Here is a 55,686-nt window from a genome sequence, read left to right on the forward strand (position 1 = left end):
CACGACGCACACGCCACCAGCCCCACCACCGCCTTCGCACTCTCCCGCCTCGCCGACCCCGACACCCTCCACCACACCCCCATCGGCGTCCTGCGGAGTGTGGAACGCCCGGTCTACGACACCCTCATGACCGACCAACTCGACACAGCCGTCGAACAACACGGCAAGGGCGACCTCACCACCATGCTCACCGGCAACGACACCTGGACGGTCGTCGGCTGACGCCGCGCCCACCCTCGTCACGAGGCCCGGATCTCCTGGTACGACCTGTTCGGACTAGGGGAGCCGGGCCTCGTCGTACGCCTGGCGGGACGTGAGCACCTGCTCGGTGCGCCGCTCCGTCCAGCGCGCCAGCGCCCACACCTGCTCGGCGGCCTCCTGCCCGAGCGCGGTCAGCGTGTAGTCGACGCGGGGCGGGATCACGGGCTTGGCGTCGCGGTGGACGAAGCCGTCGCGCTCCAGTGTCTGGAGGGTCTGCGCGAGCATCTTCTCGCTGACACCGCCGATCTCGCGCCGCAGTTCGCTGAAGCGGTACGAGCGCTCCAGCAGGGCGGCGAGGACGAGTACGCCCCAGCGGCTGGTCACGTGCTCAAGGATCAGCCGGGAGGGACACATCTGCTGGTTGACGTCGGGACCCTTGCTTACTTCCATGCCAGTACCTTACCTCAAAGTGGGTACTTTCTCAGAGTTAGTGCAGCCCGTAGGGTGAGCGTCAGAGCACGGAACACGCGGCACGTAACGCGCAGCACCCAACACGCGGCACAGAACGCGCGCAACACCCGCACAGCGACCCGCACGAACTGGAGAACCCCTCATGAGCATCGTTGTCACTGGAGCCACCGGACACCTCGGCCGCCTCGTCGTCGAGGCCCTGCTGGCCGCGGATGTCCCGGCCGACGGGATCGCCGCCGTCGTACGGAACAAGGAGAAGGCCGCGGGCCTGGTGGCGAGCGGGGTCGAGCTGCGGGTCGCCGACTACGACGACCCCGAGTCCCTGAAGGGCGCCTTCCGGGCCGGCGACCGGGTGCTGCTGATCTCCGGCAGCGAGGTCGGCAAGCGCGTGCCCCAGCACACCGCCGTCATCGAGGCCGCGAAGGCGGCGGGCGTGGCCCAGCTCGCGTACACCGGCGTCCTCGGCGGACCTGACGCCGACTTCGACCTGGCCGCCGAGCACAAGGTGACCGAGCAGCTGATCCTCGACTCGGGGCTGCCGTACACCTTCCTGCGCCACGGCTGGTACACGGAGAACTACACCGAGAACCTGGCGCCCGTGCTGGAGCACAACGCCGTCGTCGCCGCCGCGGGCGAGGGCCGGCTCTCCGCCGCGAGCCGCGCGGACTACGCCGCCGCCGACGCCGCCGTACTGACCGGCGACGGCCACCTGAACAAGGTGTACGAGCTGAGCGGCGACACGGCGTGGTCCTTCGCCGAGTACGCGGCCGAGCTGTCGCGCCAGACCGGCCGGACCATCGCGTACAACAACGTGCCCGCCGAGGTCATGCTGGGGATCCTGACCGGCGCCGGGCTGCCCGAGCCGTTCGCCGCGATCCTCGTCGACGTGGACAGCGCGATCGAGCGCGGGCTCCTCGTCGGCTCGTCGGGCGACCTGGCCCGGCTCGCGGGCCGGCCGACCACGCCGCTCGCCGACACGGTCGCCGAGGCGCTCAAGGCCTGACGCCCCGCCGCCCCCTCTGTCCTTCCTTCCCTCTCACTTTCCTCCCGCTTTCCCCCTTGGGCGTCATGACCGTATGCCAATACGGACATGACACCGCGCCCGCTCCCCGCTACCTTCTTCAGGGACGTGCGCGGGGCGGGCACGGGGCAGGTGCGGGGCGAGGAGGAGCCAGTGAAGTCGGAGAGCGAGCAGCGGGCGGGACTGCTGTACGGGATCGGCGCCTACGGGATGTGGGGGCTGGTCCCGTTGTTCTGGCCGCTCCTCCAGCCGGCCGGGGCGTTGGAGATCCTCGCCCACCGGATGGTCTGGTCGCTGGCCGTCGTGGCCGTTGCCCTGCTGGCGCTGCGCCGCTGGGCCTGGATACCCGAACTGCTGCGGCAGCCCCGCAAGCTGGGGCTGATCACGGTGGCCGCCGCGACGATCACCGTCAACTGGGGTGTCTACATCTGGGCGGTCAACGCGGGCCAGGTGGTCGAGGCGTCCCTGGGGTACTTCATCAACCCGCTGGTGACCATCGCCATGGGCGTCCTGCTGCTCAAGGAGCGGCTGCGCCCGGCCCAGTGGACAGCGGTCCTCATCGGCTTCGCGGCGGTGGTGGTGCTCGCCGTGGGATCCGGGCGGCCGCCGTGGATCTCGCTGATCCTCGCCTTCTCGTTCGCGACGTACGGCCTGGCCAAGAAGAAGATCAACATCGGCGGCCTGGAGTCGCTGGCGGCGGAGACCGCGGTGCTGTTCCTGCCCGCCCTCGGCTATCTGGTGTGGCTGAGCGCGGCCGGCTCGGCCACCGCCGGCTCGGAGGGGCCCGGTCATTTCGCGCTGCTGGCGTCCACCGGGCTCGTCACCGCGATCCCGCTGATCTGTTTCGGCGCGGCGGCGATCCGCGTACCGCTGTCGACGCTGGGGCTGCTCCAGTACCTGGCGCCGGTCTTCCAGTTCCTGCTGGGCATCTTCTACTTCCACGAGGCGATGCCCGCCGAGCGCTGGGCGGGCTTCTCCCTGGTGTGGCTGGCGCTGACGATCCTGACCTGGGACGCGCTGCGGACGGCCCGCAGGACGCGGGCGGAGGCGGTACGACTGGCCGCGCTCGCCCGGGAGAAGGCGCAGACACCGGCGCCGTCGGTCACCCCGCCGGTCATGCCCCTGACCGCCACCCCGCCGCTCGCTCCGGAGCCGGGGGCAAGGGATGCGGAACGCCGGCTCTGAGTCGCGTGCGTGGCGGGGGCGCTGTCAGACCCCGCGTATATAAGTGAACGCATGACTCTGCACTGGAAACTTGTCGCCGACGCGGCCGATCCGCACGCGCAGGCGGACTTCTGGGCGGCCACCCTCGGGTATCTCGTGGAGGACAACAGCGCGTTGATCGAGGGGCTGCTGGCCCTCGGCCACGCCTCGGAGGCTGACGTCGTGACCGCGCACGGGCGGCGCGCCTGGCGGGACCTGGTCGCCGTCCGCCACCCGGACGACCCCTACGACGAGCGCACCGGCACCGGGCTCGGCCGCCGCATCCTCTTCCAGCGCGTACCGGAACCCAAGACCGGCAAGAACCGCCTCCACCTCGACGTACACACCGCTCCCGGCGAGCGCGACGCGGAGGCCGAGCGCCTGACGGGGCTGGGCGCGACGGCGCTGCGCCGGGTGCGGGAGCCGGGCGGGGAGTGGATCATCATGGCCGATCCGGAGGGCGGGGAATTCTGCGTGCATTAGGCCCGGACCGGACGTGCTGCGCCCGGACCCGACGTGCCGTGCCCGGACCGGACGTGCCGCGCCGTGCCCGGACCCGACCGGACCGGGCACGGAAGGTCGGGTGGGACGGGCCGGGTCCTTCCTAACGTGAGGAAGCGAACAGGAAGGAGGCCGGAGTGCTGGAACGGCTCAACCAGGCCATGGAGCAGATCGAGGACCACCTTGATCAGCGGATCGAGGTGGTCGACCTGGCGCGGATCGCGGTGACGTCGGAGTACCACCTCCGGCGGCTGTTCTCCGCGCTGGCGGGGATGCCCCTCTCGGAGTACATCCGGCGCAGGCGGCTCACGGTCGCCGGTGCCGATGTGCTGGCCGGGGACCCGACGCTGCTGGAGATCGCGGTGCGGTACGGCTACACGTCGGGCGAGGCGTTCGCGCGCGCGTTCCGCGCGATGCACGGCGTCGGCCCCGGCGAGGCCAGGCGCTCCGGTGCGAGCCTGCGATGCCAGCCACGGCTGTCCTTCCGCCTCACCGTCGAAGGGAGCAGCAGCATGCGATACCGGATCGTGGAGAAGAGCGAGTTCCGTGTGGTCGGCAGGAAGATACGCGTCCCCCTGGTGCACAACGGGTTGAACCCGGCCATCGCCGACTTCATCCGGGGCATCGGCAAGGAGACGCTGGACCGTGTGGAGAGCCTGTCCGACCAGGAGCCGAACGGGATCGTAGGGGTGAGCGACAACCTCGACCCGAGCCGGGCGGAGGGCACCGAACTCGACTACTACCACGGGGTGGTGACCGGCGCCGCCACCCCCGAAGACCTGGACGCGCTCACCGTCCCGGCCGGAACGTGGGCCGTCTTCGAGAGCTCCGGCCCGTTTCCGCAGGCGCTCCAGCACCTGTGGCGGGACGTCTTCACCCAGTGGTTCCCCTCCAACCCGTACCGCAGCCGACCGGGCCCCGAGATCCTGAGGACGCGCCTGTCCCAGAACGGAACCCAGGCGGACGCGGAGCTGTGGATCCCGGTGGAACGAACCACGGCCTGAGGGACGGCCTGCCGGGGGGGCACGCTGTGCCGGGGGCGCTGAGGGAGGGCGAAGGTGTCGGGGGGCGTGTCGGGGGGGGCCGTTCGCGGAGTGGGCTTGTCCGGTGGTGTGTTGGTTGCCGTGGGCCCGCGCTCAGGGTGTCCCAGTGCTGGTTGGTGTGCCCGGGCGCGGTGCGTAGGCGGGCATGGGCAGCACCTTGAAGAGGTAGTGTCCGCTGTGGTCAACGGCGCTGAGTGCGAACTCCCCGCCCGCGACGAGCTGGTCCCGGGCCGCTCTCTGTGCTCCGGGGTCGCGGCACCATGAGCGGAGTTCGGCGGGCGCGTCCGGAACCCGGGTTCCCGACGGTACGAGCGTGCCCGCAGGGAGCCACTTGGAACGCGGGTCAGGGTCGAGGCCGTCCGCGATACGCCGAGCCTGACGGCGCAGGAAGGTCAGGGCGAAGTCGGGGGACGTTGACTGCCGGGCGGCGAGGACGACTCGTACCCACGTCCCGTTGACCGGCCCCTCACAGACCACGGTCACGTTGTAGAGACGCGCGGCGCTCATGCCCGCCGCCGGGCCGGAGGCCGCTGCATCCGGTGCAGCTTCGCCAGGGCGCGGAGCTGAGCCCGTTCCCGCACGGTCGCCGGCCGGACCGCGATCAGCGTGGCCTGCCAGGTGTGCCCCGAAGGCCGGACCAGCAATACCACCGGCCCGGCGAAGGAACGGATGATCCCCGGCATGTCCGTTCGCCGGTCGAGCACTGCCATTCCCACACGGAGTTCGACGCCCGGGATCACGCCGCATCTCCCGCCCGGCGGTGCGGGTGCGCCGCGATCTGCCGGGCGCACTCCATCACGGTGACCGCACCGATCCCGCGATGGGCGTTGCCCCGGCGCCTGTCCCACCAGTCGCACACCTCGCAACCGGGCACCGGGGCGAGATCGGCCGGCGGGACTTCTGAGGGCTTCTGCGGCTTGGCGGGCACGCGCTCACCAGACATGACCGTTCCTCTCCGTAGTGAATCCACTACCCAGAGCGGCCAGCGTGGCGTAGAGTCGAAATGTCTTCAACTTGCGTGCATTGTTCAGATAGTTGGGTGCAAAAATGGTGAACCGCAAGGAACTGGATCCCGAAAAATCACCGGCTGCGGCGTTCGGCCAGCGCCTGCGAACGTTACGAGACGAACGCGGCTGGACTCAGGACGAGTTGGCGGAACGGTTAAGGTGCTCCGGGACGCACATTTCAGCCGTTGAAACTGGTCGCCGCCCTCCAACTCCCCGCTTCGCGGCAACCGCCGACCGGGTGTTCGGCACGGGAGACCGGCTTGAACGTCAGAGCCGGGCTGTTCGGTACACGGCGCTTCTGGAGGGGTTCCCGGAGTACGTCACGCACGAGGCAAGAGCGGCGGAGATCAGGCTCTACGAAGTCGGTGTCATCCCAGGGATACTCCAAACACCGGAGTACGCCTCGGCGCTCACCGAACGTACCGTCGAGCGGGGTTCGATCACACCTGAGCAGGGAGAAGAACGAGTCGCGCTCGTGGCGGAGCGACAGACGGCACTCCTTCGTACGCCGTCGCCCCTCGTCTTCGTCGTTCTCGACGAAAGCTGCCTAAGGCGGCCGGTCGGTAACTCCACTACCATGAAGCACCAGTTGGACCGGCTCGTCGAGTTCGCCGCCTTACCGAACAGTGTGCTCCAAGTGGCCCCGTTCAGCATGGGTGATCGACGCCCACTCAGTCTGCCTCTCTACATCCTGACGATGCAGAACCGCTCACTCCTCTCCTACGCGGAGTCCGCCCAACGGGGGCGGCTCGAACGGGAAAGCACCTCCGTGGTTCCTCTGTTGACGGCCTACCATCAATTACAGGCCGAAGCGCTCTCCCAAGCAGCATCCGTTGACATGATTGAGCAGTTACGAAAGGACACCCCGTGACGACCGAATCCCCGCGTTGGTTCAAGTCCTCGTACAGCGAGAACGGCGGCGCCTGCGTGGAAGTCGCCACCAACCTCGCCGTCCCGCACGGCATCGTCCCCCTCCGGGACTCCAAGAACCCCCACGGCCCCACCCTCACCCTCGCCCCCGGCGCATGGGTGGCGTTCGTCGGCGGCGTTCAGCAGGGCGCCTTCCCCACCGCCTGAACGTGGACGCCCTCGATGCCCTCGTCCAGGAACGTGGCCAGGCCCTCGCCCTCGGCGTGGACGGCCTCTTCTTCCGGGGCCGTGAGGGGGCGCAGCGGGCTGACCCGGAGTCGGTGGTTCCGTACGGTCCAGGTCGCGGTGACGCGTCCGTCGACCAGGACCGTACGGTGGCCCGCCACGGACAGGCCGAGGTGAGGGGTGTCGATGATGCGGCCGCGGTCGTGGTAGCCGAGGATGGCGTTGTCGAAGGCCGGGAGGAAGCGGACCGGGGCCGGGGTGTCCGGGTCGGGGCGGGGTGCGTCGGGCAGGTCGAGCAGTTCGCGCCCGCGTTCGTCGCGGAAGACGACGAGTTCGTCCCGGGCCCGGGCGGCCTTGACGGCCGCGGGAAGGCCGGCGAGGCCGCACCAGGCGCGGAGGTCCGCGCCGGCCGCCGGTCCGTAAGCGGCGAGGTAGCGGCGTAGCAACTGCTGCCCGACAGGATCGGCGGCGTCGGCGGGCAGGGGGGCGATGTCCCGTTCCAGCCAGGTGGCCATCGGCAGGTTGCGTACGCCGGAGCTCTGCTGCCACAGGCCCCGGGGCGGGAGTTGGACCATCGGGATGAGGGCCGCGACGAGCAGTTCGCCCAGGGCCCGGCGTGGTGGGCCGGGCCAGCGGTCTTCGAGGGCCCGTACGAGTTCGCTCATGGTGCGGGGCCGCTGGTCGGCCATGACCGCGCGGCCGGCGGCGGCGACCTCGTCCACATCGATGCCGGTCAGCTCGCGGCGGTAGGTGCCGAGGACCCGCCCGCGCAGCATGGTGTCGTGACGGTCCCGCCAGGCGAGCGCGTCGACGGCGGTGACGAGGTGGACGGTGCGGCGCATCAGGTGGGTGCGCACCACGGTGCGGCCGGTCAACGCGTCGTCCAGTTGCCCGGGTTCGAAGCCGGACAGGCGGGACCACAGCCCGGTGAAGGGTTCCTGGGGCTCCTGCGCCTGGAGGCCGCACAGGTGGGCCACCGCTTCCGGCACGGAGGAGTCGGCGCGCGTGAGCAGGTGCTGGCGGGCGAGGGTGGCGCGGTTGAGGGCCCGGGTGTCGAGAACGGTCATGATGACGCTTTCTCCCAGGGGGATCAGCCGTTGTACGGAGCGGTGACGTCCAGGACCCAGGTGACACCGAAGCGGTCGGTGAGCATGCCGTACAGCGGCGCCCACTGCGCGGGCTCCAGCGGGCGCACGACGGTCGCGCCCTCGGCCAGCTTGCCCCACAGGGCGCTGATCTCCTCGGCGTCGTCGGCCCGCACGGAGACGAAGAACGGGTTCTCGCCCTGGTTCCAGGGCAGTGACGAGGGCACGTCGTACGCCATGACGTGGAAGCCATGGTCGCCGGCCACCTCGCCCCACATCACCCAGTCCGCCTCGCTCTCGTTCTGGACGGCGCCCGCGTCCCGGTAGGTGATGGCGACGGTCCGTCCGCCGAAGACGGACCGGTAGAAGTCCAGCGCCTCACGCGCGGCGCCCCGGAAGTTCAGGTGAGTGGTGGTCGTGACGGACATGGGCTGCTCCTTGCCTCGGTGCGGTGATGGCGCCGCCGACCGTCCAAAGCTGCGGTTGCGACGGCGGCGGCTGCCGCGACCGGGAGCGCTGCCTCCCGAGCGGCTACGTACGCCACGATGGCAGGGGTAGCGGACAGGTTGTGTCCTCTACTGCCGGAAGAATGGGTGCCATGAACAAGACGTCCTCCCGGCTGCTCATGCTGCTCTCGCTGCTCCAGACGCACCGTGACTGGTCCGGCGAGGATCTCGCCGGGCGTCTCGCCATCACCTCGCGCACCGTGCGCCGTGACATCGACCGCCTGCGCGATCTCGGCTACCCGATCACCACCGTCAAGGGGCCGGCCGGCGGCTACCGCCTGGAGGCCGGCACGCATCTGCCGCCCATGCTGTTCGACGACGGGCAGGCCGTCGCCCTGGCCGTCGCGCTGCAGACCGTGGCCACCAGCACCACTGGCACCGCCGGCGCCACCGGCACTGTCGGCGCCACCGGCACTGTCGGCACCAGCGTCGCCGAGGACGCCGCCCGCGCTCTGGCCACCCTCCGCCAGGTCATGCCGCCCCGGCTCCGTCACCGCATCGACCTGCTGCGGGTGACCGCCGTTCGACCGCCCGCCGCCGACGACACCTCCCAGGTCGACGCCCAGGTCCTGATGGAGCTGAGCCGTGTCATCCACGCCCGCGAGGAGCTGCGCTTCGACTACGCCGCGGGGCCGAGCGCCGAGGCCGGCGCACCGCGCCGCGTACACCCCCACCACCTGGTCACCTGGCGTCATCGCTGGTATCTCGTGGCATGGGACCTCCACCGCGAGGACTGGCGCACCTTCCGCGTGGACCGCATCCGGCCCCGGACACCCACCGGCCCCCGCTTCACCCCGCGCGAGCTTCCCGGCGGTGATGTCTCCACCTTCGTCACCAGCCGATTCCGCGGCAACGACGGCACCACCACCGACTGGCCCTGCCGGGGCGAGGTCATCCTCCACCTGCCGGCCGCCGAGGTCGTGCCCTTCGCCCAGGACGGGATCGTCGAGGAACTCGGCCCCCGGCGCTGCCGGCTCACCCTCGGCTCCTGGTCATGGAGCGGGCTCGCCGCCGCCATCGGCCGCTTCGACGCCGATGTCGACGTCGTCGGCCCGCCCCAACTGGCCGCGGCATGCGCGGACCTCGCCGCCCGTTACGCCCGTGCCGCACGCATGAGTTCGGCCGGATGACCCCGACGGGTGTGTCCGTTCAGCGAACACTTCTGACCGGTCTTCGCTCTTGACGGGGAGTCAAGCTCTCCCCCACCATTCAGCACGCACTGCGCATCAACAGCTCCCACAGCTCCAGCACGCTCCAGCGCCCCACGTCACCGATGCCGTGGGGCGTCCCGCACGTTCCGTCCTCGTTTCTCATCCCGTTCGGAATCCGGAGCCCCCACATGAAGCTCTCCGTTCCTGGAATGCGCCGCTCGACCAGCTCCGCGGCCGGTCGAATACCCGCCCGCAGAACGACCGCCGCGGCAACGGCCGCGGCCACCGGGCTGGCCCTCGTCGGGCTGCTCGGTGCCGCCGCGCCCGCCCAGTCGGCACAGGCGCCGGCCGCCGCGCCCGCCTCGGCCGCCGTGCTCGCAGCGCCGGACATCCCCCTCGCCAACGTCAAGGCGCACCTCACCCAGCTCTCGTCGATCGCCGCCGCCAACGGTGGCAACCGCGCCCACGGCCGCGCCGGCTATCTCGCCTCGCTGAACTACGTGAAGGGCAAGCTGGACGCCGCCGGGTTCACCACCTCCGTGCAGCAGTTCACCTCCGGCGGCGCCACCGGCTACAACCTGATCGCCGACTGGCCGGGCGGCAACGCCAACCAGGTGATCATGGCCGGCTCGCACCTCGACTCCGTCACCGCGGGCGCCGGGATGAACGACAACGGCTCCGGCTCGGCCGCGATACTGGAGACCGCGCTCGCCGTCTCCCGTGCCCAGCTGAAGCCGACGAAGCACCTCCGGTTCGCCTGGTGGGGCGCGGAGGAACTGGGGCTCGTCGGGTCGCGGTACTACGTGAACAACCTGCCGAGCACCGAGCGCGCGAAGATCAACGGCTATCTGAACTTCGACATGATCGGCAGCCCGAACCCGGGCTACTTCGTCTACGACGACGACCCGACGATCGAGCAGACCTTCAAGAACTACTACGCGGGCCTCGGCATCGCCACGGAGATCGAGACCGAGGGCGACGGTCGCTCCGACCACGCCCCGTTCAAGAACGTGGGCATCCCGGTCGGCGGCCTCTTCAGCGGCGCCGACTACATCAAGACCGCCGCGCAGGCACAGAAGTGGGGCGGCACCTCGGGCCGCGCCTTCGACACCTGCTACCACCGCTCGTGCGACTCCCTGTCGAACATCAACGACACCGCGCTCGACCGCAACAGCGACGCCGTCGCCTACGCGGTCTGGACGCTCTCGGGCGCCGCGTAGCCACCCGCCGCACCTCCGCGCCCCGCCGCGCCCTCCACGTCGCGGCTCGTCTCTCCCGTACGCCGCCGCAGGTACGCGCGTACGGGAGAGGCCTCCCGGGGCCTGGCGGCCGGGGCCCGGGCGCCCGGCGGCCTCAGGTCGTGATGTCCCGCGTCGTGAGGCGCGCCCACGCGGCCGAGCCGAACACCGCCGCGTACAGCGCTTGGAGCCCCAGGTTCTCGGTGACGCCGTCCCACAGGACGGGCTCGCGCAGCAGGTCCGCGAAGGACAGCCAGTGGTGCGAGAAGAGGTACGGCTGTACGGCGTGGAGCTGCGGGATCGCGTCCAGGATCTGCACCGTGATCAGCAGCCCGACCGTCGCCGCCATCGCCGCGATCCCGCTGTTGGTCAGGGTCGATATGAAGAGCCCGAGCGCCGCGAACCCGATCAGCGAGGCGGCCACGACCAGGGCGATCAGCCCGGCCCGCGCCACCCCGTCGCCGAAGGAGATCCGGACGCCGGAGATCGTGGTGACGTCACCGAGCGGGAAGAGCAGTGCGCCCACGGCGAGCGCGGACCCGGCCACGACCACCGTGGCGACCAGGCAGAACGCCAGGGTGGAGGCGTACTTGACCAGCAGCAGCCGGGTACGCCCGGCCGGCGCGACCAGCAGATAGCGCAGCGTCCCGCCGTTGGCCTCGCCCGCTATCGCGTCGCCGGCTATGACGCCGACCGCCATCGGGAGGAAGACCGGCAGCGTCGCGGCGAGCGCGGCGAAGACCAGGAAGAGCCCGTTGTTGGTGACCTGCCCGACGAAGGCGGGGCCGTGGCCGCCACCGCCCCCTCCGCCGCCCGTCTCGATCTTCACCGCGATGCCGATGAGGGCGGGGACGGCGGCGAGCACCCCGAGCAGGGCGAGGGTCCGCCAGCGCCGGAAGGTGACCGTCAGCTCGGAGCGGAGCAGCCCGAACGTCCACAGCAGCCGTCGCCCCCGGACCTCGGCACCCGGCGCCCCGGCCGCACCGCCCGGGCCGGGCCCCGGCTCCGGCCCCCGACTCGACTCCGGCCCCGGACCGACACCCGCACCCGCACCCGCACCCGCGTCCACATCAGCCCGCGACATCGAAGCCCTCCCCCGTCAGCGCGACAAAGGCGTCCTCCAGCGAGACGCGCTCCTGGCCGAAGGCGCGTACCCGCACCCCCGCGCCGACCAGCGCGGCGTTCAGATCGGCGGGGTCCACGGGCTCCGCCTCGCCCGTAGGAAGCTCACCCGTGACCCGGTCGCCCGTCACCACCACGTCCGTGACCCCGTGCTCCTTCAGCACCCGGGCCGCCTCGCCCGGGTCGGGGGTCGTGACGGCGAGTCTGCCCCGGGTCCCGGCGGCCAGCTCGGCGACCGTTCCCTGGGTGATCAGCTTCCCCTGGGTCATCACGGCGACATGGCTGCAGACCTGCTCGATCTCGTCGAGGAGGTGCGAGGAGAGGAAGACCGTCGTGCCGTCCGCGGCCAGCTCCCGCACCAGCGTCCTGATCTCCCGCATGCCCTGCGGGTCCAGCCCGTTGGTCGGCTCGTCCAGCACCAGCAGGGCGCGCGGCCGCAGCAGCGCCGAGGCCAGCCCGAGCCGCTGCTTCATCCCGAGGGAGTACGCCTTCGCCCTCTTGCCCGCCGCCGCCGTCAGCCCGACCCGCTCCAGCGCGGCGGTCACGCGGGCGGCGCGGGTCCGGGGATCGGCCGTCGGGTCGGCGGAGTCGTACCGGACGAGATTGTCCCGGCCGCTCAGGTGCCCGTACAGCGCGGGCCCCTCGATCAACGCCCCCACCTGGGGCAGCACCGTGCGCGAGGCGCGGGGCATCCGGTGGCCGAGGAGCGTGGCCGAGCCGGCCGTGGGCTCGATCAGGCCCATCAGCATCCGGATCGTGGTGGTCTTTCCCGAGCCGTTGGGCCCGAGGAAGCCGAAGACGCTGCCGGCGGGCACCGTCAGGTCGAGATGGTCGACGGCGAGCTGACCGCCGCGGTAACGCTTGGTCAGGCCGCGCGTCTCGATGACCGTCGCGGGCACCGGAACCGCTGTCATCCCCGTCCCCCTCCCTTTCTCCCGGCAGGCCCTTCTTCCGGCGAGCCTTCTCCCGGCCGGTGGCGCACCGTGGTGCCCTCCCGCACCGTGGCACCCTCCCGAGAACGGACCGGCCCCGGTCAGCGTTCCGCCCCGCCGCGCGGTTCACGCGGCGGGGCGGTCCACTACGGCGTCACTTGGCCTGGTCGGCCGCCTTGACCAGCGCGTCCTTGGTGACCGCGCCGACGTACACCTTGCCGTCGTCGGTCATCAGCGCGTTGACGATACGGGTCTCGAAGACCGTCCCCGAGCCGAACTTCCCGGTGACCTTGTCGCCGAGCGCGTCCATGAACTGCTGTGCCTGCGCCTCCGAACCGGAGCCGGCGGGGCCGCCCTTCGCGTCCTCGCCCGCGCCACCGTCGGCTGACGTCAGCACGTACACCGCGTTCCAGCCCTCGCCGATGACCTTGGCGTCGCCGGAGCCGCCGCCGAGCGCGCCCAGCTCACCGAGGGCGCCGGGCGCACCGGGCAGCCCCTTGTCCGCCCCGTGGGAGGCGTCCGCGCCGTCCGCCTCGCCGACGTCGCCCTGCTCCGTCACCTTCGCGCCCTTGGGCGGCGTGAAGTCGAAGGTCCCGGCGGCGGGCTTGGCGAAGTCGACCTTCGTGAAGCCGACGTCGACCACGGCCTTGCCGCCGCTGCTCGGCGCCAGCGTGAACTTGAGCGGCGTGCCCGTCTTCGCGTCCACCGCGATCGTGATGGAGCCGACCGTGGAGCCGCTCTGCTTGGGCTTGATCACCAGCTGGTACGCGTCCCGGTCGGCCACCCGCGCGGTCCCGCCGACGGTCACCGAGGTGGTGTCACCCGCGGCCTTCAGCGCCTGCTCGGCGAAGTCCTTGGGGGTGGCCGGGACGCCCTCCGGCGCTCCCTTGTCCTTGTCCGCGGAACCGTGGCCGCCCTTCGCGGCGCCCTTGCCGTGCTGCGCGTCCTCCGGCGCGGTGGCGTGGTAGGCGGCGTTGGAGCCGCTGTCGTACGCCCACACCTCGCCGCCGTTGTGGATCAGGCTGTACTCGGCGGTGTCGTCGAGGATCGACAGCCGCTGCTTGTCGGGGCCGTCCGTCGCCACCCGCAGGGTGTGCGAGCCGGTGGCCAGCTCCGTCAGCCTGGTGCCCGGGTCGGCCGTGTCCGAGCCGCCGGCCTGGTCCATGGCGTCGGGGGCGAACGAGCCCGCCAGGTCGCTCAGCTTGTCCAGACCCGGGATCCCGAGATCCGTGGTGATCTTCACCGTGCCGGAGAGCTGCTCCGTGTCCGACGCGGCGATCTTCTCGATGAGCTGCTGCGCGCTGATCTTCGGCAGTTCCGGATCACCGGTCGCGGCGAGCGCCGGGACGAGTCCGATGGTCGCCGCGGCCACCCCCGCCACTGCGACGGGGAGCGCGTAACGTGCCGCCTTGCGGCGGAGGGCGCCGGGCTCCCTGTCCTCCTCGGTCGCCGGTGCGCTGTCGTTCGGTGCCATGTGTGCCCTACCTCCGTGGTCGGCGGCCATCCGTCCGTTGCACTTGTCCACCCCTCGCCGCCATTCTCACCCGAATTGGTCAGGAGTGGTGTTGTCCATATGACCAAATCGGGGCCGCCGAAGCGTCAGACCCGGGGCGCAACTTCCCGTACTGCTCTGGGATGACATACGGATGAGATGCCTCGCCCCATCCCCTACGGGACAGTGCTGCGTTAGAGGGACAGCTGAGCCGGGCGAGTGACCACGCCCGGCCCGCACAGGCCCCGGAGAAGTGCCCGGCCGTCACCCGGCCCGGTGACCTGTCGTCACCCGGCCCGATGACCCGCCGTCACCCGGCCCGGTGGACCACCGCGTCGCAGAGCTCCAGCAGCGCCGACTTCGCGTAGCACTCCGGCAGCGGGGCCAGCGTCCCGCGCGCGTCCTCCGCGTACCGCACCGTGTCCCGTCGTGCCTGCTCCAGCGCCGGATGGGCGCGCAGCAGCCGCAGGGCCTCGGCGAGGCGCTCGTCGTCCGCCAGATCGCCGTCCAGCAACTCGACCAGGGCCAGGTCCTCGGGCCTGCCGTGCTCCTGCGCCTGGGCGCGCAGCAGCAGCACCGGGAGCGTCGGGATGCCCTCGCGCAGATCCGTGCCGGGCGTCTTGCCGGACTCGTGGGAGTCGCTGGCGATGTCGAGGAAGTCGTCGGCGAGCTGGAAGGCGATGCCGAGCCGCTCCCCGTACTGGGTGAGGATGTCGACCACCGTCTCGTCGGCGCCGGACATCATCGCGCCGAAGCGCCCCGCCACCGCGATCAGCGAGCCCGTCTTGCCGCCGATGACGTCGAGGTAGTGGCTGACCGGGTCGCTGCCCTCGCGCGGGCCCGCGGTCTCCAGGATCTGGCCCGTCACCAGCCGTTCGAACGCCTCCGCCTGGATACGGACGGCCTCCGGGCCCAGATCCGCCAGGATGTGTGACGCGCGGGAGAAGAGGAAGTCACCCGTGAGGACGGCGACCGAGTTGTCCCACCGGGCGTTCGCGCTCTCCACACCGCGGCGGACCTCGGCCTCGTCCATCACGTCGTCGTGGTAGAGCGTCGCCAGATGCGTCAGCTCGACGACGACGGCCGCCGGGACGACCCCGGGCGCGTACGGATCCCCGAATTGTGACGCGAGCATGACCAGCAATGGCCGGAATCGTTTGCCGCCGGCCCGCACGAGGTGCTGCGCGGCCTCCGTGATGAACGGCACCTCGCTCTTGGTGGCTTCGAGCAGTCCGGCCTCGACGGCCGCCAATCCGGTCTGGACATCGGCCTCAAGAGCCTGGTCCCGCACGCTCAGCCCGAACGGCCCCACGACGGTCACGAGAGGTACTCCTGTCTGCTGACGATCACACGGATTGTCGATGCGTCGCTGCCATCACTCAAGTCAGCGTATCCGGTCGCCTTTCGATCACCATGGGCGCCTTCCCGGCTTCGCCGGTATGTTCGGGATCGACCTTTCGATCAGGAGTGGGCCTTTTGTCCGGAACGGCTGCCGACCCCGAAGTGAACGACGAGCAACCCCCTCCCCGCGACGACCGGGCCTTCCTCGGCCACCCGCGCGGGCTGGGGACCCTCTCGGGACTGGAGGTCTGGGAGCGCTTCTCGTTCCTCGGCATGCAGGCGATCCTCGTCCTCTACTTCGTCGCCACCGTCCACGACGGGGGCCTGGGGATGGCGCCCGGCGCCGCCGCCTCCGTCTCCGCGGCGTACGGGACCCTCGTCTACCTGCTCTCCGTGGCCGGCGGCTGGCTCGCCGACCGCATCCTGGGCTCGTACCGCGCGGTCCTGTGGGGCGGCGTGCTGATCGCCGTCGGCCACTACGCCATGGCGGTGCCCACGGCCGCCATGACCTGGGTGGGGCTCGGCCTGATCAGCGCGGGTACGGGGCTGCTCAAGCCGAACGTCTCCGCCATGGTCGGCAAGCTCTACCGTACGGAGGACGAGCGCAGGGACGCCGGTTTCGCCCTCTACTACATGGCCATCAACATCGGCGCCTTCCTCGGTCCGCTCGTCACCGGATGGCTCGGCGAGCACGTGAGCTGGCACTGGGCGTTCTCCGCCGCCGCCGTCGGGATGACCCTCGGGCTGATCCAGTACGTGGCGGGCAGACGCCATCTCGCGGGGCGCAAACATGCCGCCGAGTTCGCGCTGGCCCCTGCCGCGATGCGCCGTGCCGGGCGCCTGATGACCGTGGGCGCGGTGGTGACAGCCCTGGTCGCCGTGGCGCTCGCACTGGCCGGCCGGCTCACCATCGCCCGCTTCGCCGACATCCTCACCGTGATCTCGGTGGTCTCCCCCGTCGTCTACTTCGCGGTGATGTTCCGCAGCCCGCGCGTGACAACGGAGGAACGCGGCCGGCTCCGCCCCTATGTGGTGCTGTTCCTGGCGTCAGTGTTCTTCAACTTCATCCTCTTCCAGGCGTACTCGACGATGATCCTGCTGGCCTCGACCAATGCGGACACCTCGATCCTCGGCTTCCACTTCCCGGCGGGCTGGTACGCCTCCGCGCTCGGCGCCTTCGAGGTCGTGCTCGCGCCGGTCGTCGCCGCCGTCTGGGTACGGATGGGCCCGCGCCAGCCGCACGCCTCCAACAAGATCGCGATCGGGGTGATCCTCGGCGGCCTCTCCTTCCTGCTGATGGTCCTGCCGACGTCCGGGCACAGCGGCGGCGACTACCGGATGGCCGCGTGGTGGATCGTCGCCTCGTACCTGCTGCTCGGCCTCGGCGACATCCTCGTGGAGACCTCCGGGCTCTCCGCCTCCACCAAGCTCGCGCCGAGGGCGTTCGCGAGCCAGACCATGGCGCTCTGGTTCCTCTCCCTGGCACTCGCCAACGGCATCCAGGCCCAGACCGTGAAGCTGTACGGGCAGGTCTCGCAGCCCGCGTACTTCGGCGTCAACGGGGCGATCGCGGTGCTGGCCGGTCTCGCCGTCGTCGCGGCGGCGCCCTGGCTGCGGCGCACGATGTACCCCGTCCACTGAGCCGGCCGGGGCCGACGGGTCCGCCCGGCCCGCCGGGTCGACCGGAACCGCCGAATCCGCAGCGTCCGCCGCGTCCCCACCGACCCGCACTCCCCGTCCCCCCGTCCGACCTCCCCGAGGTGATCGGCATGTCCCCCACCATCCGCACCGACTTCCCGTACGAGACGGCCCACGAGGACGTACGGATCCCCCTCGCCGACGGCACCCGGCTCTACGCGCGCGTCTGGCGCCCCGTCGCCGGCCCGCCCGTCCCCGCGCTGCTCGAATACCTCCCGTACCGGCTCACCGACTGGACGGCGCCCCGCGACCACCAGCGCCACCCCTGGTACGCGGGCCACGGCTACGCCTCCGTACGCGTCGACGTGCGCGGCCACGGCAACAGCGAGGGGCTGCCGGGCGACGAGTACGACGCGACCGAACTGGCCGACGGCGTCGAGGTGATCCACTGGCTCGCCGCGCAGCCCTGGTGCACCGGGAAGGTGGGCATGTTCGGCATCTCCTGGGGCGGCTTCAACGCGCTCCAGCTCGCCGCCCTCGCCCCCGAACCGCTGAAGGCGATCGTCACCGTCTGCTCCTCCGACGACCGGTACGACAACGACGTCCACTACATGGGCGGTTCGGTCCTCGCCGTCGACATGCACGCCTGGGCGGCGACGATGCTCGCCTTCACCGCCCGGCCGCCGGACCCGGCGTACGCGGGGAGCGCGTGGCGGGAGATGTGGCTGCGGCGCCTCGACGCCATCGAACCGTTCCTGCACACCTGGCTGGACCACCAGACCCGCGACGCGTACTGGAAGCACGGCAGCGTCCGCGAGGAGTACGGCGCGATCCGGGCCGCCGTGCTGGCCGTCGGCGGCTGGCACGACCCGTACCGGGACACCGTGCTGCGGCTGGTCGAACACCTCGCCCCCGGGCGGGTCCGCGGGCTGATCGGGCCCTGGTCGCACCAGTACCCGGACCGGGGGCTGCCGCCGGGGCCCGCCATCGGCTTCCTCCAGGAGACCCTGCGCTGGTGGGACCAGCACCTCAAGGGCCGGGAGACGGGGGTGATGGCCGAGCCGCTGCTGCGCTCCTGGATCAGCGGCTCGCACCCGCCCGCGACGGTCTACGCGGAGCTGCCGGGGCGCTGGGTCGGCGACGGCGCGTGGCCCTCCCCGAACGTGACGCCGACGCCGTACGCCCTCCAGGGGGAACCGGTCGTCGTCGACTCGCCCCAGCACACCGGGGTGGACGCGGGCCGCTTCTTTCCGTTCGGCAATGACGCGGACCTGCCGCCCGACCAGCGCGAGGAGGACGCCCGGTCGGCCTGCTTCGACTTCCGGGTGGCGGACGACGGAGCCGGCGGCGCGGCCGGCATCGAGATCCTCGGCCGCCCCCGCGTCCGGCTGCGGCTCCGGATGGACGCCCCGGCCGGCCAGGCGATCGCCCGGCTGTGCGACGTCGCGCCGGACGGCTCCGCCACGCTGGTCACGCGCGGCGTCCTCAACCTCTCGGCCAGGAACGGCCGCGACCGGATCGACCCGTGGCCCGAGGGGGCGACGGAGGACGTCACCTTCGAGCTGAACGGCATCGGCCACGCCTTCCCGCCCGGCCACCGCATCCGGCTCGCGGTCTCCTCCGCGTACTGGCCGTGGATCTGGCCGCAGGCCCGGTCCGCGGGCTTCACCCTCGACCCGGCGGGCAGCTCGCTCGAACTCCCCGTCCGGGCGCCCGCCAAGGCGGACGAGGGGACGGTCTCCTTCGAACCGCCGGAGCAGGCCGAGCCGCTGGGTGTCTCCTTCCCCGCCACGCTCGACGAGGAGCCCCCCGAGCGGCTGGTGGTACGGGACGTCGCGTAGGGCGTCTGGCGGCTGGAGGTCGACCCGCGCTACGGCGGCTCCCGCTTCTACCCGGACGGGCTGGAGTTCGCCGAGGAAGCCCGGGAGACGTACACGATCCAGGAGCGCGACCCCCTGTCGGCGCAGGCGCTCTCGCAGTGGACGATCCGGCTGCACCGGCCGGACCTCGCCTGGGACACCCGGGTCGACACGCGCTCCGAGATCCGCTGCGACGCGGACGACTTCATCGCCACCGACGAGCTGATCTGCCACGAGGGCGACGAGGTGGTCCACCACCGGACCTGGGAGCGGCGGATCCCGCGTACGGCGGGCTGAGCCCCGGGCACGCCCCCAACCCCGTCCCCTACCCGGGCCTTTCAGGTCAATGCGGGCTTTTTATTACTGCCGCCGCCGGGCAACACCGACGTAACGTGTCCCGTATCGATCCGGAAAGCGAGGCAGCACCGATGCCCGAGCAGAGCCCGCTCGAAACGGCCGAGGGCGATCCCTTCGGTCCGCACAACCTGCCGTACGGCGTCTTCTCGACCGCCGACGAGCCCGACCGCCGACGGGTCGGGGTACGCATCGGCGATCATGTGCTCGACGCGGGGGCGGCGGCGCTGGCGCTGGGCTCCCCGTACGCGGCGCTGCTGGCCAGGCCCAGTCTCAACCCGCTGATGGCGGCCGGGCGCACGGCGTGGCGCGATGTCCGCCGGGCGCTCACCGCGTGGGTCACGGTCCCCGCGCACCGCCCCGACATAGAGCCCCTGCTCCACCCGCTGGGCGCCGTCACCCTGCATCTGCCGTACGAGGTCGCGGACTACGTCGACTTCTACGCGAGCGAGCACCACGCCACGAACGTGGGCCGCATCTTCCGCCCCGACGGCGAGGCGCTGACCCCCAACTGGAAGCACCTCCCGATCGGTTACCACGGCCGGTCCGGCACGATCGTCGTCTCCGGTACGGAGGTGACGCGCCCGGCGGGCCAGCGCAAGGCGCCCGCCGATCCCGCTCCGGTCTTCGGGCCCTCCGTGAAGCTGGACATCGAGGCGGAGGTCGCCTTCGTCGTCGGGGTGCCGTCCCGGCAGGGCTCCCCGGTGGAGCTGGCGTCCTTCCGCGACCATGTCTTCGGGCTCTCGCTCCTCAACGACTGGTCGGCGCGGGACCTCCAGGCGTGGGAGTACGTCCCGCTCGGGCCGTTCCTGGGCAAGTCCTTCGCCACGTCCGTCTCGGCGTGGGTGACGCCGCTGGAGGCCCTGGACGCGGCCAGGGTGGCGCCCCCGGCCCGCTCGGTTCCCGTACTCCCCTATCTGGACGACGCGGAGGACGAGGAGCCCGGCGGGTTCGATCTGCGGATCTCGGTGGCGCTCAACGGAGAGGTGATCTCCGAGCCGCCGTTCTCCACGATGTACTGGACCGCCGCCCAGCAGCTCGCCCACCTCACGGTCAACGGCGCCTCCCTGCGCACGGGGGACGTCTTCGCGTCGGGCACGGTCAGCGGGCCCGTGCGCGAGCAGCGCGGCTGTCTGCTGGAGCTGACGTGGAACGGTACGGAGCCGGTCGAACTCCCCGGTGGCAAGCGCGCCTTCCTGGAGGACGGCGACGAGGTGACCCTGACCGCCTGGGCCCCGGGCCCCGACGGCACGAAGGTCGGCCTGGGCGAGGTACGGGGCAGGATCGCCGCCGGGTGAGCCCGCGGCGGCTCCTGAGGGGGCCGGTGGCCCCGGAGAAGCACCACGGCCGGGCGCGGCGCCTCCCCCGAGGAGGCGCCGCGCCCGGCCGTACGTACGCCGTGCGCGCCCGGTGCGGCGCTACCGCACGAAGCCTCCCGCCTGGCTCGCCAGGTCGAGGAAGTACTGCGGGGCGACGCCCAGGACCACGGTGACCAGGACGCCCACCCCGATGGCCGTCATCGTGAGCGGCGACGGCACGGCGACCGTGGGGCCCTCCGGCTTCGGCTCGCTGAAGAACATCAGCACGATGACCCGGATGTAGAAGAACGCCGCGATGGCCGAGGCGATCACACCGATCACCACCAGCGTGCCCGCGCCGCCCTGGGCCGCCGCCTTGAAGACGGCGAACTTCCCGGAGAAGCCCGAGGTCAGCGGGATACCCGCGAAGGCGAGCAGGAAGACCGCGAAGACCGCCGCCACCAGGGGCGAACGCCGGCCGAGCCCCGCCCACTTGGAGAGGTGCGTGGCCTCGCCGCCCGCGTCACGGACCAGGGTGACGACCGCGAACGCGCCGATCGTCACGAAGGAGTACGCCGCGAGGTAGAAGAGGACGGACGAGATCCCCTCGCTGTTCCCCGCGATCACCCCGGCCAGGATGAACCCGGCGTGCGCGATCGAGGAGTAGGCGAGCAGCCGCTTGATGTCGGTCTGGGTGATGGCGACGATCGCGCCCCCCAGCATCGTGATGATGACGACGCCCCACATCACCGGCCGCCAGTCCCACTTCAGGCCCGGCAGGACCACGTACAGCAGCCGCAGCAGCGCGCCGAACGCGGCGACCTTCGTCGCGGCCGCCATGAAGCCGGTGACCGGGGTGGGCGCGCCCTGGTAGACGTCGGGGGTCCACATGTGGAACGGGACGGCGCCGACCTTGAAGAGCAGCCCCATCAGGACCATCGCGCCACCGATGAGCAGCAGCGCGTCGTTGCCCATGGTGTCCGCGAGGGCGGGGGTCACGCTCTGGACCGTGCCGTCGACGACCTCCGCGATCCGCGCGTACGAGACGGAGCCCGCGTACCCGTAGAGCAGGGCGACGCCGAAGAGCAGGAACGCGGACGAGAAGGCGCCCAGCAGGAAGTACTTGACCGCGGCTTCCTGCGACATCAGCCGCTTGCGGCGGGCCAGGGCGCACAGGAGGTAGAGCGGGAGGGAGAAGACCTCCAGCGCGATGAAGAGCGTCAGCAGGTCGTTGGCGGCCGGGAAGACCAGCATGCCGGCGACCGCGAACATCAGCAGCGGGAACACCTCGGTGGTGGTGAACCCGGCCTTCACCGCGGCCTTCTCGCTGTCGCTCCCCGGTACGGCGGCGGCCTGCGCGACGAAGGAGTCGACCCGGTTGCCGTGTGTCTCCGGGTCGAGTCTGCGCTCGGCGAAGGTGAAGACGGCGACGATCGACGCCAGCAGGATCGTGCCCTGGAGGAAGAGCGTCGGGCCGTCGACGGCGATGGCACCCATCGCCGCGATGTGCTTCTTCGTCGTGCCGTACCCGCCCGCCGCGAGCCCGACCACCGCCGCGAAGGACGCGGCCAGGGCGACGACGGAGAGGAAGAGCTGGGTGTGGTAGCGCGCCTTGCGGGGGACGAACGCCTCCGCAAGGATGCCGAGGACCGCGGCGGCCACCACGATCAGCACGGGTGAGAGCTGCGCGTACTCGATCTTCGGGGCCGGGATCTTGGCGATTCCGTCGGCCGCCGTCGTTGTCCACAGGCTGTGGACGGCGTTCGCGCTCATGGAGCGGCCTCCACCTCGGGCTTGGGATCGGTCTGCTGTACGTCGGACATCGTGTGCTCCACCGCCGGGTTGACGATCTCGGTCAGCGGCTTCGGGTAGACGCCCAGGAAGAGGAGGAGCGCGATCAGCGGGGTGACGACCACCAGCTCCCGCAATCGCAGATCCGGCATCGTCCTGACCTCGGTCTTCACCGGGCCCGTCATCGTGCGCTGGTAGAGGACCAGGACGTAGAGCGCGGCGAGCACGATGCCGAGGGTGGCGATGATGCCGATCACCGGATAGCGGCTGAACGTGCCGACCAGGACGAGGAACTCACTGACGAACGGGGAGAGCCCCGGCAGCGAGAGGGTGGCGAGCCCGCCGATCAGGAACGTCCCGGCGAGGATCGGGGCGACCTTCTGGACCCCGCCGTAGTCCGCGATGAGCCGGGAGCCGCGCCGCGAGATCAGGAAGCCGGCCACCAGCATCAGGGCGGCCGTCGAGATCCCGTGGTTGACCATGTAGAGCGTGGCGCCCGACTGGCCCTGGCTGGTCATGGCGAAGATGCCCATGATGATGAAGCCGAAGTGCGAGATCGACGCGTAGGCGATCAGTCGCTTCATGTCGCGCTGGCCGACCGCGAGCAGCGCCCCGTAGATGATGCTGATGAGCGCCAGCACGAGGATCGCGGGGGTGGCCCACTTGGAGGCCTCCGGGAAGAGCTGGAGGCAGAAGCGGAGCATCGCGAAGGTGCCGACCTTGTCGACGACCGCGGTGATCAGTACGGCGACGGGCGCGGTGGCCTCCCCCATGGCGTTGGGCAGCCAGGTGTGCAGCGGCCACAGCGGGGCCTTCACCGCGAAGGCGAAGAAGAAGCCGAGGAAGAGCAGGCGCTCCGTGTTGGTCGCCATGGTGAGGCTGCCGTCGGCGCGGGCGGCCGCGATCTCGGAGAGCGAGAAGCTGCCCGCGACGACGTAGAGGCCGATGACGGCGGCCAGCATGATCAGCCCGCCGACCAGGTTGTAGAGGAGGAACTTGACGGCCGCGTACGAGCGCTGGGTCGCCGCCGCGTCGTCGCCGCCCGCATGGGCGCGGTCGCCGAAGCCGCCGATGAGGAAGTACATCGGGATGAGCATGGCTTCGAAGAGGATGTAGAAGAGGAAGACGTCGGTGGCCTCGAAGGAGAGGATCACCATCGCCTCGACCATCAGGATCAGCGCGAAGAAGCCCTGGGTCGGCCGCCAGCGGCGGTTCGGGTTGACGTCTTCGAGCGGGTCGGCGTCGTGCCAGCCCGCCAGGATCACGAACGGGACGAGCAGCGCGGTGAGCGCGAGGAGCGACACCCCGATGCCGTCCACGCCCAGTTCGTACCGCACCCCGAAGTCCGCGATCCAGGCGTGGGATTCGGTGAGTTGGTAGCGGGCGCCGCCGGGCTCGAAGCGGACCAGCACCACGGCGGCCAGCGCGAGCGTGCCGAGCGAGAAGAGCAGCGCCAGCCACTTGGCGGCGGTGCGCCGGGCCGCCGGGACGGCCGCCGTGGCGATCGCCCCGATCGCGGGCAGCACCGCCGTCGCCGTCAGAAGGGGGAACGACATATCCGGTTACACCGCCCTCATCAGCAGGGTCGCGGCGATGAGCACTGCCGTACCTCCGAACATCGAGACCGCATAGGTGCGGGCATAGCCGTTCTGCAGCTTGCGCAGCCGTCCTGAGAGCCCGCCGAACGACGCCGCGGTGCCGTTGACCACCCCGTCGACCAGGGTGTGGTCGACGTACACGAGGGAGCGGGTGAGGTGTTCGCCGCCGCGGACCAGGACCACGTGGTTGAAGTCGTCCTGGAGGAGGTCGCGGCGGGCCGCGCGGGTGGCGAGCGAGCCGCGCGGTGCGACCACCGGGACGGGAGCGCGGCCGTACATGAACCAGGCGACGGCGACGCCGATGACCAGGACGACCACCGTGGCGGCGGTGACGGCGCCCGCGCTGATCGGCGCGTGTCCGTGGTCGTAACCGGTGACGGGCTCCAGCCAGTTCAGGAAGCGGTCGCCGATGGCGAAGAACCCGCCGATGAAGACCGAGCCGAACGCCAGGATGATCATGGGGATGGTCATGGACTTCGGGGACTCGTGCGGATGGGGTTCGTTCCCGTCCGCGTCCGGCTGCCAGCGCTTCTCGCCGAAGAAGGTCATCAGCATCACGCGCGTCATGTAGAACGCGGTGATCGCGGCGCCCAGCAGGGTGACGGCGCCGAGGATCCAGCCCTCCGTGCCGCCCTTGGCGAAGGCCGCCTCGATGATCCTGTCCTTGGAGAAGAAGCCGGAGAGGCCGGGGAACCCGATGATGGCGAGGTAGCCGAGGCCGAAGGTGACGAAGGTGACGGGCATGTACTTCCGCAGGCCGCCGTACTTCCGCATGTCGACCTCGTCGTTCATGCCGTGCATGACCGAACCGGCGCCGAGGAAGAGCCCCGCCTTGAAGAAGCCGTGCGTCACCAGGTGCATGATCGCGAAGACGTAGCCGATCGGGCCGAGGCCCGCCGCCAGGATCATGTAGCCGATCTGCGACATCGTCGAACCCGCGAGGGCCTTCTTGATGTCGTCCTTCGCGCAACCGACGATCGCACCGAAGAGGAGCGTCACCGCGCCGACCACCACGACCGTCAGCTGGGCGTCCGGGGCCAGATTGAAGATGGCGGAGGAGCGGGTGATCAGGTAGACGCCCGCGGTGACCATCGTCGCCGCGTGGATCAGGGCCGAGACCGGGGTCGGGCCCTCCATCGCGTCGCCCAGCCAGGACTGGAGCGGCACCTGGGCCGACTTGCCGCAGGCGGCCAGCAGCAGCATCAGGGCGATCGCCGTCAGCTTGCCCTCGGTCGCGTCATCGGCGGTGGCGAAGACCGGGCCGAAGGCGAACGTGCCGAACGTCGTGAACATCAGCATGATCGCGATCGACAGGCCCATGTCGCCGACGCGGTTGACGAGGAAGGCCTTCTTCGCCGCCGTCGCCGCGCTCGGCTTGTGCTGCCAGAACCCGATGAGCAGGTACGAGGCGAGGCCCACGCCCTCCCAGCCGACGTACAGCAGCAGGTAGTTGTCCGCGAGGACCAGCAGCAGCATCGCCGCCAGGAAGAGGTTCAGGTAGCCGAAGAAGCGGCGCCGCCGCTCGTCGTGCTCCATGTACCCGATCGAGTAGATGTGGATCAGCGTGCCCACGCCGGTGATCAGCAGGACGAAGGTCATCGACAACTGGTCGAGCTGGAAGGCGACATCCGCCTGGAAGCCCTCGACGGGGATCCAGGAGAACAGGTACTGGTGCAGGGAGCGGTCCTCGGCGCTCCTGCCGAGCATGTCGCCGAAGAGGACCAGGCCGATCACGAAGGACGCGGCGGCCAGCACCGTACCGAGCCAGTGGCCCGCGCGGTCGAGCCGGCGGCCGCCGCAGAGCAGGACCGCCGCTCCGAGCAAGGGCGCCGCGATGAGCAGCGAAATCAAGTTCTCCACGATTCAGCGACCCCTCAGAGCTTCATCAGGCTGGCGTCGTCGACCGAGGCCGAGTGGCGGGAACGGAACAGCGACACGATGATCGCGAGCCCGACCACGACCTCCGCGGCGGCGACGACCATCGTGAAGAACGCGATGATCTGGCCGTCGAGATTGCCGTGCATCCGGGAGAAGGCGACGAACGCGAGGTTGCAGGCGTTGAGCATCAGCTCGACGCACATGAAGACCACGATCGCGTTCCGCCGGATGAGTACACCGGCGGCGCCGATGGTGAACAGCACCGAGGCGAGATAGAGGTAGTAGACAGGGTTCATCGCTTGACCTCCTTGTCGGCGCGGTCGTGATCGGCGCGACCGGAGTCCACCCGGCCGGATTCCGTGCGGCCCAGCCGCTCCGACGAGCGCTGCTCCAGCGCCTTCAGGTCCGCGATGGCCTCGTCCGACACATCACGGATCTGGCCACGGTCCTTGAGCGTCCTGCTGACCGTCAGATCCGACGGGGTGCCGTCCGGCAGCAGGCCCGCGATGTCCACCGCGTTGTGCCGGGCGTACACACCGGGGGCGGGCAGCGGCGGCAACTGGCCGCTGCGGACCCGCGCCTCGGCCAGCTCCCGCTGGGTCTTGGCCCGCTCGGTGCGCTCCCGGTGGGTGAGCACCATCGCGCCGACCGCCGCGGTGATCAGCAGCGCGCCGGTGATCTCGAAGGCGAAGACGTACTTCGTGAAGATCAGGGCGGCCAGGCCCTCGATGTTGCCGCCCGCGTTGGCCTGCCCGAGCCCCGTGAAGGAACTCAGCGAGGCCTGGCCGATCCCGGTGATGAGCAGCACACCGAAGCCGAGCCCGCAGGCGGCGGCCCACCAGCGCTGGCCCCTCAGCGTCTCCTTCAGGGAGTCGGCCGCGGTGACACCGACCAGCATGACCACGAAGAGGAACAGCATCATGATCGCGCCGGTGTAGACGACGATCTGGACGACGCCCAGGAAATACGCGCCGTTGGCGAGGTAGAAGACCGCCAGGACGATCATGGTGGCGGCGAGGCACAGCGCGCTGTGCACGGCCTTCTTCATCAGGATCGTGCAGAGCGCGCCGATCACCGCGACCGTACCGAGGATCCAGAACTGGACGGCCTCGCCGGTCGAGGTGACGGACCCGGCGGCGAGCGCCGGCGTCAGCGCCCCGGGCAGCGGACCGCCCACGGGGCCCGCCAGGGAAGCTGTCAGGAGGCTCATGCGTCGACCCCCTCGTCCTGCGGCTTCTCGCCCTTGCTGACGGCCACCTGCCGGACCGTGCCGGGCGCGGCCTCGGTGACCAGACCGCGGTAGTAGTCCTGCTCGTCCATGCCGGGGAAGATCGAGTGCGGCGACTCGACCATGCCCTCCTCCAGCCCGGCGAGCAGCTGCTCCTTCGTGAAGATCAGGTTCTCGCGGGAGCTGTCGGCCAGCTCGAACTCGTTGGTCATCGTGAGCGCCCGGGTCGGGCACGCCTCGATGCACAGTCCGCAGAAGATGCAGCGCGCGTAATTGATCTGGTAGACGCGGCCGTAGCGCTCGCCCGGGGAGTAGCGCTCCTCCTCCGTGTTGTCCGCGCCTTCCACATAGATCGCGTCGGCGGGGCAGGCCCACGCGCACAGCTCGCAGCCGATGCACTTCTCCAGGCCGTCCGGATGGCGGTTGAGCTGATGCCGGCCGTGGAAGCGCGGCGCCGTCACCTTCGGCGTCTCCGGATACTGCTCCGTCAGCCGCTTCTTGAACATGGCCGTGAAGGTCAGCCCGAAGCCGGCCACCGGATTCCGCGGCGGACGCGGGATGTCGGCCCCCGGAACGTCCCCCTCCGGGGCGTTCCCCCGCGGTCCGCTCCGCTGCGGGAGGTTCTCCTGCGAAGAGTCAGACACCGCCGGCCTCCTTTCCGTCACTCTCGGTACCGTCACTCACAGTATTGACCCCGCCACTGACAATCAGCTCCCGCTCGCGTCGCGGCTGCCTGCGCGGGACCGGCGGCAGCGTCTGTCCGGGCAGCGGCGGTACGGGGAAACCGCCCGCCATCGGGTCGAAGGCCGGTGGCTCCGGCTCGTTCGCCGCCGCGGCCCGTTCCTTCCTGTCGCGGAAGATGTCCGCGACGAAGGAGAGCAGCAGGAGCGTGATGATCGCCGAGGCCACGTACAGCAGGATCGTCTGGAAGGAGTAGTTCTCGTTGCGCAGCGCCCGCACGGTCGCGATGAGCATCAGCCAGACCAGCGAGACCGGGATCAGGACCTTCCAGCCCAGCTTCATCAACTGGTCGTAGCGCACGCGGGGCAGCGTGCCGCGCAGCCAGATGAAGAAGAAGAGCAGCAGCTGGACCTTGAGGACGAACCAGAGCATCGGCCACCAGCCGTGGTTCGCGCCCTCCCAGAAGGTGGAGACCGGCCACGGGGCGCGCCAGCCGCCGAGGAAGAGCGTCGTCGCGACGGCCGAGACGGTCACCATGTTGACGTACTCGGCGAGCATGAACATCGCGAACTTGATCGACGAGTACTCGGTGTTGAAGCCGCCGACCAGGTCGCCCTCGGACTCCGGCATGTCGAACGGGTTGCGGTTCGTCTCCGCGACCATCGTGATGATGTAGATGATGAAGGAGACCGGCAGCAGCAGCACGTACCAGCGGTCCGCCTGCGCCTCGACGATCGCCGAGGTCGACATCGACCCGGAGTAGAGGAACACCGAGGCGAACGCGGCGCCCATGGCGATCTCGTACGAGATCATCTGGGCGCACGAGCGCAACCCTCCGAGGAGCGGATACGTCGACCCCGAGGACCAGCCCGCGAGGACGATGCCGTAGATGCCGACCGAGGCGACCGCGAGGATGTAGAGCATCGCGATGGGCAGGTCGGTGAGTTGCATCGTGGTGCGCTGGCCGAAGATCGAGATCTCGTTGCCCGCGGGCCCGAAGGGGATCACCGCGATCGCCATGAACGCGGGGATCGCCGCGATGATCGGCGCGAGGACGTAGACGGCCTTGTCGGCGCGCTTGACGATGACGTCTTCCTTGAACATCAGCTTCACGCCGTCGGCGAGCGACTGGAGCATGCCCCAGGGGCCGTGCCGGTTGGGGCCGATGCGCAGCTGCATCCAGGCGACGACCTTGCGCTCCCACACGATGGAGAAGAGCACCGTCACCATCAGGAACGCGAAGCAGAACACCGCCTTGACGACCACGAGCCACCAGGGGTCGCGGCCGAACATCGACAGGTCCTCGGCGGCGAGGACGGTCCCCGGGGCCGCCGCGAGGGGGACGAGGCCGGTCATGCGCGCACCTCCGGTGCTTCGTCGGCGGGGCCGTCCTGCGGGGAACCGGCCGGCGCCCCGTCCGGCGCGGCACCGGCCGGTTCCGCCGGGCCGATACGGACCAGCGTGCCCGGCTGCGAGCCGGTGTCCGCGAGGACACCGCCGCCCGTCGAGTTCAGCGGCAGCCAGACCACCCGGTCGGGCATCGCCGTCACCGCCAGCGGGAGCGTGACCGCGCCCGCGGAGCCCGTGACGGTCAGGTCGTCGCCGTCCTTGACCCCCGTCTCGGCGGCCGTCACGGCGGAGAGCCGGGCCACCGCCGCGTGGCGCGTACCGGCCAGCGCGTCGTCGCCCTCCTGGAGCTTGCCCTGGTCCAGCAGGAGCCGGTGGCCCGCGAGGACCGCCTCGCCGTCGCCGGGCCTGGGCACCGGACGGGAGGATTCCAGCGGTTCGGTGGCGCGCGGCCCGTCCCAGCCGCCGAGCCGGTCGAGTTCGGCGCGTACGGCCCGCAGGTCGGGCAGCGCGAGGTGGACGTCCATGGCGTCCGCGAGCATGTGCAGCACCCGCGCGTCGCTCGGCGCGAGCCGCCGCGTCATCTGCTCCGGCTTCAGCGCCGCGTCGAACAGCCGCGCCCTGCCCTCCCAGTTGAGGAAGGAGCCGGGCTTCTCCGCGACCGCCGCGACCGGGAGGACCACATCCGCGCGCTCGGTGACCTCGCTGGGCCGCAGCTCCAGCGAGACCAGGAAGCCGACCTCGTCCAGCGCGGTCCGCGCGGCCGCCGGGTCCGGCAGATCCGCGATCTCGACGCCCGCGACCAGCAGCGCGCCCAGCTCGCCGGTGGCGGCGGCCCGGACGATCTGGTCGGTGTCGCGGCCGTAACGGGGCGGCAGTTCGCGTACGCCCCACACCGCCGCGGTCTCCTGGCGGGCCCGCGGCTCTGTGGCGGGCCGGCCACCGGGCAGCAGCGACGGAAGCGCGCCCGCCTCCAGCGCGCCGCGCTCACCGGCCCGGCGCGGGATCCACACCAGCCGGGCGCCGGTCGCGGTGGCGGCGCGCGCCGCCGCGGTGAGCCCGCCGGGCACGGCGGCCAGCCGCTCCCCGACGACGATCACGGCGCCGGGCTCGCGCAGCGCTCGCGCGGCGGCCGTGCCGTCCGCGTCGAGCCCGGTCTCCGAGGCGAGCGCGTCGAGCCACTCGGTCTCGGTGCCGGGCGCGGCGGGCAGCAGCGTGCCGCCCGCCTTCGCCAGGCCCCGGGTGGCGTGCGTGGCGAGGGCGAACGTCCGCTGGCCGTGCTTGCGGTGCGCCTTGCGCAGCCGCAGGAAGACGCCGGGCGCCTCCTCCTCGGACTCGAAGCCCGCGAGCAGCACCGCCGGGGCGGCCTCCAGCGTGGTGTACGTGATCCCCGTGCCGTCGAGGTCATGGCCCCGGCCCGCGACGTACGCGGCGAGGAAGTCGGCCTCCTCGGTGCTGTGCACCCGCGCCCGGAAGTCGATGTCGTTGGTGTCGAGGGCGACGCGCGCGAACTTGGCGTACGCGTACGCGTCCTCGACGGTGAGCCGCCCGCCGGTCAGCACCCCGACACCGGCACCTCCGGTGCGGGCCGTCCGGCCCCGGGCCGCGGCCAGGCCGCGCGCGGCGGCCTCCAGCGCCTCCGGCCAGCTCGCCGGTGCGAGGACGCCGTCCGCGTTCCGTACCAGCGGGGTGGTGAGCCGGTCGCGCTTCTGCGCGTAGCGGAAGCCGAAGCGGCCCTTGTCGCAGAGCCACTCCTCGTTGACCTCGGGATCGTTCGCCGCCATCCGCCGCATGACCTTGCCGCGCCGGTGGTCCGTACGGGTCGCGCAGCCGCCCGCGCAGTGCTCGCAGACGCCCGGCGAGGAGACCAGGTCGAAGGGGCGGGAGCGGAAGCGGTACGCAGCGGAGGTGAGCGCGCCGACCGGGCAGATCTGGATGGTGTTGCCGGAGAAGTACGACTCGAAGGGGTCGCCCTCGCCGGTGCCGACCTGCTGGAGGGCGCCCCGCTCGATCAGCTCGATCATCGGGTCGCCCGCGATCTGGTTCGAGAACCGGGTGCAGCGGGCGCAGAGCACGCACCGCTCGCGGTCGAGCAGCACCTGCGTGGAGATCGGCACGGGCTTCTGGAAGGTGCGCTTGTGGCCCTCGAAGCGGGTGTCGGGCTCGCCGACCTGCATGGCCTGGTTCTGGAGCGGGCACTCGCCGCCCTTGTCGCAGACCGGGCAGTCCAGGGGGTGGTTGATGAGCAGCAGCTCCATCACCCCGCGCTGCGCCTTCTCGGCGACCGGTGACGTCAGCTGCGACTTGACGACCATGCCGTCGGTGCAGGTGATCGTGCAGGACGCCATCGGCTTGCGCTGGCCCTCGACCTCGACGATGCACTGGCGGCAGGCGCCGGCCGGGTCGAGGAGCGGGTGGTCGCAGAAGCGCGGGATCTCGATGCCCAGTTGCTCGGCGGCGCGGATCACCAGCGTCCCCTTGGGGACGGAGATCTCGATGCCGTCGATGGTCAGCGAGACGAGATCCTCGGGCGGAACCGCGGCTTCGCCGCCTCCGGAGGGAGCATTCGTGGTCACCGTCATGCGTTCACCTCCAGGTGCGGGTTCTGGTCTGCCCACACGGTGGACTTCGCGGGGTCGAAGGGGCAGCCCTTGCCGGTGATGTGCTGCTCGTACTCCGCGCGGAAGTACTTGAGCGAGGAGAAGATCGGGGAGGCGGCGCCGTCGCCGAGCGCGCAGAAGGACTTGCCGTTGATGTTGTCGGCGATGTCGTTGAGCTTGTCGAGGTCGGACAGCTCCCCCTTGCCGTCCTCGATGTCGCGGAGCAGCTGGACGAGCCAGTACGTCCCTTCGCGGCAGGGGGTGCACTTGCCGCAGGACTCGTGGGCGTAGAACTCGGTCCAGCGGGTGACGGCCCGTACGACGCAGGTGGTCTCGTCGAAGCACTGGAGCGCTTTGGTGCCGAGCATGGAGCCGGCCGCGCCGACGCCCTCGTAGTCGAGCGGGACGTCGAGGTGCTCGTCGGTGAACATCGGGGTCGAGGAGCCGCCGGGGGTCCAGAACTTGAGGCGGTGTCCGGCCCTGATGCCGCCGCTCATGTCGAGGAGCTGGCGCAGCGTGATGCCGAGGGGCGCCTCGTACTGGCCGGGGCTGGTGACATGGCCGCTGAGCGAGTAGAGCGTGAAGCCCGGGGACTTCTCGCTGCCCATCGACTTGAACCAGTCCTTGCCGCGGTTGAGGATCGCGGGAACCGACGCGATGGACTCGACGTTGTTCACCACAGTGGGGCAGGCGTACAGGCCCGCCACCGCCGGAAAGGGAGGACGCAGCCGGGGCTGTCCGCGACGCCCCTCCAGGGAGTCGAGCAGCGCGGTCTCCTCGCCGCAGATGTACGCGCCCGCGCCCGCGTGCACGACGACGTCGAGGTCGAGTCCGCTGCCGAGGATGTTCTTGCCGAGGTAGCCCGCCGCGTACGCCTCGCGCACCGCCTCGTGCAGCCTGCGCAGTACGGGGACGACCTCGCCGCGCAGATAGATGAAGGCGTGCTGTGAGCGGATCGCGTAGCAGGCGATCACGATGCCCTCGATGAGGGAGTGCGGGTTGGCGAAGAGAAGGGGGATGTCCTTGCAGGTGCCGGGTTCCGACTCGTCGGCGTTGACGACCAGGTAGTGCGGCTTGCCGTCGCCCTGCGGGATGAACTGCCACTTCATCCCGGTGGGGAAGCCGGCGCCGCCGCGTCCGCGCAGGCCCGCGTCCTTGACGTAGGCGATGAGGTCGTCGGGCGACATGGCGAGGGCCTTGCGGAGCCCCTGGTAGCCGTCGTGCCGCTCGTAGGTGGCCAGGGTCCAGGACTCCGGCTGATCCCAGAAGGCGGACAGGACGGGCGCGAGGAGCTTCTCCGGGCTGGTCCCGTTCTCGTTGAGCTCGGTGGCCATGGTCATCACTCCTCCTCCTCGGCTTCGGGCCGCGGCGGGTTCACCGGTCCGGCCGGGTGGGCCGGGTCGGAGGCCGAGGTCCGCTCGGGGGCGTCGTGCGAGCTGAGGTGCTCGGCGCCGGGCTGCGGCGTGTCCTTCGGGGCGGCGTCGCGGGGCGGGGCGTCCTGGGGGTCCGCGCCGTCCCGTGGGCGTACCACCCGCTGGAGCCCCTCGCCCTTGGCGAGCCGCAGCCCGACCAGCGAGGCGGGTCCCGCGCCGCCGGTGGCCTCGACGGCGCCGGGGCGCTCGTCGGGGAAGCCGGCCAGGATGCGCGAGGTCTCCTTGTACGTGCACAGCGGGGCGCCCCGGGTGGGCGCGACGGGGCGTCCCTCGCTGAGGTCGTCGACGAGCCGCAGGGCGGTGTCCGGCGTCTGGTTGTCGAAGAACTCCCAGTTGACCATCACCACGGGAGCGAAGTCGCAGGCCGCGTTGCACTCGATGTGTTCGAGGGTGATCTTGCCGTCGGGGGTCGTCCCGTGGTTGTCGACGCCGAGATGGCGCTTCAGCTCGTCGAAGATGGCGTCGCCGCCCATCACCGCGCAGAGCGTGTTGGTGCAGACGCCGACCTGGTACTCCCCGCCGGGCTCGCGCCGGTACATGGAGTAGAAGGTGGCGACGGCGGTGACCTCGGCGGTGGTCAGGCCGAGCTGCTCGGCGCAGAAGGCCATCCCCGTACGGGAGACGAAGCCCTCCTCGGACTGGGTGAGGTGGAGCAGCGGCAGCAGCGCGGAGCGGGAGTCCGGGTAGCGGCCGATGATCTCCTTCGCGTCCGCTTCGAGCCGGGCGCGTACCTCGTCCGGGTAGGCGGGGGCGGGCAGCCGCGGCATCCCGAGGCTGACCCCGGTGGTGGCCGCGGCTGCCGTGCCTGCCGCGGCGTTGGGCGGTGTGGCGGTCACCGGTCGACGCCTCCCATCACGGGGTCGATGGACGCGACGGCGACGATGACGTCGGCGACCTGGCCGCCCTCGCACATCGCCGCCATGGCCTGGAGATTGGTGAAGGACGGATCGCGGAAGTGCACGCGGTACGGGCGGGTGCCCCCGTCGGAGACGACATGCGCGCCGAGTTCGCCCTTGGGCGACTCCACGGCGGCGTACGCCTGACCGGCCGGGACCCGGAAGCCCTCCGTCACCAGCTTGAAGTGATGGATCAGAGCCTCCATGGACGTGCCCATGATGTTCTTGATGTGGTCGAGGGAGTTGCCGAGTCCGTCCGGGCCGAGCGCGAGCTGCGCGGGCCAGGCGATCTTCTTGTCGGCGACCATCACCGGGCCCGGCTCCAGCCGGTCCAGGCACTGTTCGACGATCCGCAGCGACTGGCGCATCTCTTCCAGGCGGATGAGGAAGCGGCCGTACGCGTCGCAGGTGTCGGCGGTCGGGACGTCGAACTCGAACGTCTCGTAACCGCAGTACGGGTCGCTCCTGCGCAGGTCGTGCGGGAGCCCGGTGGAGCGCAGGATGGGTCCGGTGGCGCCGAGCGCCATGCAGCCGGCCAGGTCGAGATAGCCGACGTCCTGCATGCGGGCCTTGAAGATCGGGTTGCCGGTGGCGAGCTTGTCGTACTCCGGCAGGTTCTTGCGGAGTTGCCTCAGCAGCTCGCGCAGCTTGTCGACGGCGCCCGGGGGGAGGTCCTGGGCGAGGCCGCCGGGGCGGATGAACGCGTGGTTCATCCGCAGTCCGGTGATCATCTCGTAGGCATCGAGAATCAGTTCACGATCGCGGAATCCGTAGATCATGATCGTGGTCGCGCCCAGTTCCATGCCGCCGGTCGCGAGACAGACGAGGTGCGAGGAGAGCCGGTTCAGCTCCATCAGCAGGACACGGATGAGCGTGGCGCGGTCCGGGATGTCGTCCTCGATGCCGAGCAGCTTCTCGACGCCCAGGCAGTACGCCGTCTCGTTGAAGAACGACGTCAGGTAGTCCATGCGCGTGACGAAGGTGGTGCCCTGCGTCCAGTTGCGGAATTCGAGGTTCTTCTCGATGCCCGTGTGCAGATAGCCGATGCCGCAGCGGGCCTCGGTGACGGTCTCGCCCTCGATCTCCAGGATCAGCCGCAGCACCCCGTGGGTGGAGGGGTGCTGGGGACCCATGTTGACGACGATCCGCTCGTCGTCGGCCTTGGCGGCGGACTGGACGACCTCGTCCCAGTCGCCGCCGGTGACCGTGTAGACGGTGCCCTCGGTGGTCTCCCGGCCGGAGCCGAGCGCGTCGAAGGCGTCCGGGGCGGAGTCCTGCGGGGCGGAGGCGTGTGAAGTGGTCATCAGGAGTACGACCTCCGCTGGTCCGGAGCCGGGATCTGGGCGCCCTTGTACTCGACGGGGATACCGCCGAGCGGGTAGTCCTTGCGCTGCGGGAAGCCCTGCCAGTCGTCCGGCATCATGATCCGGGTCAGGGCGGGGTGGCCGTCGAAGATCAGGCCGAAGAAGTCGTACGTCTCCCGCTCGTGCCAGTCGTTGGTCGGATAGACCGCGACCAGGGACGGTACGTGCGGATCCTCGTCCGGCGCGGAGACCTCCAGGCGGATCAGCCGGCCGTGGGTGAGCGAGCGCAGGTGGTAGACGGCGTGCAGCTCGCGCCCCTTGTCGCCGGGGTAGTGGACGCCGGAGACCCCCGTGCACAGCTCGAAGCGGAGGGCCGGGTCGTCGCGCAGGGTGCGGGCCACCTGGGGCAGATGCTCGCGGGCGATGTGGAAGGTGAGCTCGTCGCGGTCGACGACCGTTTTCTCGATGGCGTGGGAGGGGACGAGGTCCTGCTCCTCCAGCGCGCCCTCCAGCTCATCGGCGATCTCGTCGAAGACACCGCCGGGTCCGCCGTACGGCCGGGAGGAGGCGCCCGGCAGCGTCACGGTCCGTACGAGACCGCCGTACCCGCTGGTGTCCCCGCCGTTGTTGGCGCCGAACATGCCCCTCTGCACCCGGATGGGCTCGTCGGCCCGGCCGCGCGCGGACGGAACGTTCTTGCCGGACTCCGGCCCGCCGTTCCCGGATTCCGGCCCGCCGTTCCCGGAGGGCGGCCGGTCGTTCCCGGATCGCGGCTTGTCGTCTCCGGATCGCTGCTTGTCGCTCACCGCAGCAGCCCCTTCATCTCGATCAACGGGAGCGCCTTGAGGGCCGCCTCCTCCGCCTCGCGGGCCGCTTCCTCCGCGTTGACCCCGAGCTTGGAGCTCTGGATCTTCTGGTGGAGCTTGAGGATGGCGTCCATCAGCATCTCGGGACGTGGTGGGCAGCCGGGCAGATAGATGTCGACAGGAACGACGTGGTCGACGCCCTGCACGATCGCGTAGTTGTTGAACATCCCGCCCGACGAGGCACAGACCCCCATGGAGATCACCCACTTGGGGTCGGGCATCTGGTCGTAGACCTGCCGCAGGACGGGCGCCATCTTCTGGCTCACCCGCCCCGCCACGATCATCAGGTCGGCCTGGCGCGGTGAGCCGCGGAAGACCTCCATGCCGAACCGCGCCAGGTCGTACCGCCCGGCGCCGGTCGTCATCATCTCGATGGCGCAGCAGGCGAGACCGAACGTCGCGGGGAAGACGGAGGACTTCCGCACCCAGCCCGATGCCTGTTCGACGGTGGTCAGCAGGAAACCGCTCGGCAGCTTCTCTTCGAGTCCCATTGGTGGCCCCTCAGCCCCTTTAGTCCCATTCCAGACCGCCGCGCCGCCACACATACGCGTAGGCGACGAAGACGGTGAGCACGAAGAGCAGCATCTCCACGAGCCCGAAAATCCCCAGGGCGTCGAAGCTGACCGCCCACGGGTAAAGGAAGACGACCTCAATATCGAAAATGATGAAGAGCATCGCCGTCAGGTAGTACTTGATGGGGAATCGGCCGCCCCCGGCCGGCGTCGGTGTGGGCTCGATGCCGCACTCGTACGCTTCGACTTTCGCCCGGTTGTAACGCTTTGGGCCGATAAGCGTGGCCATGACCACGGAGAAGATCGCAAACCCGGCCCCCAGCGCGCCGAGCACGAGGATGGGTGCGTAGGCATTCACGCCCCTCAGCTCCTTCCAGTCGTCCTTGACCGTCGGATCGCACCGGGCGGACCGCCTCGCCGCCTCATCGCGGATCACCGAAGATCGCATCCATGTGAGGCAGTTCACAAGCCCGGCTGCCCCGCATCCTATGCCCGGCGGCCTGTGATCTGCGACACGGGGTACAGCGGGGAGTTTGTGATCTCCACCACCTGACGAAGGATCATGAAGTCGGATGAGGGGTGATCTTCATACGCGAAGCGGCCACGTGATCACCAGAGGTGACATTCGAGCTCGTCGATGCTGGTCGGAGGCGTCACGCCCTATCAAGAGATGCACCGTACAAGCAAATTGGCGATGAGACACTTTCGGGTGATACGGCGCGGAGGGTCACCCGAGCGAGGGGGCGGCGGGCTCCCGGTGGACCGAAGGGGACACGTGCACGCATTCACGAGCAACCGGACGCGAGCCCGATGCGGCCGGCGGGGCGACGGGACGGCCTCACGAGAGCGCCGGAACCAACTCATTCGGGAGCGCGTCACACCTCACGTGACCGGACCGACAGCCGAACGGTGACCGACCTGTTATCTGCGCACCCAAAATGTGACCTGCGTCACTTCACTCAACCCCTCAAAGAAGAGGGCTTGGCCATGAGTGTGAAGCGATGGTAAGCGGCAGGCAATTCGGACGTTTATCGGAAAGCCCGTGATCACAGCCATGATCACCCTTGCCCGTTTTGCCCGTTACGGCGTCAATAAAGGCTGAAGGAAAGCGGATTCACAGATTCCGGGCGGAACTGTGGTGCACCCCACGTTTCTTGACGAGAACCCGGGCCGACCTGATAGCCGTTGGTCTCATGTCCCACACCGCTCAGATAACCAGCCACCGGAAGCCCCGCCGGAGCACCCCGCGCGTCAGCCTTCGCGCCGGAGTCGCCGGTGGCGTACTCAGCACAATCGCGGTCGCCGGTGCCGCCGCGCCGGCGAACGCCGAGCCGGTGACCGAGACCATCGAAATGCCCACCATCACCGCGGGCCTCGCCAGCGACTTCGCCCGGTCCGCCGAGGCGACCCAGCAGGTGGCCAACACCCTGGACCTGCGCGCCCAGCAGGACGCCGCCGCCGCGACGGCGGCCAAGACCGCGAAGACCGCGAAGGCGGAGGCCGAGCGCAAGGCCGAGGCCAAGCGGAAGGCCGAGGAAGCCCGCAAGAAGGCCGCCGAGGCCGCCGAGCGCGCCTCCCGCACCGCCGAGCGCACGACGCTCAGCAACGCCTCCTCGGACTCCGGCTCCAGCTCCGCGTCGAGCTCGTCGTCGGCCTCCGACACCGCCTCCCAGGCCACCTCGCAGGCGACCGGTTCGGCCGCCGCCGTGCTCGCCTTCGCGCGGGCGCAGGTCGGCGACGCGTACATCCTGGGCTCCACGGGCCCGAACGCCTGGGACTGCTCCAGCCTCGTCCAGGCCTCGTTCCGCCAGATCGGCGTCGACCTCCCCCGCGTCTCGCAGGACCAGTCGGTGGCGGGTACCCAGGTCTCCCTGGACAACCTCCAGCCCGGCGACATCCTCTACTGGGGCAGCGCCGGCAGCGCGTACCACACGGCGATCTACATCGGCGGCGGCGAGTTCATCGGCGCGCAGAACCCGAGCAAGGGCGTCATCCAGGCTTCCCTGGACTACGACCCCCCGACCGGCGCGGTCCGCGTCCTCTGACGCACGCACCCCTCGTTACGACCGAGCACCACGTACGGCGATGGCCCGCACCCCGCAGGGGGGATGCGGGCCATCGCCGTTTTGATCAAGCTCTCACTTAACCCGATCGAGTGATGGCATGCTAACTGCTCCTGGGTAGAAGACACTTACGTCACTTCGCACCACCACCGCCGGACGGTCCCCCACATCGTGCGGCCAGGAGGAAGCTCCCCCCATGACCATAAAAGGCATCGACGTCTCGTCGTACCAGAGCTCGACCTACTCCACCGCCGGCTTCGACTTCGTCTTCGTCAAGGCGACCGAAGGCACCTCGTACATCAACCCCAAGATGGCCGCCCAGGCCTCCCACGGCCGGGCGGCCGGGCTGGTCGTCGGGTTCTACCACTTCCTGCGGGGCGGGAACATGAAGGCGCAGGCCAAGTACTTCGTCGAGAAGTGCTCCAGCATCGCCTACGACCCCCTCTTCGCCGACTGGGAGGACAGCGACGTCTCCAACGCGCAGAAGGACGCCTTCCTCGCCGAGGTGAAGCGGCTGCGCGGGACCACGCATCGCGTGGGGCTGTACTGCAACCGGGACTACTGGCTGAACCGCGACACCACCAGCAACGCCGGCGACGCCCTGTGGATCGCGGATTACGTGACCGCCGGGAAGCCCCGGATCCAGGCCGCGTGGAAGTTCCACCAGTACACGGACAGCCCCCTCGACACGAACATCGGTCAGTTCACCGACCGCGCCGCGCTGAAGAAGTGGGCGAGAAAGGGCTGAGGGCCGCGGAGGACCTCACGCCTTCGGCGCCACCTTCGAAAGGCCGTTGATGATGCGGTCCATCGCATCGCCGCCCGTCGGATCCGTGAGGTTCGCCAGCATCTTGAGGGTGAACTTCATCAGCAGCGGATGCGTCAGGCCGCGCTCCGTCGCGAGTTTCATGATCTTCGGATTTCCGATGAGCTTCACGAACGCGCGGCCCATCGTGTAATAACCGCCGTAGGTCTCCTTGAGCACCTTCGGGTAGTGCAGCAGCGCCAGTTCGCGCTGCGCCGGGGTCGCCCGGGCGTGGGCCTGGACGATGACGTCCGCCGCGATCTGGCCCGACTCCATGGCGTACGCGATGCCCTCGCCGTTGAACGGGTTGACCATGCCCCCCGCGTCCCCCACCAGCAGCAGCCCCTTGGTGTAGTGCGGCTGCCGGTTGAACGCCATCGGCAGTGCGGCGCCCCTGATCGGCATCGTCATGTTGTCGGGGGTGTAGCCCCAGTCCTCCGGCATCGACGCGCACCACGCCTTCAGCACCTCGCGCCAGTCCAGCTCCTTGTACGCGGACGAGGAGTTGAGGATGCCGAGACCGACGTTCGACGTGCCGTCGCCCATGCCGAAGATCCAGCCGTAGCCGGGCAGCAGCTTGTCCGGGCCCGGACCGCGCCGGTCCCACAGCTCCAGCCATGACTCCAGGTAGTCGTCGTCGTGGCGCGGCGAGGTGAAGTACGTCCGTACGGCCACGCCCATCGGCCGGTCCTCGCGGCGGTGCAGTCCCATCGCGAGCGACAGCCGCGTCGAGTTGCCGTCGGCGGCGACGACCAGCGGCGCGTGGAAGGTGACCGGGGTCTTCTCCTCGCCCAGCTTGGCGTGGACGCCGGTGATCCGGCCCGTACGGGCGTCGGTGATCGGGGCGCCGACGTTGCAGCGCTCGTGCAGCCGGGCACCGGCCTTCTGCGCCTGCCGGGCGAGCTGCTCGTCGAAGTCGTCGCGCTTGCGGACCAGGCCGTAGTCCGGGTACGCCGCCAGGTCCGGCCAGTCGAGCTGGAGCCGTACGCCGCCGCCGATGATCCGCAGCCCCTTGTTGCGCAGCCAGCCGGCCTCTTCCGAGATGTCGATGCCCATCGACACGAGCTGCTTGGTGGCGCGCGGGGTGAGTCCGTCGCCGCACACCTTCTCGCGCGGGAACGCCGTCTTCTCCAGCAGCAGCACGTCCAGACCCGCCTTGGCGAGGTAGTACGCGGTCGTGGCACCGGCCGGACCGGCGCCGACGACAATGACGTCCGCGGTGTTCTCGGAGAGGGGCTCAGTCACAGCGGGTTCTCCCGAAGACTCGAATTCGCGTACCGAACGGCACTGGTCACCTGCAGTCTATGGGTGCGTACCGATCCCCCCAGTGAAGGGCTGCCCTCGTGGACAACACAACCAAGGCGCTCCCCGTCGTGCGGCTCCGCGTCCCCACCGAGGAGGACGCCTTCGCCTGGCACCGCGTCTTCGACGACCCCGAGGTGATGGAGTTCCACGGCGGCGCACCGGCCGAGATGTCCGTGTACGAGGAGCTGACCGCCCGCCAGCGCCGGCACGACGCCGAGCGGGGCTTCTGCCTCTGGACGATGCTGGACGAGTCCGGGGAGGTGATCGGCTTCACGGGCGCCCAGCCCTGGCCGCACCCGGAGTTCGGGCCGGTGGGCGAGATCGAGATCGGCTGGCGGCTGGGCCGCGCGTACTGGGGCCGGGGCTACGCGACGGCCGCCGCGCGGACCACGCTGGAACGGGTACGGGCGGCGGGCGTCAGCCGGGTCGTGGCGATGGTGAACTCCCGCAACGCCCGCTCGGTCGCGGTGACCCGGCGGCTGGGGATGGAACTGGCGGAGACGTATGTGGGGCCGGTGTCCCGGCAGGAGGCCTTCTGCTTCCGTCTGGAGTTGTGAGGCGCGGCCCGTCAGACCCGTACGCCCCGGTGCAGCGCCACGATGCCGCCCGTCAGGTTCCGCCACGCCACCTTCGACCAGCCCGCGCCCTGGAGCCTGGCGGCCAGTGCGGGCTGGTCGGGCCAGTCGCGGATGGACTCGGCGAGGTAGACGTACGCGTCGGGGTTGGACGAGACGGCGCGCGCGACCGGCGGCAGCGCCCGCATCAGGTACTCCGTGTAGACGGTCCTGAACGGCGCCCAGGTCGGCTGCGAGAACTCGCAGATCACGATCCGGCCGCCCGGCTTCGTCACCCGGTACAGCTCGCGCAGCGCCGCGTCCGTGTCCTGGACGTTCCGCAGCCCGAAGGAGATCGTCACCGCGTCGAACACCGCGTCGGCGAAGGGCAGCCTCGTCGCGTCGCCCGCCGTGAACGGCATCCACGCGTGCCGCTTCTTGCCCTCGCGCAGCATCCCGAGGGAGAAGTCGCACGGCACGACGTACGCGCCCGTCGCGGCGAACGGCTGGGAGGAGGTGGCGGTGCCGGCCGCCAGGTCGAGGATCTTCTCGGCCGGGCGGGCGCCGACCGCCCTGGCGACCTCCTTGCGCCACCGCCGGTCCTGGCCGAGCGAGAGCACGTCGTTGGTGAGGTCGTAGTTCTCCGCCACGACGTCGAACATCGAGGCGACTTCGTGCGGCTGCTTGTCCAGGGAGGCTCGGGTCACGTCGGTCAGTCTGCCAGGGCGGGGCGCGCCGCCCCGCATCAGGGCAGCAGCCTCGGCCGCCGTTTCGCCGCCACGTCCTCCACCCACCCGAAGAGCGCCACCGCCGCCGCGATCAGCACCCACGCGATCCCGAACTGGAACCACGCGCTGTCGAGCGGCAGGTCCCGCTCGAAGGCGGGGATGTTCCACATCGCGTCGATCAGCGGCACGCTCACCATCAGCGCGACCTCGTGCCAGAGGTAGACGGTCACCGCGCGGGCGTTGAAGACCTTCACGACCCGGTCGGCCACGGGACGGCGCCCGAGCCACCCGAGGTCCGGCCGGAACCGCATCAGCAGCAGCACGAACCCAGCCGACCACAGCGCCTGCCCGAGCGGGATGTCGTCGAGGTCGTACGTACCGTCCACCGGATGGGAGAACGCCCACCCCGCGCCGAGCACCATCACCGGGAGTGCGGCGCACACCATGGGCCCCGGGCGCAGCCGGTCGAGCACCCCGTCGCGGTGCGCGAAGCCCAGCAGCCAGCAGAAGAGGAAGACCGACAGATCACCGAGCGCGGCGCCGAGCCGCCCGTCCGGGAGGGGCCACAGCGTCTCGAAGACGGCGACCGGGACGAGCGACAGGAGGAGTACGGGAAGCGGCGCGCGCCGGAAGAGCCTCAGCAGCACGGGCGAGAGCAGCACGAACCACAGGTACGTCCGCAGGTACCAGAGCACCGCCCACGCCTGTTCGCCCCAGGCGTCGCCGGGCGGGTCCCCCACCGGCAGCAGCCAGTAGACGGCGTCGGTGCCCGGCAGCCAGCCGTGCCGCGCCATGGCCACGACGAGCACGGCCCCGAACACCCACAGCGGCACCAGCAGCCGCCGCAGTCTGCTCCGGATCACCGCGCCGGCGGGCCGCTCCAGGGAGCGCGCCATCAGCGAGCCGGCGAGCGCGAACATGACTCCCATGGAGGGGAAGACCAGGCCCAGCCAGGGCCACTCGAAGGTGTGGTACGTGACGACGCGGACCAGCGCGAAGGCGCGCAGCGCGTCGAAGTACCGGTCCCGGCCGTCACCGGATCCGCCACCGGAGGGCGTGGCCGTATCCGGACCCGGACCCGGACGTACCGCCTCCGGCGGCAGCGCTCCCCTGCGGTGCGCGCCCGCCATCAGACCGCCCCCGTGCCGGGGCGGGGCGCGCCGACCTCGCCGGTGCGCTTGAGCTTCTGCCAGCGCAGCCGGCCGCCGGTGAGCGCCGTGACGCTGGAGTGGATCAGCACCAGATACATCAGCTGCCGGTAGGCGATCTGCTGCAACGGCATCATCAGCAGATACCGGTACTTCTCCTTGTCGAGCCGGAACGCGTACGCGGCGCACAGCAGTTGGACGAGGAGGACCGCCAGCCAGGCGAGCAGGGACGCCTTGAAGTCGACGAAGATCATCGCGTAGAGGGTGAACACGTCGATGAGCGGGGCGAAGACGGGCGTCACGATCTGGAAGAGCACCACGAGCGGCATACCGACCCGGCCGAACCGGCCCGAGGGCCCCTTGTCCAGGACCGACCGGCGATGCTTCCACAGCGCCTGCATCGTGCCGTAACTCCAGCGGTAGCGCTGGCGCCAGAGCTGCCCGACGGTGGCGGGCGCCTCGGTCCAGGCGCGCGCGTGCTCCGCGTACACGACGCGCCAACCCGCGCGGTGCAGGGCGATGGTGATGTCGGTGTCCTCGGCGAGGGTGTCCTCGCTCATGCCGCCGGCATCGAGGACGGCCCGCCGGCGGAAGGCGCCGATGGCGCCCGGGATGGTGGGCATGCAGCCCAGGACGTCGTACATCCGGCGGTCGAGGTTGAAGCCCATCACGTACTCGATGTGCTGCCATGCCCCGATGAGCGTGTCGCGGTTGCCGACCTTCGCGTTGCCCGCGACCGCGCCGACCCGCTCGTCGCCGAAGGGCTGCACCAGCTCCCGTACGGTGTCGGGTTCGAAGACCGTGTCGCCGTCCATCATCACGACGATGTCGTACGCGGCCTGTCGCACCCCGTTGTTGAGGGCGGCGGACTTGCCCGCGTTCTCCTGACGCACGACGCGGACATTGGGCAGCCCCAGGGACTCCGCGATCTCGGCGGTGCCGTCCGTGGAGCCGTCGTCCACGACGACGATTTCGATCGGATGGGTGCTCGCGGCGAGGGAGTTGAGCGTGTTGGCGATGCACTCCTTCTCGTTGTACGCGGGCACGATCACGCTCACCGGTCCGTAGACCGGCGGGCCCCAGGTGAAGCGGCGTCTGTTGCGCTGCCGGTGGTGGCGGCGGGCGAGGACGAGCATCAGCCCGAACCGTGCCAGCACGGCGACGCCGACGACCGCGAGGCCGGTGGCGAGCCCCGGGACGGACCACTCGGCGACGGCCACGGCGGCGATCAGGGCCCTGCCCTCCCAGAGGGTGGCGCCGGTGGCCCTGCGGTGGGCAAGCTGCTCGGCGTCAGTACCGGAACCCGTGGCCGCGGGGCCGCCATCGGGGCCGCTCGCGTCGGCTCCACCGGGCTGCCGGTCGGCCTGCTGGGCTCCGCTGACCGTGGTGAAGGTGTATCCCTTCGCCTTCATCTTCTCGATGTACCGCGGCAGCGCCTTCAGCGTCTCCGTACGGTCGCCGCCCGCGTCGTGGAAGAGCACCGCCGCGCCGTCGCCGTCCCTCGGCGTGGCCCATTCCACGATCTTGCTGACGCCCGGCTCCTGCCAGTCCTCGCTGTCGGTGTCGATGAAGACGCTCGTGTACCCCAGCGCGCCGAGGCGCCGGTAGATCGGCCAGCTCTCGTTGTCGATCGCGTCGTTGGTCGAGGAGTACGGGGCACGGAACAGCGTCGTCGTGATCCCCGCCGCGCCCGCCAGCGCGAGTTGCGTCTGGGCGATTTCCCGCTTCACGCGGGCGGCGCTCTGATAGGAGAGATCGACGTGAGTGAAGGTGTGGATACCGACCTCGTTTCCCTGGTCGACCATGTCCCTCACCACTCCGGGATAGCGCGAGACCATCGAGCCGATGAGAAAGAACGTGCCGGGCACGTCCTGGTCGTTCAGAATTTTGAGGACTTTCTCCGTGTACTCGGGATCGGGTCCGTCGTCGAAGGTCAGCACGATCGTCTTGTCCGTCACGGACCGGGTACGCGCCCGGCCGTCGACGAAGCTGAGAAGCGGGCCGCCGTCCACCACGCTGTCGGGGACGTCGCTGTTGCTCGCGTCGGAGCGGATCCGCTGGTCGCCTCCGACCTCGGAGCGCAGATAGCCGTCGAGCAGCAGCACGCTGACGAGGCCGGCCAGAAGCAGCACGGCGAAGATCACCCGGGGCTTGGGCACCGCCTGCCGGCCGACGCGCTCGATACGGGTGGGGGTGGCGTGCCGGCGCCTGCGCGCCCGGGAGTTGGTGGGGGTCTCGGACATCGGCTCAGCGATCGCCCGCGGTGGAGGCGGAAGGGGCCGCGGAGGCGGCGGCTGTGGGAGAGCCCGTGGGAGACACCGTGGGCGGCGCCTGTGCCGCGCCGGGCGGCGGGGCGCCACCCGGCGGGCCGTACCCCGTTCCGCCCTCGGCGGCGGGCCCGCCGTCGAACGGCAGCACCTGCGACGGGCTCAGGGAGATCCCGCCCACGAAGGCGAGTCCCAGGACGGCGACATACCCGAGGGTGACGATGCCCAGCGCCACTCCGGCACGGCGGAGCAGGCGGGCCCTGCGCCCGGAGGCGTCCACGAAGACGGGGCCCTCCTGCGGACGGGCCGCACCGCGTCTACGGCGCCGGTCGGGCCGGTCCCGCCGGTCGGGCCGGTTCCATCGGTCGGGCCGGTTCCGCCGGACCCGCCGGACCGGCCTTTCCGTGCGTTCCTCAAGGGCGTGGTCAGCATGCATGCGAGCAGATTGGCCACCCTTTATGTGCGAAACCTGTGGCTCCGAGGACGCGTTCCTATGAATTCTTTCTTTTCCTGTCAGCGAGCTGGGAGAGTTGCGGCCCGGAAATCCCCGAGAACGCCCGTCGGGTCCGCGAACGAACTGCTGGGAATGGGTGGTTGGCCCTGTCCACCGAATCGTCCATCCCGGACTGTGGGCTCCGTCACCCTATTTCGTTGTGGGAGGCTCCTGCCGTTCGGCGCATTCTTCCGGGCACACATGAGAGCGGGTGTATTCATCCATGCCGAGTTCGCGGAGTCTCGGGCGATCCGTCATCCGGACCGGGGTGTCGGCCGCGCTCGCGCTGGCCTGTACGGCCTGCGCGACCGGCACCGCCGCCGATGCCGGTGCCGGTGCCGACCGGAACGCGGGCTCCCCGCCCGGCCGTACCGCCGCCGCGACAACGGAGTTCGCCCCGTACGTCAGCGCCACCACCGCCGCCGGTACCGACGGGGCCGGCTCCCCCGGCACGTACAACCTGGCCTTCGTGATCACGGGCGGTGCGGACGACTGCACCCCGACGTGGGGCGGTACGGCGGCGTACGACAGCGCGGCCGTCAAGGCCCGGGTCGCGAGGCTGACGGCCTCGGGCGCCGATGTCCGGGTCTCCTTCGGCGGCGCGGCGGGCACCGAACCGGCGCTCGGCTGCGAGGACGTCGACAGCCTGGTGGCCGCCTACACGAAGGCGCTCGACGCGGTCGGCGCGACCAGGGCCGACTTCGACATCGAGGGCGACGCACTCACCGACAGCGCCTCCGTCGCGCTGCGGAACAAGGCGATCGTCCAGCTCCAGAAGGAGCGGGACCTCGACGTCACGTACACCCTGCCGGTGATGCCGGACGGTCTGGAGGAGAGCGGTACAGCGCTCCTCTCCGACGCGGCGGAGCGCGGCGTGCGGCTCTCCGCCGTCAACATCATGGCGATGAACTACGGTTCCGCGTACACCGGGGACATGGGCGGCTACGCGGAACGGGCGGCGCGGGCGGCCCACGAACAGATCGCGGACATCCTGGGGCTGTCGTCGGCGCGGGCGTGGACGTCGCTCCACATCACGGCGATGGCGGGCGTCAACGATGTCGCGGGCGAGACCTTCACCCTCGCGGACGCGGCGCGGCTGCGCCGTTTCGCCCGGCAGAACGGCGTGGGCGCGCTCTCGATGTGGGCGACGTTCCGGGACCGGGCGTGCGCGGAGGGCGTGTCGACGGACAGGGCGTCCGACACGTGCAGCGGCGTCGAGCAGTCGGCGGGGGCGTTCGCGCGGGCGCTGGCGTCCGACTCCGGCTGAGTGATCTCGGGTGTGAGTAGTTGCGGTGCAGGAAATCCCGTTGAGAACGATCAAGGTCCATCGGAGCCGCCGTCGGGTCCCCGGAATCACTGGGGCGCTTGCCGACAGGTGCGACGACGCAGGGGGTAGAAGCTGCGCCATCAGGCCCGGTCGTCCGGCGCCGGGGCCACGGGGGAGACCGACGGGTTTGCGAGCAGTCGATCTCGGAGCCCGCATCCAACGGCGGCCTCACCGCGGTCGCCCTGTCCCACCGGTCGCCGGTTCAGCGTCGCTTTCCGGTCTCGGAGGCGGTGACGCCCTGGCTGGCGCGGCGCATGGCCTCGTACAGCGCGGTGTCCTCGGGCGGGTCCGGCAGCGGGCCACGGGCCGGCGCCTGGAAGGACTGGATCATCCATGCCACCAGGCGGCGCCAGGCGTCCGGGGCGGCGTCGCCAGTGGCGCTGAGGACTCCGGCGTTGGCCATCAGCAGCAGCACGAGATCGCGGCTGGTGAAGTCCTCGCGCAGTTGCCCGCTGTTCTTGGCGCGGCCGATGAGTTCGAGGAAGCCCTCGTACGCCCGGGCGTGGTGCTGCTCCAGTTCCGGAACGCCGGGGAAGCTCATGGTCAGGACGTCGGCGAAGCCCCGGTCGGCGGCCTGCATCGCACAGACGTCCTGGATGTAGCCGGTGAAGCCGTGCCACGGGTCGGGGTCCGTCAGGGCCTCGGTGGTGGCCTGTGCGTACGCCTTCATGCGGTCGACGAAGACCGCGGCGACGAGATCTTCCTTGCGAGGGAAGTGACGGAAGAGGGTGGCGATCCCCACCCCGGCCTCCCGTGCGACCGAGGCCATCGACGCGTTCAGCCCGTCGCGCCCGAAGACCGTGCGGGCAGCGGCGATGATCCGCCCCCGGTTGCGCTCCGCGTCGCTGCGCTTCGACTGACCTGCGGAAACGGCCGTTCCGACGTCGGCGTCGGTCTGGGGGTCTCGGGGGCTCATACCCATCAGACTAGCAAATCGGAATACCCTATCCAGTTCCCGTGTTACGGTGGACAGCGAAACGGATAAGGCTTTCCGGAAAGAAAACGGATAGCCCTTTCCGACTCTGCTTCCGCGAAAGGCTCTCTCATGCCCACCATCGCCATCGTCGGCGCCGGCCCCCAGCTCGGCCTTGCCATTGCCCGCACCTACGGCACTCACGGCTACGACGTCGCACTGATCGCCCGCAACCGGGCCAAGCTCGAAGACCTGGCCGGTGAGCTGGCTGCCGAGGGCATCAGCGCCGCCGCGTTCCCCGCCGACGTCCTCGACCGCACCGCGCTCACCCAGGCACTCAAGGACACGGCCGCACGCTTCGGCGGCGTCGACGTCCTGGAGTACTCCCCGGTCGGCGGCCTCCAGACCGTCATGACCACCCCGGCCGCGACCGAACCGGCCGACGTGCAACACGAGATGGAGTTCCAGCTCTACGGAGCGATCGCCGCCACCCGCGCGGTGCTGCCCGCCATGCGTGAGGCCGGCGCGGGCACCCTGCTGTTCACCACCGGCGCCGGCTCCGTCGACCCCGTGCCGCAGATCGCCAACGTCAACGCCGCCGCCGCGGCCCTGCGCAACTGGGTCATCAACCTGCACAAGGAGCTGGACGGCACCGGTGTCCAGGCCGCGCACGTCGCCATCAACGTGTCGATCGGCACGCCGGCGGTCCCCGGATTCCCGACCGCCCAGCCGGAGGAGATCTCCCCGGCCTACTGGGACCTGCACACCACCAAGCGCGACCAGGCCGAACTCGTCTTCAGTCTCTGACGCCCAACAGCCACCCGGCCTCCGGCCTCCCGGTAGCTACGCCCCCGCACTTCGCCATCAACACCCGGCTCGGGGAGGACGGCCCCGAACACGTTCCCTCGGGGCCGCCCCCGAGCAGTTCACGTGCCTGTACTTGGACCCGTACGAGCGCCGCGGCCAGGCCGAAGCCGTCATCTGCGGCTGCCTCACCAAGCCCCCATTTCCCCCAGCACAGCAAGGACTCCAGCATGACCAGCACACTCAACGGCAAGACCGCTCTCGTCACGGGATCCAGCCGCGGCATCGGCCGGGCCACCGCCCTCGGCCTCGCCCGCGAGGGGGCCCTGGTCGCCGTGCACTACGGCCGCGACAAGCAGGCCGCCCAGGAGACCGTCGGCCTCATCGAGAAGGACGGCGGACGGGCCTTTGCCGTCGGCGCGGAACTGGGCGCGCCCGGCGCCGTCGATCAGCTGTTTGACCAGCTGGAGGCCGGACTGCGCGAGCACACCGGTGAGACTGTCCTGGACATCCTGGTGAACAACGCCGCTGCGACGACGCCCGGCGGCGCACCGGAAGAGGTGTCCGCCGAGCAGATCGACGAGATCTTCGCGGTCAACGCCAAGGCCCCCTTCCTCCTCGTCCAGCGGGCCCTCGGGCTGATCCCGGCCGGCGGACGCATCGTCAACATCTCCTCCGCGGTCACGCGCATGGCCATGCCGCCGCAGGTCGTCTACGCGATGTCCAAGGGCGCGCTCGACCAGCTCACGCTGCACTTCGCCCGGCACCTCGCCCCTCGGCGGATCACGGTCAACAGCGTGCTCCCCGGTGCCACCGACAATGGCAGTGCGGCCTTCCAGATGCCCGAGGTGCGCGAACCGATGTCGCAGCTGTCGGCGTTCAAGCGCCTGGGCGAGCCGGAGGAGATCGCCAACGTGGTGGTCTTCCTCGCCACCGACCGGGCGCGGTGGATCACCGGAGCCTCCCTCGACGCCACCGGCGGCAGCCTCCTCGGCTAGGGCGTGTTTCGAAAGTCCCGCCTGGCTCGCGACGCCTGGCACGCACGCTCGCCGCGTTGTCGGAGTCGTCCACGTACGTCCAGGCCATCGAGGGCGCCGATCCTCCGCCTTGCGATCGCGCTCGGCGTCCACAGGACGAATCAAGGTGCCGAGACCGAGCGAGCGGAGCGAGTGCAGCGCACCAGACGCCGCAAGCCCCGCCCTGCGGGCGGACGGCGCTACTTTCGCAACACGCCCCAGCACCCCGCCCCGGTCCGGCTTCCTCGGGCACCACCATGTCGGCTCCGCCGTGACCGGCAAGGACACCGCCGTGTTCGCGCTGTCCGCGTGGCCACTCCCGCGGTCCGGCTTGTGTCCCACCCCGTTGGATGCGAAGGAATACCGCGGTAGTCGACTCGGTCGAAAAGGGGATCGCCACTTCGTGCAGACTGATGGTGCCATGTCCCTCAGCACCGCACGCCATCCACCTGCTCCGCCAGCGGTCGGAGATCCCGTTCGGGATCCACCTCACTCTCGTCTGCGACACGACCCACTACCGATGGGGACCGCTGACCGCGAAGGACAAGGTGCCCTCGCTGCTCGACGACGCAGGCCAACCGTTCACTCCCACACCCGCCGGGCGTTCCGAACTCCTCGCGCGGGCTCGTCTCGACGAGGTCGAGGGGAACCTCACTCCTTGGAGTGACGCCCGGGGCGGAGGGCCCCCTTCGGAGGAGCGATGGGCGGGGCGATAACCGCGCGACAACGAGTGACGATCTTGCGTCGCGCTCCTGGCTGAATGGTTCTCAGACGGCGGACACGCCGCAGGGGAAACCGACCCAGGAGGAACAATGGCTCGTCGACTCGTCTCGAAGCACCTGCTCACCCGCCGCGCCGGCATGGCGGTGGCCTCGGTCCTGGCCGCGACGGCCGGGCTCGCGGTCTGCGCCACACCGGGCAACGCCGCCGCGCCGAACACGGTGAACGCCGCCGACGCCGGCCGAGACGGCCATGCCACCGCGGCCAAGCGGCTGGCCGCGCTGATGCGGCAGGACCTGGACGCGGGGGCGCCCGGGGTCGTGGTGCGGGTGAACGACGGGAGCGGCCGGACGATCTCGCTGGCGCAGCAGGCGACGTGGACGAAGCGGGACCACAAGCTGTCGGCGGACGACCAGTTCAGGATGGGGTCGAACACCAAGACGATGGTGGGTGTGCTGGCCCTGCAACTGGCTGCCGAGCACAAGCTGTCGCTGCAGGACCCGGTGGACAAGTGGCTGCCGGGCCTGGTGCCGCACGGCCGGAACATCACGCTGAAGATGCTGCTGAACCACACCAGCGGGCTGTACGACTACATCTACGACCTGAGCGTCCTGGCCCGCGAGATCGGCGTGGACCAGTCCCCCGTGCAGCCGGAGGCGCTGCTGGCGATCTCGGCGAAGTACCCGCCGCTGTCCAAGCCGGGCACCGAATACAACTACAGCAACACCAACTACATAGCCATCGGCCGGGTGTTGGAGAAGGCCAGCGGCCAGAGCCTGGCAACTCTGCTGCAGCGGCGGATCATCAGGCCGCTCGGGCTGCGCGACACCTACCTGGCGACCAACGGCACCTCGCGGGACGGGGCCGAGCTGGCTGCCGGGTATGAGCCGGACGCCGAGCACCTGGCGCCGCTGCTGCCGCCGGGCGTGCCCGAGGGCACCTCGTTCGCCGGGCCGGCGCGGGGCGAGCATGTGCTGGTGACGTCCATCAGCCCTGCGTGGGCATGGGCGGCCGGCGCGATCGTGTCGACGCCGGCCGACCAGCAGCGGTTCCTGCGGGCGCTGGCCTCCGGCAAGCTGCTGCGGCCCGCGCAGCTCAAGCAGATGAGGACGACCGTGGTGGAGACGCCCGGGGACCCGAAGAGCTCGCGGTACGGACTCGGGATCGAGGAGTACAACAGCCCGTGCGGACCGGTCTGGGGGCACACCGGCGGGATGCCCGGTTACTCCAGCCAGAACTACACGGACGCCACCGGCAAGCGCTCGGTCACCGTGGTGACCACGACGCTGTTCGGGCTGCACGACAAGAAGTTGGGCGCCGCGGACCAGAAAGTGGTCGACGCCGCGGTCTGCGCGATGCTCGGCAAGTCCCTTCCGGCCACATCCAAGTGACGTCGTATCACTCAAGGAGCCGAGGGAGGCCACGTAGCGATGGTGGAACGCGGGATGACGGTGCGGGTCGCGAGATGGAGCGCGACGCACCCGTGGCGGGCGATCTGCGGCTGGGTGCTGTTCGTCGTGGTCTGCGTCGGGGTGGGCGCGGTGGCCGGTACGAAGTCGAGCGACTCGGCCATGTCGCCGGGCGAGTCGGGCCGGGCGATCGAGATCGTGGACAGTGGCCGGTTCCATGACCCGGCGATGGAGAACGTGCTGATCAGCGCCCGGTCCGGCGCGTTGGACGAGTCGGCCGCCCGGCGGGCCGCCGCCGATGTGGCCGCCCGGCTCCAGGCCCTGCCGGGGGTGGCGAAGGTGGAGCCGGCCGTGGCGGCGCCGAACGGGTCGGCCCTGCTGGTCCGGGCCGAGATGACGGGAGCGCGCACCGACGCCGGGTCGCAGGTCCAGCCGCTGCTGGACGCGACGGCGGCCACCGCGAAGGCGTACCCGGGGCTGCGGGTCGAGGAGGTCGGGGACGCCTCGATGGACGAGGCTCTCAACAGTCGGATCAAGGGCGACTTCCATCAGGCGGAGCTGATCAGCATCCCGGTCACGCTGGTGATCCTGCTGGTGGCGTTCGGCGCGGTGGTCGCCGCCGGGGTTCCGGTGCTGCTGGCGCTGTCGTCGGTGGGGGCGGCGATCGGGCTGTCGGCGCTGGCCTCGCATCTGGTGCCGACGACCGATGTGCTGAACAGCGTCGTCCTGCTCGTCGGGATGGCGGTCGGGGTCGACTACTCGCTGTTCTATCTGAAGCGGGAGCGCGAGGAGCGGGCCAAGGGGCGCAGCAATATCGACGCGGTCGAGATCGCGGCGGCCACCTCCGGGCACGCGGTCGTGGTCTCGGGCCTCGCGGTCGCGGTCGCCATGTGCGGCATGTACCTGGCGGACGGTGCGACGTTCCACTCGCTGGCGACCGGCTCGATCCTGGTGGTGACGGTCGCGGTGCTCGGCTCGGTCACCGTGCTGCCCGCGCTGCTGGCCAAGCTCGGCCGCCGGCTCGACCGGCCGCGGGTCCCGCTGGTGTGGCGGCTGACCGCCCGCAAGGAGGGCGAGGGCCGGTTCTGGCCGACGGTACTGCGACCCGCGCTGCGGGCCCCGAAGCCGACCCTCGTGGTCTCCGTCGTCGGCCTGCTGGCGCTCGCCGCCCCGGCGCTGGGCATGACGCTGCGGCTGACCGACGACGCCGACCTGCCCCGCTCGATCCCGATCATGCAGAGCTACGACCGGCTGACCGGGGCCTTCCCGAGCACCGGCTCTTCGTTCCGGATCGCGGTCCGCGCACCGGCGAAGGACGCGGCCCAGGTGCGCAAGGCGCTGACCGACCTCGGTCGACGCACCCAGGCCGAGCCGCTGTTCGCCCACGACCAGCCGCCGCAGCCGCAGACCTCGGCGGACCGGACGGTGTCCGTGCTCGACATCGGCGTGCAGTACGCCGTCGGCAGCGACAAGGCCGCCAAGGCGCTCGACGAACTACGGCAACGGCTTGTGCCGTCGGCGCTGGCCGGGCTGCCGGGCGCGCAGTACGCGGTCGGCGGACCGATCGCGACGAACGCCGACTTCACCGCCGACGTGTCCGGAGCGATGCCGTGGACGATCGCCTTCGTTCTCGTGCTCACCTTCGTCGTACTGCTCGCGACCTTCCGGGCACCGGTCATCGCGCTCACCGCGATCGTGCTCAACTCGCTCTCGGCGGGGGCCGCTTACGGGCTGCTCACGCTGGTCTTCCAACACCACTGGGCCGAGGGTCTGTTGGGATTCCGGTCCAACGGCGGGATCGTGACCTGGCTGCCGCTGTTCCTGTTCGTGGTGCTCTTCGGGCTCTCGATGGACTACCACGTCTTCGTGGTGAGCCGGATCCAGGAGGCGGTCCGCGCCGGGGTGCCGACCCGGGAAGCGGTGGCGCGCGGCATCACCGGCTCGGCCTCCACCGTGACCAGCGCCGCCGTGGTCATGGTCGCCGTCTTCTCGATCTTCGGCACGCTGACCACGCTGGACCTCAAGCAGCTCGGCGTCGGACTCGCCACGGCGATCCTGCTGGACGCCACGATCATCCGGGCCGTGGTCCTGCCCGCGGCGATGATCCTGCTCGGCAAGTGGAACTGGTGGACGCCGCGGCCGCTGCGCCGCGAGCCGCACGCGACGGCGGAACCGTTCGCCACCGCCCCCAATGGGCATCGGATCTAGCTCCTAGGAGTGACGATGACCGCGATGAATCTCGCTAGGGTCGGCCGGGTGACGGAGTATTCGAACCGGTGGCGTTCGGGATGGCGCCCGCGGGGTGTCGATGCCGGACTGGTCGCACTGACCCTGTGCGCACCGTTGTTGATGCAGCCGAGTGCCGATCCCTCGGCGCGGGCCTGGTGGTTGCTGCTGGGCACCGAGGTGGTGGCCGCGGTGGCCCTGCCGCTCCGGAGCAAGCTGCCGGTGACGGTGTTCCTGGTGCTCATCGCCACCCTGGTGGCGGCGATCGTCGGGGGTGCGGCCGCAGGTGTGAAGCTGTCCCCGCTGATCTTCCTGTCGCTGGCCGTCGCCCTCTACAGCGTGGGCAGTTACTGCACCAGCTGGGCCCGCACCTGGCTGGTCGTGCTCGGCGGCGGCGCGGTTGTCACCGCCGGAATGTGGATCAACCAGCTGACCGCCGTCTCGGCGCAGTACCGGGGCAGTTCGGATGTGATCGCCGTCCTGGCCCCGATGCCGCTGGCCTGGGCCACCGGGTTCGCCGCCCGCACCCACCGCGCGAACCTCGCGGCGACCGAGCGGCGTGTGGAGGACGTACTGCGCGAGCAGCGGTTGCGCGAACAGCAGGCCGCGCAGCAGGAGCGGGTGCGGATCGCCCGCGAGATGCACGACGTCGTCGCGCATTCGCTCACCCTGCTCGTGGTGCAGGCCGAAACCCTGCGCGCTCGCGGCGGCGAACTCCCGGCCTGGGCGCGTACCCAGATCGACGGACTCGCCGTCGCGGGCCGCCAGGCCGGCGGTGAACTCCGCGACCTGCTGCGGGTGTTGCGCGGCCCCGAGGACGCGGCGCCGCTGGCCCCGATGCCGGGCCTGAGCGATCTGCCCGAACTGCTGGACCGCAGCCGGGCCGCCGGCGCCCAGGTCGCCGGGCGGATCGGGATCGAGGCCGACGCGGGCGCGCTGCCACGGCCGGTGCAACTCACCGCCTACCGCATCGTCCAGGAGTCGCTCACCAACGCCCGCCGCCACTCGCCGGGGGCCCGGGTCCGGGTCCGGGTCGACATCGCCGAGGACGCGGGGCAGTTACGCTGCGAGGTGGTCAACTCCCGCCCCGCCGGGCCCGTAGCGGCCAGTTGGGGCACCGGTCTCGGACTGGTCAGCATGCGCGAACGAGTCGACGCGCTCGGCGGCGAGCTGCGCGCCGGCCCGACCGACGACGGCGGCTTCCAGGTGCTGGCCA

Annotated in this window: 50 protein-coding genes and 2 pseudogenes (1 of these 52 only partly in view); 22 read left to right on the top strand and 30 right to left on the bottom strand. The window is 70.7% G+C overall.

All coding sequences use genetic code 11. From position 1 onward, the window contains the following. A pseudogene (locus AB0P17_RS26200) lies at window positions 1–222 on the top strand (2-oxoacid:ferredoxin oxidoreductase subunit beta); the annotation flags it as partial. 54 nt (window positions 223–276) lie between these two features. Here the strand turns inward: AB0P17_RS26200 and AB0P17_RS26205 are convergent. Further along, window positions 277–651 carry a helix-turn-helix domain-containing protein gene (locus AB0P17_RS26205; protein ID WP_365814374.1) on the bottom strand — a complete coding sequence of 125 codons (375 nt, stop codon included), beginning with the start codon at window positions 649–651 and terminating at the stop codon, window positions 277–279. A 163-nt stretch (window positions 652–814) separates the two neighbouring features. Here AB0P17_RS26205 and AB0P17_RS26210 point away from each other — a divergent pair, with 163 nt between their 5' ends. The 4 genes from AB0P17_RS26210 to AB0P17_RS26225 all read left to right on the top strand — a co-directional run bounded on the left by AB0P17_RS26210 (window position 815) and on the right by AB0P17_RS26225 (window position 4,401). Then, on the top strand, window positions 815–1,675 hold the full coding sequence (locus AB0P17_RS26210; protein ID WP_365814375.1) for an SDR family oxidoreductase: 861 nt from the start codon (window positions 815–817) through the stop codon (window positions 1,673–1,675). Between the two features lie 171 nt (window positions 1,676–1,846). After that, a complete protein-coding gene (rarD, locus tag AB0P17_RS26215; RefSeq protein WP_365814457.1) occupies window positions 1,847–2,878 on the top strand; it encodes an EamA family transporter RarD in 1,032 nt (343 codons plus the stop codon). Window positions 2,879–2,929: 51 nt separating this feature from the next. After that, entirely contained in the window at window positions 2,930–3,379 is a 450-nt protein-coding gene (locus AB0P17_RS26220) for a VOC family protein (RefSeq protein WP_365814376.1), read from the top strand. A gap of 155 nt (window positions 3,380–3,534) precedes the next feature. Continuing rightward, the gene (locus AB0P17_RS26225) at window positions 3,535–4,401 is read left to right on the top strand and encodes an AraC family transcriptional regulator (protein ID WP_365814377.1); all 867 of its coding nucleotides are present in this window, start codon (window positions 3,535–3,537) and stop codon (window positions 4,399–4,401) included. Window positions 4,402–4,533: 132 nt separating this feature from the next. Here AB0P17_RS26225 and AB0P17_RS26230 read toward each other — a convergent pair whose 3' ends face one another. Genes AB0P17_RS26230 through AB0P17_RS26240 form a run of 3 tightly spaced genes read right to left on the bottom strand, consistent with a single transcriptional unit; the run spans window position 4,534 to window position 5,383 of the window. After that, window positions 4,534–4,947 (bottom strand): hypothetical protein, encoded by a 414-nt coding sequence (locus AB0P17_RS26230; RefSeq protein ID WP_365814378.1) that lies wholly within the window; start codon window positions 4,945–4,947, stop codon window positions 4,534–4,536. Next, window positions 4,944–5,150, bottom strand: a complete 207-nt coding sequence (locus AB0P17_RS26235; protein WP_365814379.1) for a hypothetical protein — start codon at window positions 5,148–5,150, stop codon at window positions 4,944–4,946. The genes AB0P17_RS26230 and AB0P17_RS26235 overlap by 4 nt, the downstream gene beginning before the upstream one ends. Window positions 5,151–5,176: 26 nt before the next feature. Then, a complete protein-coding gene (locus AB0P17_RS26240; RefSeq protein WP_365814380.1) occupies window positions 5,177–5,383 on the bottom strand; it encodes a hypothetical protein in 207 nt (68 codons plus the stop codon). Between the two features lie 104 nt (window positions 5,384–5,487). Between AB0P17_RS26240 and AB0P17_RS26245 the strand changes: the two genes are divergently transcribed. After that, the gene (locus tag AB0P17_RS26245; RefSeq protein WP_365814381.1) at window positions 5,488–6,318 is read left to right on the top strand and encodes a helix-turn-helix transcriptional regulator; all 831 of its coding nucleotides are present in this window, start codon (window positions 5,488–5,490) and stop codon (window positions 6,316–6,318) included. Further along, window positions 6,315–6,524 (top strand): DUF397 domain-containing protein, encoded by a 210-nt coding sequence (locus AB0P17_RS26250; protein WP_365814382.1) that lies wholly within the window; start codon window positions 6,315–6,317, stop codon window positions 6,522–6,524. Before AB0P17_RS26245 ends, AB0P17_RS26250 begins: the two co-directional genes overlap by 4 nt. On the opposite strand, the gene AB0P17_RS26255 is transcribed toward AB0P17_RS26250, so the two are convergent. Next, window positions 6,497–7,609 carry a winged helix DNA-binding domain-containing protein gene (locus AB0P17_RS26255; protein ID WP_365814383.1) on the bottom strand — a complete coding sequence of 371 codons (1,113 nt, stop codon included), beginning with the start codon at window positions 7,607–7,609 and terminating at the stop codon, window positions 6,497–6,499. The genes AB0P17_RS26250 and AB0P17_RS26255 overlap by 28 nt on opposite strands. A gap of 23 nt (window positions 7,610–7,632) precedes the next feature. Then, on the bottom strand, window positions 7,633–8,055 hold the full coding sequence (locus tag AB0P17_RS26260) for a VOC family protein (RefSeq protein ID WP_365814384.1): 423 nt from the start codon (window positions 8,053–8,055) through the stop codon (window positions 7,633–7,635). A 170-nt stretch (window positions 8,056–8,225) separates the two neighbouring features. Between AB0P17_RS26260 and AB0P17_RS26265 the strand changes: the two genes are divergently transcribed. Both AB0P17_RS26265 and AB0P17_RS26270 read left to right on the top strand, forming a co-directional pair. Next, window positions 8,226–9,263 (top strand): WYL domain-containing protein, encoded by a 1,038-nt coding sequence (locus AB0P17_RS26265; RefSeq protein WP_365814385.1) that lies wholly within the window; start codon window positions 8,226–8,228, stop codon window positions 9,261–9,263. 209 nt (window positions 9,264–9,472) lie between these two features. Beyond that, the gene (locus tag AB0P17_RS26270) at window positions 9,473–10,504 is read left to right on the top strand and encodes a M28 family metallopeptidase (protein ID WP_365814386.1); all 1,032 of its coding nucleotides are present in this window, start codon (window positions 9,473–9,475) and stop codon (window positions 10,502–10,504) included. 133 nt (window positions 10,505–10,637) lie between these two features. Here the strand turns inward: AB0P17_RS26270 and AB0P17_RS26275 are convergent, their stop codons facing one another. The 4 genes from AB0P17_RS26275 to AB0P17_RS26290 all read right to left on the bottom strand — a co-directional run bounded on the left by AB0P17_RS26275 (window position 10,638) and on the right by AB0P17_RS26290 (window position 15,389). After that, window positions 10,638–11,606, bottom strand: a complete 969-nt coding sequence (locus AB0P17_RS26275; RefSeq protein WP_365814387.1) for an ABC transporter permease — start codon at window positions 11,604–11,606, stop codon at window positions 10,638–10,640. Further along, a complete protein-coding gene (locus AB0P17_RS26280; protein ID WP_365814388.1) occupies window positions 11,593–12,558 on the bottom strand; it encodes an ABC transporter ATP-binding protein in 966 nt (321 codons plus the stop codon). The genes AB0P17_RS26275 and AB0P17_RS26280 overlap by 14 nt, the downstream gene beginning before the upstream one ends. Before the next feature lie 172 nt (window positions 12,559–12,730). Continuing rightward, the gene (locus AB0P17_RS26285; protein ID WP_365814389.1) at window positions 12,731–14,050 is read right to left on the bottom strand and encodes a DUF2092 domain-containing protein; all 1,320 of its coding nucleotides are present in this window, start codon (window positions 14,048–14,050) and stop codon (window positions 12,731–12,733) included. A 328-nt stretch (window positions 14,051–14,378) separates the two neighbouring features. Further along, window positions 14,379–15,389: a polyprenyl synthetase family protein gene (locus tag AB0P17_RS26290; RefSeq protein ID WP_365814390.1), complete on the bottom strand. Its 1,011-nt coding sequence runs from the start codon at window positions 15,387–15,389 to the stop codon at window positions 14,379–14,381. 155 nt (window positions 15,390–15,544) lie between these two features. Between AB0P17_RS26290 and AB0P17_RS26295 the strand changes: the two genes are divergently transcribed. The 3 genes and pseudogenes from AB0P17_RS26295 (at window position 15,545) to fahA (ending at window position 20,558) form a co-directional block, all read left to right on the top strand. Beyond that, the gene (locus AB0P17_RS26295; RefSeq protein WP_365814391.1) at window positions 15,545–17,050 is read left to right on the top strand and encodes a peptide MFS transporter; all 1,506 of its coding nucleotides are present in this window, start codon (window positions 15,545–15,547) and stop codon (window positions 17,048–17,050) included. Between the two features lie 128 nt (window positions 17,051–17,178). After that, window positions 17,179–19,203: pseudogene (locus AB0P17_RS26300) on the top strand (CocE/NonD family hydrolase). A 131-nt stretch (window positions 19,204–19,334) separates the two neighbouring features. Then, window positions 19,335–20,558, top strand: a complete 1,224-nt coding sequence (gene fahA / locus AB0P17_RS26305) for a fumarylacetoacetase (protein ID WP_365814392.1) — start codon at window positions 19,335–19,337, stop codon at window positions 20,556–20,558. A 120-nt stretch (window positions 20,559–20,678) separates the two neighbouring features. Here fahA and nuoN read toward each other — a convergent pair whose 3' ends face one another. The 14 genes from nuoN to AB0P17_RS26375 all read right to left on the bottom strand — a co-directional run bounded on the left by nuoN (window position 20,679) and on the right by AB0P17_RS26375 (window position 37,050). After that, a complete protein-coding gene (gene nuoN, locus AB0P17_RS26310) occupies window positions 20,679–22,331 on the bottom strand; it encodes an NADH-quinone oxidoreductase subunit NuoN (RefSeq protein ID WP_365814393.1) in 1,653 nt (550 codons plus the stop codon). Then, entirely contained in the window at window positions 22,328–23,905 is a 1,578-nt protein-coding gene (locus AB0P17_RS26315; protein WP_365814394.1) for an NADH-quinone oxidoreductase subunit M, read from the bottom strand. Before AB0P17_RS26315 ends, nuoN begins: the two co-directional genes overlap by 4 nt. Before the next feature lie 6 nt (window positions 23,906–23,911). Further along, window positions 23,912–25,807, bottom strand: coding sequence for an NADH-quinone oxidoreductase subunit L (gene nuoL, locus AB0P17_RS26320; RefSeq protein WP_365814395.1), 1,896 nt, complete (start codon window positions 25,805–25,807; stop codon window positions 23,912–23,914). Between the two features lie 14 nt (window positions 25,808–25,821). Next, window positions 25,822–26,121: an NADH-quinone oxidoreductase subunit NuoK gene (gene nuoK / locus AB0P17_RS26325; RefSeq protein ID WP_365814396.1), complete on the bottom strand. Its 300-nt coding sequence runs from the start codon at window positions 26,119–26,121 to the stop codon at window positions 25,822–25,824. Next, window positions 26,118–26,978 (bottom strand): NADH-quinone oxidoreductase subunit J, encoded by an 861-nt coding sequence (locus AB0P17_RS26330; protein ID WP_365814458.1) that lies wholly within the window; start codon window positions 26,976–26,978, stop codon window positions 26,118–26,120. Before AB0P17_RS26330 ends, nuoK begins: the two co-directional genes overlap by 4 nt. Window positions 26,979–27,031: 53 nt before the next feature. Continuing rightward, window positions 27,032–27,613 carry an NADH-quinone oxidoreductase subunit NuoI gene (gene nuoI / locus AB0P17_RS26335; protein ID WP_365814459.1) on the bottom strand — a complete coding sequence of 194 codons (582 nt, stop codon included), beginning with the start codon at window positions 27,611–27,613 and terminating at the stop codon, window positions 27,032–27,034. Window positions 27,614–27,689: 76 nt separating this feature from the next. Further along, complete coding sequence (gene nuoH, locus AB0P17_RS26340) at window positions 27,690–29,090, bottom strand: NADH-quinone oxidoreductase subunit NuoH (protein WP_365814397.1); 1,401 nt, start codon at window positions 29,088–29,090, stop codon at window positions 27,690–27,692. Next, window positions 29,087–31,663 (bottom strand): NADH-quinone oxidoreductase subunit G, encoded by a 2,577-nt coding sequence (locus tag AB0P17_RS26345; RefSeq protein ID WP_365814398.1) that lies wholly within the window; start codon window positions 31,661–31,663, stop codon window positions 29,087–29,089. The genes nuoH and AB0P17_RS26345 overlap by 4 nt, the downstream gene beginning before the upstream one ends. Beyond that, a complete protein-coding gene (nuoF, locus tag AB0P17_RS26350) occupies window positions 31,660–33,021 on the bottom strand; it encodes an NADH-quinone oxidoreductase subunit NuoF (protein WP_365814399.1) in 1,362 nt (453 codons plus the stop codon). The genes AB0P17_RS26345 and nuoF overlap by 4 nt, the downstream gene beginning before the upstream one ends. Next, window positions 33,021–33,881, bottom strand: a complete 861-nt coding sequence (gene nuoE, locus AB0P17_RS26355) for an NADH-quinone oxidoreductase subunit NuoE (protein WP_365814460.1) — start codon at window positions 33,879–33,881, stop codon at window positions 33,021–33,023. The genes nuoF and nuoE overlap by 1 nt, the downstream gene beginning before the upstream one ends. 65 nt (window positions 33,882–33,946) lie before the next feature. Next, window positions 33,947–35,314 carry an NADH-quinone oxidoreductase subunit D gene (locus AB0P17_RS26360; RefSeq protein ID WP_365814400.1) on the bottom strand — a complete coding sequence of 456 codons (1,368 nt, stop codon included), beginning with the start codon at window positions 35,312–35,314 and terminating at the stop codon, window positions 33,947–33,949. Then, entirely contained in the window at window positions 35,314–36,120 is an 807-nt protein-coding gene (locus tag AB0P17_RS26365; protein WP_365814401.1) for an NADH-quinone oxidoreductase subunit C, read from the bottom strand. Before AB0P17_RS26365 ends, AB0P17_RS26360 begins: the two co-directional genes overlap by 1 nt. Continuing rightward, window positions 36,117–36,671: an NADH-quinone oxidoreductase subunit B family protein gene (locus AB0P17_RS26370; RefSeq protein WP_365814402.1), complete on the bottom strand. Its 555-nt coding sequence runs from the start codon at window positions 36,669–36,671 to the stop codon at window positions 36,117–36,119. The genes AB0P17_RS26365 and AB0P17_RS26370 overlap by 4 nt, the downstream gene beginning before the upstream one ends. Before the next feature lie 19 nt (window positions 36,672–36,690). Continuing rightward, on the bottom strand, window positions 36,691–37,050 hold the full coding sequence (locus AB0P17_RS26375; protein WP_365814461.1) for an NADH-quinone oxidoreductase subunit A: 360 nt from the start codon (window positions 37,048–37,050) through the stop codon (window positions 36,691–36,693). Window positions 37,051–37,885: 835 nt separating this feature from the next. Here AB0P17_RS26375 and AB0P17_RS26380 point away from each other — a divergent pair. Both AB0P17_RS26380 and AB0P17_RS26385 read left to right on the top strand, forming a co-directional pair. Then, window positions 37,886–38,737, top strand: coding sequence for a C40 family peptidase (locus AB0P17_RS26380; RefSeq protein WP_365814403.1), 852 nt, complete (start codon window positions 37,886–37,888; stop codon window positions 38,735–38,737). Window positions 38,738–38,951: 214 nt separating this feature from the next. Then, window positions 38,952–39,503, top strand: coding sequence for a glycoside hydrolase family 25 protein (locus AB0P17_RS26385; protein WP_365814404.1), 552 nt, complete (start codon window positions 38,952–38,954; stop codon window positions 39,501–39,503). Between the two features lie 15 nt (window positions 39,504–39,518). Here the strand turns inward: AB0P17_RS26385 and AB0P17_RS26390 are convergent, their stop codons facing one another. Continuing rightward, window positions 39,519–40,805 carry a geranylgeranyl reductase family protein gene (locus AB0P17_RS26390; RefSeq protein WP_365814405.1) on the bottom strand — a complete coding sequence of 429 codons (1,287 nt, stop codon included), beginning with the start codon at window positions 40,803–40,805 and terminating at the stop codon, window positions 39,519–39,521. A 98-nt stretch (window positions 40,806–40,903) separates the two neighbouring features. Here AB0P17_RS26390 and AB0P17_RS26395 point away from each other — a divergent pair, with 98 nt between their 5' ends. Next, window positions 40,904–41,422 (top strand): GNAT family N-acetyltransferase, encoded by a 519-nt coding sequence (locus tag AB0P17_RS26395; RefSeq protein WP_365814406.1) that lies wholly within the window; start codon window positions 40,904–40,906, stop codon window positions 41,420–41,422. An 11-nt stretch (window positions 41,423–41,433) separates the two neighbouring features. Here AB0P17_RS26395 and AB0P17_RS26400 read toward each other — a convergent pair whose 3' ends face one another. From AB0P17_RS26400 to AB0P17_RS26415, 4 genes are read right to left on the bottom strand one after another with little or no spacing between them, the layout of a single operon-like run. Then, window positions 41,434–42,126 carry a demethylmenaquinone methyltransferase gene (locus AB0P17_RS26400; RefSeq protein ID WP_365814407.1) on the bottom strand — a complete coding sequence of 231 codons (693 nt, stop codon included), beginning with the start codon at window positions 42,124–42,126 and terminating at the stop codon, window positions 41,434–41,436. Between the two features lie 38 nt (window positions 42,127–42,164). Further along, window positions 42,165–43,277 (bottom strand): acyltransferase, encoded by a 1,113-nt coding sequence (locus AB0P17_RS26405; protein WP_365814408.1) that lies wholly within the window; start codon window positions 43,275–43,277, stop codon window positions 42,165–42,167. Further along, window positions 43,277–45,538 carry a bifunctional polysaccharide deacetylase/glycosyltransferase family 2 protein gene (locus AB0P17_RS26410; RefSeq protein WP_365814409.1) on the bottom strand — a complete coding sequence of 754 codons (2,262 nt, stop codon included), beginning with the start codon at window positions 45,536–45,538 and terminating at the stop codon, window positions 43,277–43,279. The genes AB0P17_RS26405 and AB0P17_RS26410 overlap by 1 nt, the downstream gene beginning before the upstream one ends. 4 nt (window positions 45,539–45,542) lie before the next feature. Next, entirely contained in the window at window positions 45,543–45,998 is a 456-nt protein-coding gene (locus tag AB0P17_RS26415) for a hypothetical protein (protein ID WP_365814410.1), read from the bottom strand. A gap of 280 nt (window positions 45,999–46,278) precedes the next feature. On the opposite strand from AB0P17_RS26415, the gene AB0P17_RS26420 reads away from it, so the two are divergent. Next, window positions 46,279–47,322 carry a chitinase gene (locus tag AB0P17_RS26420; RefSeq protein ID WP_365814411.1) on the top strand — a complete coding sequence of 348 codons (1,044 nt, stop codon included), beginning with the start codon at window positions 46,279–46,281 and terminating at the stop codon, window positions 47,320–47,322. Between the two features lie 262 nt (window positions 47,323–47,584). Here the strand turns inward: AB0P17_RS26420 and AB0P17_RS26425 are convergent, their stop codons facing one another. After that, window positions 47,585–48,298, bottom strand: a complete 714-nt coding sequence (locus AB0P17_RS26425; RefSeq protein ID WP_365814412.1) for a TetR/AcrR family transcriptional regulator — start codon at window positions 48,296–48,298, stop codon at window positions 47,585–47,587. A gap of 129 nt (window positions 48,299–48,427) precedes the next feature. Between AB0P17_RS26425 and AB0P17_RS26430 the strand changes: the two genes are divergently transcribed. The 6 genes from AB0P17_RS26430 to AB0P17_RS26455 form a co-directional block, all read left to right on the top strand. Then, window positions 48,428–49,102 carry an SDR family NAD(P)-dependent oxidoreductase gene (locus tag AB0P17_RS26430; RefSeq protein WP_365814413.1) on the top strand — a complete coding sequence of 225 codons (675 nt, stop codon included), beginning with the start codon at window positions 48,428–48,430 and terminating at the stop codon, window positions 49,100–49,102. 227 nt (window positions 49,103–49,329) lie between these two features. Continuing rightward, the gene (locus tag AB0P17_RS26435) at window positions 49,330–50,097 is read left to right on the top strand and encodes an SDR family oxidoreductase (protein WP_365814414.1); all 768 of its coding nucleotides are present in this window, start codon (window positions 49,330–49,332) and stop codon (window positions 50,095–50,097) included. 368 nt (window positions 50,098–50,465) lie between these two features. After that, window positions 50,466–50,831 (top strand): ChbG/HpnK family deacetylase, encoded by a 366-nt coding sequence (locus AB0P17_RS26440; RefSeq protein WP_365814415.1) that lies wholly within the window; start codon window positions 50,466–50,468, stop codon window positions 50,829–50,831. A 96-nt stretch (window positions 50,832–50,927) separates the two neighbouring features. Next, entirely contained in the window at window positions 50,928–52,226 is a 1,299-nt protein-coding gene (locus tag AB0P17_RS26445) for a serine hydrolase domain-containing protein (RefSeq protein WP_365814416.1), read from the top strand. Between the two features lie 39 nt (window positions 52,227–52,265). Continuing rightward, window positions 52,266–54,452, top strand: coding sequence for an MMPL family transporter (locus tag AB0P17_RS26450; protein ID WP_365814417.1), 2,187 nt, complete (start codon window positions 52,266–52,268; stop codon window positions 54,450–54,452). A 24-nt stretch (window positions 54,453–54,476) separates the two neighbouring features. Beyond that, window positions 54,477–55,686 carry the 5' portion of a histidine kinase gene (locus AB0P17_RS26455; RefSeq protein WP_365814418.1) on the top strand. 44 nt of this gene lie beyond the right edge of the window, so the window shows 1,210 of its 1,254 coding nt (coding positions 1–1,210); it begins with the start codon at window positions 54,477–54,479; the stop codon falls past the right edge of the window.

Source organism: Streptomyces sp. NPDC088124 (assembly GCF_040685895.1).
In the GTDB taxonomy this organism is placed as follows: domain Bacteria; phylum Actinomycetota; class Actinomycetes; order Streptomycetales; family Streptomycetaceae; genus Streptomyces.

What these genes read in the sequence shown, in the direction of transcription:
- AB0P17_RS26205 (WP_365814374.1), bottom strand. Translation starts at nt 651, where the DNA reads ATGGAAGTAAGCAAGGGTCCCGACGTCAACCAGCAGATGTGTCCCTCC.
- AB0P17_RS26210 (WP_365814375.1), top strand. Translation starts at nt 815, where the DNA reads ATGAGCATCGTTGTCACTGGAGCCACCGGACACCTCGGCCGCCTCGTC.
- AB0P17_RS26220 (WP_365814376.1), top strand. Translation starts at nt 2,930, where the DNA reads ATGACTCTGCACTGGAAACTTGTCGCCGACGCGGCCGATCCGCACGCG.
- AB0P17_RS26230 (WP_365814378.1), bottom strand. Translation starts at nt 4,947, where the DNA reads ATGAGCGCCGCGCGTCTCTACAACGTGACCGTGGTCTGTGAGGGGCCG.
- AB0P17_RS26235 (WP_365814379.1), bottom strand. Translation starts at nt 5,150, where the DNA reads ATGGCAGTGCTCGACCGGCGAACGGACATGCCGGGGATCATCCGTTCC.
- AB0P17_RS26240 (WP_365814380.1), bottom strand. Translation starts at nt 5,383, where the DNA reads ATGTCTGGTGAGCGCGTGCCCGCCAAGCCGCAGAAGCCCTCAGAAGTC.
- AB0P17_RS26245 (WP_365814381.1), top strand. Translation starts at nt 5,488, where the DNA reads ATGGTGAACCGCAAGGAACTGGATCCCGAAAAATCACCGGCTGCGGCG.
- AB0P17_RS26255 (WP_365814383.1), bottom strand. Translation starts at nt 7,609, where the DNA reads ATGACCGTTCTCGACACCCGGGCCCTCAACCGCGCCACCCTCGCCCGC.
- AB0P17_RS26260 (WP_365814384.1), bottom strand. Translation starts at nt 8,055, where the DNA reads ATGTCCGTCACGACCACCACTCACCTGAACTTCCGGGGCGCCGCGCGT.
- AB0P17_RS26265 (WP_365814385.1), top strand. Translation starts at nt 8,226, where the DNA reads ATGAACAAGACGTCCTCCCGGCTGCTCATGCTGCTCTCGCTGCTCCAG.
- AB0P17_RS26270 (WP_365814386.1), top strand. Translation starts at nt 9,473, where the DNA reads ATGAAGCTCTCCGTTCCTGGAATGCGCCGCTCGACCAGCTCCGCGGCC.
- AB0P17_RS26275 (WP_365814387.1), bottom strand. Translation starts at nt 11,606, where the DNA reads ATGTCGCGGGCTGATGTGGACGCGGGTGCGGGTGCGGGTGCGGGTGTC.
- AB0P17_RS26280 (WP_365814388.1), bottom strand. Translation starts at nt 12,558, where the DNA reads ATGACAGCGGTTCCGGTGCCCGCGACGGTCATCGAGACGCGCGGCCTG.
- AB0P17_RS26285 (WP_365814389.1), bottom strand. Translation starts at nt 14,050, where the DNA reads ATGGCACCGAACGACAGCGCACCGGCGACCGAGGAGGACAGGGAGCCC.
- fahA (WP_365814392.1), top strand. Translation starts at nt 19,335, where the DNA reads ATGCCCGAGCAGAGCCCGCTCGAAACGGCCGAGGGCGATCCCTTCGGT.
- nuoN (WP_365814393.1), bottom strand. Translation starts at nt 22,331, where the DNA reads ATGAGCGCGAACGCCGTCCACAGCCTGTGGACAACGACGGCGGCCGAC.
- AB0P17_RS26315 (WP_365814394.1), bottom strand. Translation starts at nt 23,905, where the DNA reads ATGTCGTTCCCCCTTCTGACGGCGACGGCGGTGCTGCCCGCGATCGGG.
- nuoK (WP_365814396.1), bottom strand. Translation starts at nt 26,121, where the DNA reads ATGAACCCTGTCTACTACCTCTATCTCGCCTCGGTGCTGTTCACCATC.
- nuoH (WP_365814397.1), bottom strand. Translation starts at nt 29,090, where the DNA reads ATGACCGGCCTCGTCCCCCTCGCGGCGGCCCCGGGGACCGTCCTCGCC.
- AB0P17_RS26345 (WP_365814398.1), bottom strand. Translation starts at nt 31,663, where the DNA reads ATGACGGTGACCACGAATGCTCCCTCCGGAGGCGGCGAAGCCGCGGTT.
- nuoF (WP_365814399.1), bottom strand. Translation starts at nt 33,021, where the DNA reads ATGACCATGGCCACCGAGCTCAACGAGAACGGGACCAGCCCGGAGAAG.
- nuoE (WP_365814460.1), bottom strand. Translation starts at nt 33,881, where the DNA reads ATGCCGCGGCTGCCCGCCCCCGCCTACCCGGACGAGGTACGCGCCCGG.
- AB0P17_RS26360 (WP_365814400.1), bottom strand. Translation starts at nt 35,314, where the DNA reads ATGACCACTTCACACGCCTCCGCCCCGCAGGACTCCGCCCCGGACGCC.
- AB0P17_RS26370 (WP_365814402.1), bottom strand. Translation starts at nt 36,671, where the DNA reads ATGGGACTCGAAGAGAAGCTGCCGAGCGGTTTCCTGCTGACCACCGTC.
- AB0P17_RS26380 (WP_365814403.1), top strand. Translation starts at nt 37,886, where the DNA reads ATGTCCCACACCGCTCAGATAACCAGCCACCGGAAGCCCCGCCGGAGC.
- AB0P17_RS26385 (WP_365814404.1), top strand. Translation starts at nt 38,952, where the DNA reads ATGACCATAAAAGGCATCGACGTCTCGTCGTACCAGAGCTCGACCTAC.
- AB0P17_RS26405 (WP_365814408.1), bottom strand. Translation starts at nt 43,277, where the DNA reads ATGGCGGGCGCGCACCGCAGGGGAGCGCTGCCGCCGGAGGCGGTACGT.
- AB0P17_RS26410 (WP_365814409.1), bottom strand. Translation starts at nt 45,538, where the DNA reads ATGTCCGAGACCCCCACCAACTCCCGGGCGCGCAGGCGCCGGCACGCC.
- AB0P17_RS26415 (WP_365814410.1), bottom strand. Translation starts at nt 45,998, where the DNA reads ATGCATGCTGACCACGCCCTTGAGGAACGCACGGAAAGGCCGGTCCGG.
- AB0P17_RS26420 (WP_365814411.1), top strand. Translation starts at nt 46,279, where the DNA reads ATGCCGAGTTCGCGGAGTCTCGGGCGATCCGTCATCCGGACCGGGGTG.
- AB0P17_RS26425 (WP_365814412.1), bottom strand. Translation starts at nt 48,298, where the DNA reads ATGAGCCCCCGAGACCCCCAGACCGACGCCGACGTCGGAACGGCCGTT.
- AB0P17_RS26430 (WP_365814413.1), top strand. Translation starts at nt 48,428, where the DNA reads ATGCCCACCATCGCCATCGTCGGCGCCGGCCCCCAGCTCGGCCTTGCC.
- AB0P17_RS26435 (WP_365814414.1), top strand. Translation starts at nt 49,330, where the DNA reads ATGACCAGCACACTCAACGGCAAGACCGCTCTCGTCACGGGATCCAGC.
- AB0P17_RS26440 (WP_365814415.1), top strand. Translation starts at nt 50,466, where the DNA reads ATGCGAAGGAATACCGCGGTAGTCGACTCGGTCGAAAAGGGGATCGCC.
- AB0P17_RS26445 (WP_365814416.1), top strand. Translation starts at nt 50,928, where the DNA reads ATGGCTCGTCGACTCGTCTCGAAGCACCTGCTCACCCGCCGCGCCGGC.
- AB0P17_RS26450 (WP_365814417.1), top strand. Translation starts at nt 52,266, where the DNA reads ATGGTGGAACGCGGGATGACGGTGCGGGTCGCGAGATGGAGCGCGACG.